This is a genomic window from Mesorhizobium sp. WSM4976 (genome assembly GCF_029625685.1).
Classification (GTDB): Bacteria; Pseudomonadota; Alphaproteobacteria; order Rhizobiales; family Rhizobiaceae; genus Mesorhizobium.
In genome coordinates this window covers 2,025-58,108 of sequence record NZ_JARTVT010000023.1, presented here as the reverse complement: position 1 = coordinate 58,108, position 56,084 = coordinate 2,025, and the positions used below count along the sequence as shown (strand labels likewise).

Genomic DNA, 56,084 nt, shown 5'->3' with positions numbered 1-56,084 from the left:
TCCGCTATGTGAAGGAAGTTGGTTGGGATAGCGACGGCTACACCATCACCTACTACACCACCGACAAGGCCAAGGTTCAAATCACCTACGATCCGGTGACCGGCGAGCCCAAATAGGCCGCGACCGTTTCTGCCATTCCGCGGAGCTAGCATTGGGCATAGGCTCGATCGTCGAAACAAGCGGCTTGAGAAGAACATGCGGCTTCATACCTGCGCGAGCGCCCTGATTGTGACTGCGTCGACTGTAGGGATGTCCGGCCTGGCGCGGGCGGACGGCCCGTCTTTCGATTGCCGAAAGGCGCGGTTGCCCGCCGAAAAGACGATCTGCGCCGACCCGCAAATGTCAGCCATCGACGCTTTGGTCGCCAAGGCCTATGGCGGTTTTGAACCTGCCTTCGGCGGCGACAAGCGCAAGATCGCCAGGGAGTTGGTCGCTGACCGGAATGCCTGCAAGACGGATGCCGCCTGCATCGTCAGCGTCCAGAACAATGCCTTGCAGACATACGGCAGCGCGCCGTCTTGGGTACAGGACTACAACATCGCGCTGATCGGCAAGAAGGCGCAAGACTTCGCGGCAAAGACGCCGAAGCCGACCGACCAGCCCCTGCCCGCCTCGATCGGAAATTGCGGCTTCACCCACATCAAGACGCTGACGACAAGGCTGGGCGACGACCCACTGGAAACCGCAAGCCCGGATGCCGGCAGCGCAGCGACGTTCACCAATGGCGGCACGGCGGTGTCCTATGACCGCGAGCAGGGACTGGCGAGTTCCAAGGTCGGCGATCCTCTCGTCATATGCCTGATCGCGATCCCACGCGACTGTCCGAAAGGCGATCTGCGCGGCAGGGTTTACTACGCCGTCGACCTCGCCGCCAAAGGCGCATGGGCTCTGCCGGACTCGCAGCATCTGTGCGGTGGCGCCTGAGGACCTCGGCGCTGCGCCATGGAGCCTGGCGCGTCGGGCCGCCATTGCATCGTCACAACTTTGGTGGCTGACTGCCCCACTGACTGCGGGCACGGGGGTGCATGGCAATGATCGGCTACGTCCTGAAGCGCATCCTGATGGTGCTCGTCGGCTATCTGGTCGCGTTGCTTGCCGGGTTGATCGCGGTGGTGGTGATCTACGCGATATTGAGCTCGCTGCCCAATGCGCCGGGCTACCTCGGACTTATGGAATTCACCTCCGTCGCCGTGCTGGTGGTGCCGCCGCTCGGCATGTTCGTCTACTTCTTGACGATCGTCCTGACGGGGATGCAGACGCTGGTCTTCGCCTTGATCGCGGAGTTCTTCTCGCTGCGCAGCTTCTGGCTGCACATGGCCTTCGGCGCCGCCGCCGCGGCTGCCGGTTTCATGTTGATATGGCCTGACGCCGATGCTCCGGAACGCTGGGCCGACATGGGCATCATCGCGGGCGCCGGCCTCGTGGCCGGCCCGATCTACTGGCTGATTGCCGGGCGCGACGCCGGCTTCCGCCGGCCGCTCATCGAAGCAATTCCATAAAAAAGTGGTGAAGCGGTCAGGCCGGGCGGTATCGCCGTAGCCTTCCGTCCGGATTGCCTAAGTGAACAGCGCTCAGCTTGAAGGCGTGCGCACCGCTTCGGTCGCGTCCAGCGCCTGCATCAGCTTGGAATCGCGGTCATAGACGTCGTCGAAATACTCGACCTTGCCGGACATATCAGGCCAGGCGGTGAAATAGGCGACATAGACCGGAATGACGCGGGTGACATTCTCTGTCGAATGGCCGTGCTTCAGCTTCTCGGCGATATCGTCGACAGAAGTTCCAAGCACTGCGGCGGCCATGCCGCGCGGATCTTGCAGCCGGATGCAGCCATGGCTGAGAGCGCGCATGTCGCGCGCGAAGAACGACTTCTGCGGCGTGTCATGCATGTAGATGGCGTGCTTGTTGGGGAAGAGTATTTTCAATTCGCCCAGCGCGTTGGCCTCGCTTGGCTGCTGACGCACGCTGAATGGGATCTTGGAGCCATAGGCGCCCCAGTCCACCTCTGACGACGGGATCTGCCTGCCGCGCGAATCCGTCACCTCGTAGCCGGCGCGGTCGAGATAGCCTGGATCGCTCCGCAGTCTCGGCAGCATCTCGTTGACGATGATCGATTGCGGCACGCCCCAATAGGGATGGAAGTCGACCTGCTTGATCTGGTCGTAGAAGAAGGCGGTCTGATTGGTGACCCGGCCGATGACCACGCGGGTCTTCAGCTTCTCCTGGCCATTGTCGATATAGCTGGCGGTGAAGGCGGGCTGGTTGATGAAGACCCGCGGACTGCCGAGATCGGACGGCATCCAGCGTAGCTCCTCGAGCGCCACCTTGACCTTCTCGATCCTGTCGGCCTTCGAAGCACCGGCCAGCGAAGCCACCGTCCGCGGCCCGATGACGCCATCGCCCTTCATGCCTTGCCGCTGCTGCACCGCCTTGATCACCGGCACCAGCTCGGGTTCGTAGACTTCGCTCTTGCCAAGCCTTGCAAGAACCTCGCCGTAATTGCCGCCCATGTCGTCATCGAGATTGCGGGCGATCAGCGTCAGCAACTTCGGCAGTTCCGCGCTGCTCTCGCCGGGCTTGAGCAACAGCTTGGGATCGACGACGATCTCGTTTTCCTGGCTGGCCTCGAGCGCTTCCAGTTCGACGCGCAGCGCCTGGTACTCGGCGTTCTGCGGATGCCGTGATTCGAGATAAGTGCGGACCTCCTGGGTATGCGCCAGCGTCTTCAGTGCGCCTTCCAGATCGAACGGCTTGGCCGGGAAATCATAGTAACCGGTCATCCGGTTGGGATCGACACGGCCGCTCTGGGCATCATGGGCGTAGCGCAGCACGCGCGCCGACAGCGCCATCTCGAAGCGGACCAGTTCCCTGGTCCGCTCTTCCGGCGTGGCGGAAGTCGCGGCGGCCGGAATGTCGACGGAATAATCGGCTGGCGTCAGACCGTAGCTTGCCGCCTCGCCCAGCACGCGCACCGCATCCTGCGCCCTGCCGTTGGGGGCGTTGTCGCTCACCCAGATGAAATCCGGATTGGCCGAGTAATAGGCGATCAGCGCCTTGGCGATGCCGGGCTCGGCGAACAGCTCGTAGTCGCTCAGGCCGGCTACAGCATCGCGAAACGCGGTGCTCGTCACCGAGGGCACGAAGCCGACATCTTGCGCCGTCGCGGCCGGCGATGCAGGCAACAGCGACTTGAAATCGACGCGAACGAGCTTGTCGGCCCTGTAGGTGTTGTAGGTCGGGCTGCTGATCCTGACGCCGCCACCCTCGCCGTCCAGCGCGCCTGGCCGTATTTTGCGCGGCTTTGGCGGCGGTGGAAATTCGCCTTGCGGGTTGTGCCGGATGCCGCCGCCGAACAACATGTCGAACAGCCCTTGCGCGCTCGCCGGCTGCTGCACGAAGGCAAGCGTCGCCGCGATCACGATCGGCATGACGACTTTTTTGGTCCCGAGGATTTTCATGCTTCACCCGCACCGGTTGTGGCCGGTTCCCGTTCCGCGCCGCTGGACGGTCCCGCCCTCCGCATGGCGGATGTATGACGTGACTATACCGATTCATACCGATTTCGTTAAGCTTCCATAAATTTCCAAAGCCGTGTTGCAGAACAGTTTCACATCATCGTGAGTCCAGGAGCATCGGTCGGTCCTGGCTCACACACAATCAGGCGTTGGCGATGGCTGGCGCTCACCTCACCCCGTGACAAACGCAAGGCTTTGTGGTCGAAATTCCGGCGGTCGCAGCAAACGTGGCCGGGAGGATTTGCCGTGAAGAAAGGGTATCGCCAGCTTCTCGATGAAGCGAATGCCGAGATCGAGGTCGTGTCGCCGGAGGAGGCAGCAGGGCTGCTGGAGGATGACGACACTATCTTCGTCGACCTGCGTGACCCGCGCGAGGTCGAGCGCGACGGCAAGATCCCCGGCGCCAAGCATGTGACGCGCGGCATGCTGGAATTCTGGATCGATCCCGAAAGCCCCTACCACAAGCCGTTCTTCGCAAGCGGCAAGACCTTCGTCTTCTTCTGCGCCGGCGGCTGGCGTTCGGCTTTAGCCACCAAGACGGCGCAGGATATGGGCCTGGCACCGGTCAAGCACATCCTCGGCGGCTACACCGCCTGGAAGGCGGCCGGCCTGCCCATAGAGCCGGGGCATAAAAAGAAGGCGGACTGATAGGCCGATCATTGCAGGGTCGCTTCGCGCTGGCCAGTCACGAATCCCACGGCGCGCGAAACGACATCCCTGTCGGCGAGGATTCGCCGGTGGCCGAGCCCATCGGCCCAGTGCAGGTGCACATGCTCTCCGGCTCCCGCGTAACGTCTGGCATGGTCGGCATGGACTTCGCGATCGTCTGGCGCGTGGACGATCAGCGTCGGTACCGGTGCCTCGGCCAGCTGACGATCGCCGGTGAATTCGCTGAGCGGCCGGCCCGAAAGGTGCTTCACCCTGTCCGCCATGGCGACGCGGGAGCGCGGCCCGACGTTCAGCCTGCGGCTGAAATCGTCGAAGATTGCCGGCAGCGAGCTCGGCGCGGCAATCAGCACCAGTTTTTGCACCTTGAGCGGCGGCATGCCCTTGACCGATGCCGCGACGGCATTGGCGGCAACCGCTCCGCCGAACGAGTGGCCGACCACGGCGGCGAAGGGGCCGAACCATTCGCCTGTAACACGCACTGCTTCAACCGCATTCACCATGTTGAGATGGCGGCCGAGCGAATGGCCATGCCCGGGCAGGTCGAGCGAGACTACCTTGTAGCCGGCGCCGCAGAACCCTTCGATCAACGCGCGCATATATTCGGTGCGCGAGCGCCAGCCATGGATGACGAGCACCGTGCCGCGCGACACCCTGCCCTGCTCCGGTCGAAACTCATGCACCGCGACGCAATCCGTCCTGGTCTTCAGCCGGTGATGGCGTGCCTCGGCCATGAAGGCTGTTGCGCGTTCGACAGCCCGGCGTTCGCCGTCGCTCAATGCCTTGACGCTGGGGGTCCGGCAAAACAATTCGAACGCGGCGCGACCGCCAAGACGCGGCGCAACATGCTCGGCTGCGCCGAAAACGCCCCGGATGACCTTCATTCCAAATGATGCCATATTGGCAGTCCATCCATTCGTTCAAGCATGAACATAATAGTTCAAACATGAACATTAAGCAAGACCTGCCCTGGGACAACCCGCGTTTTCGCAACTGGGTTGCGGTGGCGCGTGCCTGCCATGTGCTGGAGCGCACGCTTGCCGTGAAGCTGGCGCCGCTCGACCTCAAGCCGGCGCAGCTCGACGTGCTGATGAACCTCTACCGCCACCCCGGCATGTCGCAGCACGACCTTGCCCGCAAGCTGCTGGTGGGCCGCTCCAACATCACGATGCTGTTGCCGCAACTCGAGGGGCGCGGCCTGCTGCGGCGCGAAGGCGACGAAAAGGACAAGCGCGTGTTGCGGCTGAACCTCACCGAGGCGGGCGAAGCGCTGCTGATGAAGGCGCTGAAGGTTCACATGACGCTGATCGAGAAGGCGATGAGCCAGTCGACGCCGGAACAGTGCGATATGATCGGCGAGCAGATGCGCAAGATCGCCGATGTCCTCAAGGAAGCCTGAGCGGGCTTCCAATCACCACATGGTTTTCTTTGCTCTTTCCGGCCACTCCTTGTCGTAAGTGGCGCCGTCGATGTTCTTGCGGCTGGTGACCTCGAGAATCTGGCCGGGCGTCGGCAGCGACTTCGGGTCGACATGCTTGGCCGGATTCCACAGCTCCGAGCGCACGATGGCTCGGGCGCATTGGAAATAGACCGTGTCGACAGCGATGACGGCGACCGAGCGGGCCGGCTTGCCGTCGACCATGAAGGACGCGCAAAGCTCCGCATCGGTTGTGATATGAGCGCGGCCGTTGACCCGCAGCGTGGTGCCCGAGCCCGGAACAAGAAACAGCAGCCCGACGCGCGGATCGCGAATGATGTTCTTCAACGAATCGGCGCGGTTATTGCCGCGCCTGTCAGGCATCATCAGCGTCCTGTCATCGACGAGACGCACGAAGCCGGCGAGATCGCCGCGCGGCGAGCAGTCGAGCCCTTCCGGCCCGCTGGTCGCCAGCACCACGAAGGGCGAGGCCTGAAGGCGGCATATTCGGGAATCACATGGTCGAGTTCCTTGACGACCGAGGCCTCGCCCGGCAGCCCATAGAGCGCCTCAAGCTGTTCGACGGATGAGATGCGCGACATCTTCTTCGCCTCCTGACCTTTTGCCGGCGCTACTCCACATCCATGACGCCTTGACGACAGCCGGCTGCCGGTCTCGGATTTCCAGGCGCCGGGCTAACGGTCCCGGCTCAGGCCCTTTTCGGCCAGTTCGGCAAGATAGGCGTTCCAGCGCTCGTCCTTTTCATGGCCGAGCGTATGCAGATAATTCCAGGTGAAGATGCCGGTGTCGTGGAAATCGTCGAAGGTGATGCGCACCGCGTAGTTCCCGACCGGCTCAATCTTGAGGATCGCGACATTGCGCTTGCCGGGGACGGTCACACGCTGCTCTGGCGAATGGCCCTGCACTTCCGCCGACGGCGAAGCAACGCGCAGCAACTCCGCCGGCAATTCGAACGGCTGATGGCCGGGAAAGGTCACGGTAAGCAGCTTGCGGTCTTTCGAGACCCTAAGTTCCTTCGGCGCGGTCATGATTGGTCCTGTCTGGGTTGCGCCCTTCCCTACGCCGCTTCGAGCAATGCAGAAAGCCACTCGAGGCCAGCCGACACGCAATGTCGGTCGGGGAATGTTACCAAAGATCGAGACCTTCTATCTTGAATGCGGCATTGGATCGTATCACATAGCCGTATATAACGACGCCGATCAGGCCACGGGAAACGCTTGCAATGGACATGATCGACCCCTTCGGTCGCACGATCAGCTACCTGCGCGTGTCGGTCACCGACCGCTGCGATTTTCGCTGCACCTATTGCATGGCCGAGGACATGACCTTCCTGCCGAAGAAGGATCTGCTGTCGCTCGAGGAACTCGACCGGCTCTGCACCGTCTTCATCGAAAAGGGCGTGAAGAAGCTCAGGCTGACCGGCGGCGAGCCGCTGGTGCGCAAGAACATCATGCATCTGGTACGCCAGCTGTCGCGTCATCTGGACAGCGGCGCCCTGGAAGAGCTGACGCTGACCACCAACGGCTCGCAGCTGTCGCGCTTCGCCGCCGAGCTCGCCGATTGCGGCGTCAAGCGCATCAATGTCTCGCTCGATACGCTTGATGCCGAGAAATTCCACCAGATCACGCGCTGGGGCAATCTCGGCAAGGTGATGGAAGGCATCGACGCCGCGCAGAAGGCTGGCTTGAAGATCAAGCTCAATGCGGTTGCGCTGCGCGACTTCAATGACGCCGAGATCCCCGAGCTGATGCGCTGGGCGCATGGCCGCGGCATGGACCTGACCCTCATCGAGACCATGCCGATGGGCGAGATCGAGGCCGACCGCACCCACCAGTATCTGCCGTTGTCGCTGCTGCGCGCCTCGCTGGAGCGCCAGTTCACGCTGAGTGATATCCCCTACAAGACCGGCGGCCCTGCCCGCTATGTCCATGTCCCGGAGACCGGCGGCCGGCTCGGCTTCATCACGCCGATGACGCATAATTTCTGCGAGAGCTGCAATCGCGTGCGCCTGACCTGCACCGGCACGCTCTATATGTGCCTCGGCCAGGAGGACGCCGCCGACCTCAGGGCGCCGTTGCGCGCCTCCGAGGGCAACGAGCTGCTCGACGCGGCGATCGACGAGGCCATCGGCCGCAAGCCCAAGGGCCATGATTTCATCATCGACCGCCGCACCAGCCGTCCTTCGGTCTCGCGACACATGAGCGTCACCGGCGGCTGATTTTTTTCGCGGCTTGATGCATGATCGCCTTTGGTTGTTGGCCAAAGGGGGGGACATGCATAATCTTCGGCGCATCGGCTGCTCGTCACGGGCGACTGTTCTTTTCCTGTCGGCAATCATCGCGACAACGGCAACCGCGAAGCCGTTCACCTACGTGAACGCGCGGTTCGGCCAGTCATGCACATTTCCTGACGATATCTTCGACAACGCGATGCCTGAACCCGAAAATGGCGATGGGCAGCAATGGCTTAGCGCCGATGGTGCGAGCCTGACCTGCTCCGGCATCTACAATGTCGATAACGACACCCCGAAGGGTTTCGTTGCCCAAGCCAGCACCGAGCCAGGCTCCAAGGTCACCTACAGCAAGACCGACAAGAACTGGGCGGTGATCTCCGGAACCAGGGACGGCAAGATCTTCTACGAACGGCGCCTGTTCGGGAAGGACGATGTCATCCGCACCGTCTGGATCGAATATCCCGCCACGCTCAAGGCGAAATACGACCCGCTGATCGGCGCCATTGCTGCTAGCCTGCACGAGGCGTCCGGCCCCCACTCGAAATAAACCGTCCACGCCACCCTCCGCCCGATTTACCGCCGGCCTTTTCCAGCCTAGCCTTCCGGCGCGATTTTCGCTCTAGGGGGAGTGCACATGCGCACAATCATGCTTTCACTTGCAATGCTCGGGATTGCTTCCATGCCGGCTGCGGCTCAGTCGATCGGCGGCACCTACACCGTTGCCGGCACCAATTTCGATGGTTCGAAATATGGCGGCGAGGCAACCATCACGCTGACCAGCGACACCACCTGCACGATCCACTGGGAGACCGGCGGCTCGACCTCGGACGGTATCTGCATGCGTAACGACGATGCGTTTTCCGCCGGCTATGCGATGGGCAAGGAAGTCGGTCTCGTCGTCTACAAGATCGAGAAGGACGGTTCCCTGCACGGGCTGTGGACGATCGCCGGGCAGAACGGCAACGGCACCGAAGTGCTGACGCCGAAGTAAGTCTTCGGAGCCTCGGCAAATCGGTCTCATGGGCCCGCGCGGAAATTCGTGGCCCATTTCTTTTGGCGTTGCCGTTTGTGGTGACCTGCTACAGGTTCGATTCAAAATAGAATCCGGAAACGCCTTTGCCCCTCTCGCCAAATCTGCGTGGCGCGCTGTTCATGATCGTCGCCATGGTCGGCTTCACCTTGAACGATGCCATCACCAAATATTCTTCCGAATCGATGAATATGGCGCAGGTCATGCTGGTGCGCGGCGCCTTCGCATCCTTCTTCGTCTGCCTGCTTGCCTGGCGGCGCGGCGCGCTCGTCAATCCGGCCACCATGCTGCAGCCGATGGTGGCCATGCGCGTGGCAGGCGAGGCCGGCGCTACGGTATCGTTCCTGATCGCGCTTGCACATCTGCCGATCGGCAATGTCTCCGCCGTCATGCAGGCGCTGCCGCTGGCGGTCACCATGGGCGCGGCCCTGGTGTTCGGCGAAAGCGTCGGCTGGCGACGCTGGACCGCCATTGCCGCCGGCTTCGTCGGCGTGCTCATCATCGTGCGGCCGGGTTTCGAAGGGTTCAGCGTCTATTCGCTGGTGGCCTTGGCCAGCGTCGCCTGCTGCGCGGTGCGCGACCTTTCCACCAAGCGCATCCCACAAGCGATCCCCACCATGCTGGTGTCGACGGCGACAGCGCTCGCCATGACGGTGCTGGGCGCGCTGCTTTTGTCGCCGATGGGCGGTTGGACGCCGATGAGCGGCAAGGCGACCGCACTCTTAGCGCTCGCGGCGGTGCTGGTGCTCATCGGCTATCAGTTCATCATCATGGCGATGCGCTCAGGCGACATCTCCTTCATCGCACCGTTCCGCTACACCGCCCTGCTCTGGTCGATCCTGCTCGGCCTCGTCATTTTCGGCGACGTGCCCGACCTGCCCATGATCGTCGGCGCGGCCATCATCATCGGCTCGGGTCTCTATGCGCTCTACCGCGAGCGCGTCGTCGGCAGGCAGCAACCTGCCGCTGAAAGCGCTGGACCCGACATGGCGCCGGACGGCATATAGGCCGATGGACAGAAATATTGCGGGGATCATTCTAGCCGGGGGCCAGTCGCGCCGGATGGGCGGCAGCGACAAGCCGCTGCTTTCATTGGGCAAAGCCAGGCTGATCGACCATGTTGCCGCGCGATTGAAACCACAGGTCGCGATCCTGGGGCTCAACGCGAACGGCGATCCGGCGCGATTCGCCGGCATGGGTCTGCCGGTGATCGAAGACACGTTGCCGGGCCATGCTGGACCGCTGGCGGGCATCCTCGCCGGCCTCGAATGGGCGGCCGGGCAGACAGGCTGCGGGTGGCTGGCGAGCGCCGCCGGTGATACACCATTCTTCCCCGCCGATCTCGTCGAGCGCCTGGCAGCCGCAACCCGCGAGCGGCCAGGCGCGATCGCCGTCGCCAGTTCCGACGGCAGAGGGCACCCAACCTTTGCGCTTTGGCCGCTCGGCCTGCGCGACGCGTTGCGTCATTTCCTGGTCGAGCCGGATAACCGACGGGTTTCCGCCTTTACGAAGCGCCAGGGCTATGTCGAGGTCGAATTCCCGATGATTGGGGCCGGCAACCAGAAGATCGATCCGTTCTTCAACGTCAACACGCCGGATGACCTTGCCGCGGCGGAGCGCATGTTGCAAAGCCTTAGGCCATGAGACGCGTATTCGGCATCACCGGCTGGAAGAACTCCGGCAAGACGACCCTGACGGAAAAGCTGGTCACAGAGCTGGTGGCGCGTGGCTGGACGGTTTCGACGGTGAAGCACGCCCACCATGACTTCGACATCGACAAGCCGGGCGCCGACAGCTTCCGCCATCGGCAGGCAGGCGCAACCGAGGTCGCGATCGTTTCCGGCCGACGCTGGGCGCTGATGCACGAATTGCGGGGCGAGGACGAACCCACGCTGGACGACATCCTGGCGCGGCTGTCGCCCTCGGACATCGTACTGGTCGAAGGCTACAAGCGCGAAGCCCACAAGAAGATCGAGGCAAGGCGGCTCGAGGCCAAGGACCGGACGCCGCTTTCAGCCAACGATCCCAACATTGTCGCGGTCGCCGCCGACTTTACAGTCGCAAACGAAGACCTGCCGGTTTTCGACCTCAACGACACGAAATCTATTGCCGACTTCGTCGAGCGCAGCACAGGTCTCGTGGCTCAAACCAAGTAACGCAGCGGCACGTCCCGATTGTCGTTTGCCGTTGATTTGCAGTTGCTTTTTTCTTGGAAAGAGTGGGAGTATCCGCCTCAGCGGGCGGTAAAGAAGCTCCGCCCACAAGAGCCGCACCGGGACAGCGGCCATGACAATATGAGAGGATTATCATGCGTATTGCACTGCGTATCGCGCTTGCCGCTTCGGCCGCGCTGCTGACACTTGGCGTCGCCCAGGCTCAGGAAAAGACCCTGAGGATCGGCACAGAAGGCGCGTACCCGCCCTTCAACAACCTGACCTCGGACGGCCAGCTTGTCGGCTTCGACATCGATATCGCCAAGGCGCTTTGCGATGAAATGAAGGTGAAGTGCACCTTCGTCGCGCAGGATTGGGACGGCATCATCCCGGCACTGCAGGCCGGCAAGTTCGACGCCATCGTCGCGTCGATGTCGATCACGCCAGAGCGCCAACAAAAGGTCGACTTCACCCACAAATACTACAACACCCCGTCGGCCATCGCCGTGCCGAAGGACTCGCCGCTCAAGGGCGTGACCAAGGAAGACCTCGCCGGCAAGAATATCGGCGTCGCCACCACGACCACGCACTACAATTATGCCTCCAAGACCTACACGGACAGCACCATCAAGGGCTATCCGAGCAGCCCCGAGGAACAGGCGGACCTCGCCAATGGCCGCCTCGACGCGATCGAGGACGACATCGTCGTGTTGCAGCAGTGGCTGGATACGCCGGACGGCGCCTGCTGCAAGATCCTCGGCCAGCCCTCGCCGCAGCCGGTCGAGATCTTCGGGCCGGGCGCCGGCATTGCCGTGCGCAAGGGCGAGACCGATCTGGTCAACAAGCTGAACGAAGCGATCGACACCATTCGCAAGAACGGAAAGTACAAGGAAATCAACGACAAGTACTTCAAATTCGACGTCTACGGCGCCGAATCCTGATCGTTGCGCCAAGGGCGGTGAGGCACCCCTCACCGCCCTTATCTTCTCCCGGGATCGCCACGGAGACACGACCCGTCAATGCCGGCCCAAAGCATTTGGACACTTCTCAGCTGGGGACCTGATGGCTGGAGTGACGACATTGCGTCTGGCGTTCTGGTTACCATCGTGCTGGCGCTCGCCACACTGCCGATCGGCCTGACGATCGGATTTTTCGTCGCCTTCGCCAAGCAGCATGAAGAGCCGTCGCTGCGGCTCGCCGCCAACATCTACACCACGGTTTTCCGTGGCCTGCCGGAACTGGTCACGCTCTTCCTGTTCTTCTTCGGCATGCCGCTTCTGCTGCAATACGTAGTGCGGCTGTTCAATCCGAATGCCACGATCGACGTCAACAGCTTCATCGCCGGCATGATCGTGCTGTCGCTGATCTTCTCGTCCTATGCCAGCGAAGTCTTCCTTTCTGCGTTTCGGGCCATTCCGAAAGGCCAGTACGAGGGCGGCTACGCCATCGGCCTGGCGAAATGGCAGACGATGCGGCTGATCATCCTGCCACAGCTCATACGCATTGCCTTTCCCGGCCTCGAGAATTGCTGGCTGAGCCTGCTGAAGGACACCTCGCTGGTCTCGGTGGTCAATCTCGCCGAGACCTTGCGCCAGTCCGGCGTCGCAGCGCGGGTCACCAAGCATGCCTTCCTGTTCTACAGCGTGGCGGCGCTGATCTTCCTGGCGCTCGCCATCCTGTCGTCGATCGCCACCGGCCACATTCTGCGTCATCTCGGGCGGAGGGCAGTGCGATGAGCGTCAGCCAGGCCATCGTCGTCGACAAGCCGCCCCCTCTGGCCCGCGGCTGGCAGCGCGCCCGCATTGTCGGCTACGCACTGGTCGGCATATGGATCCTCTTCGGTCTCGGCATCGTCGCCTACCTCGTCTACGCCTGGAATCCAGAGTTCTTCGCCCGTTACGCGCCGGCCTATCTGCAGGGCCTGGGAACGACCCTCTCGCTGGTGTCCATTTCGATGGTGCTGGGAGCGATCTTCTCGCTGCCTGTCGCCTATGGCCGCATGTCGAAGAACTGGATCCTGTCGGGGCTTGCCTACTGCTACGTCTATTTCTTCCGTGGCACGCCGCTGCTCGTGCAGACCTATCTCGTCTATTACGGCGTCGGCTCGTTCCGGCCGGAGCTTGAAGCGGCCGGGCTATGGTGGTTCTTCCGCGAAGCCTTCTATTGCGGTGTCTTTGCCTTCTCGCTCAACACCGCCGCCTACCAGGCCGAAATCCTGCGCGGTGCCATCGAAAGCGTGCCGCGCGGCCAGTGGGAGGGAGCTGCCTCGCTCGGCCTGCACAAATTACAGACGCTGCGCAAAGTCATCCTGCCGCAGGCGATCATCGTTGCCCTCAGGCCCTACGGCAACGAGCTCATACTGATGATCAAGGCTTCCGCGATCGTCGCCATCATCACGGTCTACGACCTGATGGGCAACGCCAAGCTCGCCTACGCAAAGTCCTTCGACATCCAGGCCTATATCTGGGTGGCGATCGTCTATCTGGTGATGGTCGAGATCTTGCGCCACGGGGTCGAGTGGATCGAGCGCCGCATCACCGTCCACCTGCATCGCTAGATCAAACCGTTCGGGCCTGCACCAGTCGAAGCGGCGCTGCGTGCCTTGACGAATTTTTCGCATGGCCTAGACCTTCGGCCACTGGAAACTGTGTTTTGTTGGAAGGTAGGCGCATGGCATCGGTTGCATTTCTCGGTCTTGGCGTCATGGGCTATCCCATGGCCGGGCACCTCAAGAACAAGGGCGGCCACGACGTCACCGTTTACAACCGCACCAAGGCAAAGGCCGAGCAGTGGGTGGCCCAGCATGGCGGCAAACTGGCGCTGACGCCGGCCGAAGCGACCGAAGGCAAGGACTTCGTCTTCTCCTGCGTCGGCAATGATGACGATCTGCGCTCGGTCACCATCGGCGCGAACGGCGCCTTCGCGGCGATGAAGAAGGGCTCCATCTTCATCGACAACACCACTGCCTCGGCCGAGGTCGCGCGCGAGCTGGACGAAGCCGCGCGCAAAGCAGGCTTCTCCTTCCTCGACGCGCCCGTATCCGGCGGCCAGGCCGGCGCCGAGAACGGCATCTTGACCGTGATGGTCGGGGGCGAGCAGGCCGCCTTCGACAAGGCGAGGCGCGTCATCGACGCCTACGCCCGCATGGTCGGACTGATGGGTTCGGCCGGCGCCGGCCAGCTGACGAAAATGATCAACCAGATCTGCATAGCGGGCCTCGTCCAGGGCCTGGCCGAAGGCATCCATTTCGGCAAGAAGGCTGGCCTCGACATCGAAAAGGTGGTCGAGGTGATCTCGAAAGGCGCCGCCGGCTCCTGGCAGATGGAAAACCGCCACAAGACGATGAATGCCGGCAAATATGATTTCGGCTTCGCCGTCGACTGGATGCGCAAGGATCTCGGCATCTGCTTGGCGGAGGCCAACCGCAACGGCGCAAAGCTGCCAGTGACGGCGCTTATCGACCAATTCTACAAGGATGTGCAGGACATGGGCGGCAAGCGTTGGGATACGTCCTCGCTGCTGGCGCGCCTGGAAAAATAGGCGACATGACGCAGCCCGATCCGAGCTGGAGCGCCGATGACATCGTGGCCCACCTGCGCTCGGTCGGCACGCCGGCGAACCTGGCAGGCATGGCGCGCTTCGGCATCAACACCACGAGCGCGCTTGGAATCGGCAATTCCGACTTGCGACCGCTGGCGCGCAAGTTGAAGAAGAACCACGATCGATCGCTTCTGTTGTGGGACAGCGGCATCCGGGAGGCGCGGCTGATGGCGGCCTTCACCGGGGAGCCGAGAAAGGTCGACATCGATCAATGCCGGCGCTGGGCCGCGGATTTCGATAGCTGGGAGATCGTCGACACCGTTGCCGACCTGTTTGCCGAAACGCCATTCTGGCGCGACCTGATCGACGAATTCGCCCAGGACGAACGCGAATTCGTCCGCCGCGCCGCCTTTGCCATGCTGGCCTGGAGCGCGGTGCATCTGAAGAAAGAGCCGGACGCGACCTTCCTTGCCTATCTGCCGCTGATCGAGGAGCATGCCCACGATCCGCGCAATTTCGTCCGCAAGGCGGTGAATTGGGCGCTGCGGCAGATCGGCAAACGCTCGATGAGCTTGCATGCGCCTGCGCTTGCGCTGGCGCAAAAACTGGCGGCATCGTCGGATAAGACGGCGCGCTGGATCGGCAAGGACGCGGCGAAGGAACTGACGGATGCCAAACAGCTCGCAAGGCTCGCAGCCGCAAAAACCCGACCCTGACCAGGAATGGCAGCAATTGAAAATAAGGCAGCGATGAGCAAGCGTCTCAAATCATGCGCAGCGATGACAGCCGTGCTGCTATTTGCAGCCTCGGGAGCGGATGCGGCAGCTGATATCGCGCATATCTTCTGGAAGGATTTGCGCCCGGCGACGCAGGCTGTCGCCGGGGAAGCGAACCTGCCGATGATCGCCTCAAGACTGCCCGACCACGGCGAGACCTTGTCGCTCAATCTGCAGGACAAGACCATACAATTAGCCGGCTATGCGTTGCCGGTCGATCGCGACGGCGACCTCGTCTACCAGTTCCTGCTGGTGCCATGGACGGGCGCCTGCAGCCACATGCCGACGCCGCCGCCCAACCAGATCGTGCTGGTGACGCCAGCGCGTCCCTACAAAATGAAAGAGGCCTACGAGCCGGTCGCCGTCACCGGCGTTCTGCAGCCTGGCATGGAAAAGAGCCAGCTCTTCATCCTCGACGGCGTCTCGATCGTCCAGTCCGGCTACACGGTGCGCAAAGCCGAGGTGGCGCGAGTCGACAGCGTACCGGACACGGTCGCCCTGCCGGTCAACTCACCGTGGAATTTCCTCAACAAGAAGAAGAACTAAGCTCGCCGCTCCACGCAGTTGCAGTCGGCGGGCAGCGCCCCGAGCGTCTCACGCCGCGTTCGCGCCCGACTCCTTGTCCAGCACCATGTAATCGAGCGGGATTTCGGTCGTGTACTTGATCTGCTCCATGGCGAAGGACGAGGACACGTCGCGGATCTCGATCTTGGCAATCAGGCGCTTGTAAAAGGCGTCGTAGGCTGCGATGTCCGGAACCACCACGCGCAACAGGTAATCGACGTCGCCGCTCATGCGGTAGAACTCGACCACTTCCGGGAATTCCTGGATCACCTCAGAGAACCGCCGCAGCCATTCATGGCTGTGCGAATTGGTGCGGATCGACACGAAGACGGTGACACGCACATTCACCTTCTCATGGTCGAGAATGGCGACGCGCCGCTTGATGACGCCCTCTTCCTCGAGCTTCTGGATACGTCGCCAGCACGGCGTGGTCGACAGGCCGACTTTCTTGGCAACATCGGCCACCGCAAGCGTGGCGTCCTCCTGCAGGAGGCGGAGAATTTTTCTGTCGAGACGATCCATAGGGAGGCTCCAGGGGAATAGTTTAGCTATAATCCCTTTTATCGGAGCCTTTCACAAGAAAGAAATTCTGCCAAAGGCGGCAAATGCGAGTGATATCTTGCGGAATGCCTAACCCATGCGATAGCGGATTTCCGACCTCAGAAAGGGCAGCAAATCCATTTCAAACCAGGGATTCTTCTTCAACCAGCCGGTGTTCCGCCAGGATGGATGCGGCAGCGGCAGCACTTTTGGCATGGACGGCCCATCCCATATGGCGCGCCAGTCCCTGACCGTCTCGGTCAGCGAGGGCAGTCGCATCGTGCCCATATGCCAAGCCTGCGCATAACCGCCGATGGTCAGCACCAGGTCGATCCGAGGCATCAACGCCATCAGGTCCTGTCGCCAAGCCGGCGCGCATTCGCGGCGCGGCGGCAGGTCGCCGCCCTTTGCATCCTGTCCGGGAAAGCAGAACCCCATCGGCACGATGGCGAATTTTTCAGTGTCGTAGAACTCTTCGCTGCTGACGCCGAGCCAGCTTCTGAGACGATCCCCGGAAGCATCTGTGAAGGGCATGCCTGAGATATGAACCTTGGTGCCCGGCGCCTGGCTGGCGAGCAGGATGCGGGCACTGCCGGACGGCCTCAGTACCGGGCGAGGCTCGTGCGGCAAGGGTCGGCCAAGCGGCTGGTCGACGCAGATGCGGCAGGCCCGCACCCTCGCGGTGAGACGCTCCAATGCTTGGCTCATGTCGGACGGACTATCCAATTTTCGTCGCTCAGGCCGTCGCGCTCGGCCGGCTTGTCAGCGCCGCGTACCAGCGCAGGACGTTCGTGCATTCCTCCGGCACCTTGATGCGGGCCGGCTTCATGAAATCGATGGCGATCATTCCGGTGATGTCGGCGACCGAATAGGCATCGCCGGCGGCGAACTCCCGCTCCGCCAGTTCCTTGTCGAAGAGGCGCAGGAACTCGATCGCCTTCGGCTTGTTGGCCTCGCCCCATTGCGGGATCTGCGGCACTTCCCACTCCTTCATCGCCGGATGGATGTGCCGGAACGCGGCCGCGACACTGGCCATGAGGTTCAGTTCAAGGCGCCTTTGCCACATCTCGACTTTTGCCTTGCCGAGCGCGCCCGTGCCGAACAGTGGCGGCTCGGGGTGCAACTCCTCGAAATAGCGGCAGATAGCGATCGATTCGGTAATGACGGTGCCGCCGTCGAGCTCGAGCACCGGCAGGCGCCGCAGTGGATTGCGCTGTGCCACCTCTTCGCCGCGATGCTCCAGCGCGCCCATGTCTACGGGCACCAGCGGCACCGTCAGCCCTTTCTCGGCAAGGAAGACACGCACGCGCCGGGGATTGGGCGCCCGGCCACCATCGAACAGCTTCATATCATCCTCCAGCTTCTCCACCGGATCATAGGGCTCGGGTCCGCCCATCACCAGAAGCGAAAGAACTCGCGCAACACGTCGCCGAACGAGGCCAGCGTGCCGTGCCTTCGCTCGACCGGCGCATCGTGATGGCTCTGGCGCCAGTCCTGTGGCTCTTTGAAAGTGCCTGCCCAGATGCCGACCTTGGCCGCTCTCGCCATCGCTTCATCGGTTTCGAAGTCGCCGAAGGCAACCGCCCATCCAGCCTGCACCTGGGCCTGGTTCAGGTCGGTGTCGCCTGCCCTGCAGTCGCCGAGCAGCCGGCCGTAACGGTCGCGCTGCCAGCCGCTGCAGGAAACGGGCCTGCCGGCGATCAGCCGCACCAGCGATTGCCGCGCCAGCTTGCCGCAGGGATAGTCGGCATCGGCCTTCTGGCAGGTCTGCAGGTACTCGGGAGCGTCGATGCCGCGCATGCGGATGCGCTCGGTACCGAGCGTGATCGAATCGCCGTCATTCACGATCGCCGTGCCTTGCTCCTGGCGGGTCTCGAAGCGATCGAGCCGCGCCGCCACCAGGATCAGCAACCCGAGCAAGAGGAAGGCCAGCCCATAGTCCAGCAGCCTGCGCCAGAGGCTGCCCGGCGGGATTGCCGCATAGCGCCGGCGCGGTCCTCGCGGCCCGAAACGGCTCATATGGCAAACAGTCTCTTAATCATTCGAACGTAGCTTAACGAACTGACAGTCGCTGCGCGCAGAAATTGAAGTCTGTATGCCTTTGCAACGCTCGAACACAGCGGATAAATTCATTGTGGACCGCCGTAAACCGCACCGCAACAGCGATGTGGCGCGCGCGGTGCGCAAGACGCGCGACCGCCTTTCGCAGCAGGCCGGCAGCCTCGACTTCGACCGTGAACTGCTGAAACTGCATGCGCGCGCCATGGTGGTCAGCGCGGTCGCCATCCCGCTGCTGGTGCTTGCGGTAGCGGCTCTCGGCCGACTGGCGGGCCTGGGCAACCAGATCACCATCTGGGCCCTGGCGATGCTGCTTTGCTACACGATCGTGGCGTTCATGTCGCGGCGCGTCGAGCGAACCGAGGCCGCTGAACTTGACCCGGCGCAGACGCGCCGCGACTTTCTGATCAGCCATTTCCTGTGTGGCCTTGGCTGGGCGTGGTTCGCATGGATCGGCTGCGACACCTGTCAGGTCGACCAGTTCTATGTGGCCAAGGCCATGGTGCTGCTGATCGCGATGGCGACGACCGCCGTGATGGCTTCCTCGCTTGGCGGCGCGCTGTTGGCGACCTTTGCCATCCCCGTTGCCGTCTATGTCTATTCCATCGTGCACCTGTGGACGCCGATCGAAGCCACGATGGCGGCGTTGCTGATCGCCGCGCTTCCCTTCTTCGGCTATGTCGCGCGACATCTCAATCAGGCCTCGTTGATGGTGCTGTCCTTCCGCTCGGAGAAGGACGCGCTGATCGCCGAGGTGGAGACTGCAAAATCGATGTCGGACGAAGCAAGGCGGCGCGCCGAAGACGCCAATCTGGCGAAATCGCGCTTTCTCGCCTCGATGAGCCACGAGCTCAGGACTCCACTCAATGCCATTCTCGGCTTCTCCGAAGTGATGGCCAACGAAGTGCTGGGGCCGATGAACAATCCGACCTATCGCGACTATGCCCATGACGTGCACGAGTCCGGCCAGCACCTGCTCGACCTGATCAACGAAATCCTCGACCTGTCGCGCATCGAGGCCGGCCGCTACCAGCTCAACGAGGAACCGGTCGTGTTGGTGACCGTCGTCGAGGACTGCTGCCACATGATGGAATTGCGGGCCCGCAACAAGGATATTCGCATCATCCAGGAGTTCGAGGAGACCTTGCCGCGTCTCTTCGCCGACGAGCGCGCGGTGCGGCAGATCACACTCAACCTTCTGTCCAATTCGATCAAGTTCACCCCGTCCGGCGGCGAAGTGCGCGTGCGCGTCGGCTGGACCGCCGGCGGCGGCCAGTACATTTCGGTCAAGGACAATGGACCGGGCATTCCGGAAGAGGAAATCCCGGTGGTGCTATCCGCTTTCGGCCAGGGCTCGATCGCCATCAAGAGCGCCGAACAGGGAACCGGGCTCGGCCTGCCGATCGTGCAGGGCCTGCTCGCCATGCATGGCGGCGAGTTCGAGCTTCATTCCAAGTTGCGTGAAGGCACGGAGGCGATTGCCATTTTCCCGCTGAGCCGGGTGATGGAGGAATTGCCGGCCCTGCCCACCAAGACGGTTGCCACGCGCGGGCGCCGCTAAAGCAAACCCGTCGGCTTTAAAGCCGCACAGCCATTGCCATGCCCGAGCTGGTCAGCGCAGCGGCCTTGACGATACCGGCAGCGAGCGCAACCCCTACCCCTTCGCCATGGCTGATGCCGAAATCGAACAGAGGCCGCAGTCCGAGCCTTTCGGCGGCCTTGGAGTGGCCGGGCTCGGGCGACAGGCCGGCAAGCAGGCAATGATCGAGCGTGCCCCGGTTGGCCGCGTGCAGAACTGCGGCCGCGGCAGTCGCCACGAATCCGTCGAGCAAAACAGGAATTTTCTCCATGCGCGCCGCGAGAATGGCGCCGCAGATCGCCGCGAACTCCCGTCCGCCGACCCGTCGCAGAGCCTCCAGCGGATCGCTGAGGCCGGAACCGTGAAATGCCAGCGCCCGGTCCACGACCTCGGCTTTTCGCGCCATCATCGCCACATCGGCGCCCGAGCCCGGACCCACCCAGTCAGCCCCCTCGCCGCCGAACAGCGCGGCGCAGAGCGCGGCGGCGATCGTCGAACTGCCGACTCCGAGATCGCCCAGGCACAGAAGATCGGCGCCGCCGGCGACCGCCTCCATGCCGAAGGCCATGGTCGCGGCGCAGCCGCGTTCGTCGATCGCGGCTTCCTCGGTGATGTCGCCAGTGGGGATATCCAATGCCAGGTCGAAGACCTTCAGGCCGAGATCGTTGGCGATGCACACCTGGTTGACCGCGGCCCCGCCGGCGGCGCAGAGCTCTACCTCGTTGGCGGTCGCCGCCACACGCCGCGGCGAAATGCCATGCCTGACGGCACCGTGATTGCCGGCGAAGATCGCCACCAGCGGCCGATTGATCGCCGGCGGCGCCCGCCCGCTCCAGGCGGCGATCCAGGCCGCGATGTCCTCGATGCGCCCGAGCGATTCGTTCGGCTTGTCCGCCTTGGCAAACAGCGCGCGGACACGGGCACTCGCCGCGTCATCGGCAGGCGGCAACGCCCCCAGGAGGCTTCGGAAGTCGTCGAAAGGCTTAGCAGGCATTTGCGTCGGTCGCGGTTCGTTGCGGAAATCGCAAGCGGCATAGCCGCCTTCTCCCGCCGGCACAACCGCTTGACGATGCCGCGAACAGGTTGCCTTGCGACGCATCGCGGAGGGCTTGCATTGCCCCAGCGGTTGCACCATGTGGAATGAACGCAAGAGAACAGTATGACCGCCATCGAATCTCCCTGCATCCTGGTCTGTTCGATCGATATGAAAACCGGCTTCTGCTTCGGTTGCGGCCGCACGCGCGACGAGATTTCCGGCTGGCTCACAATGACTCCCGAAACGCGCCGGGGGGTGATGGCCGAACTGCCGGCGCGGCTCGAAACGGTCGAGCGCTGGCCGCGCCGTGAAACCCGGCGTGCCCGCATTGCGCGCGAACGCGGCGTTTTGTGAGAAGAAACCGATGAACCGGCTGTTCTGGATCGTCATGGCGGTGATCGGCGCCGGGCTGGTGCTCTTGATGCTCAACAATTCGGCCGGCCACACCTTCGGCATGAACAACAATGATTTCGGCCGGCTGATCTGGGTCGGCGTGCTGGTCATGGTGATCGGCGCAAGCCTGCTCCGCTCCGGCCGGCCGCTGGGCGACATGGCACGCAATATCGGTGTCTGGGCCGCACTGATCCTCATGCTGATCGCCGGCTACCAGTATCGCTACGAGTTGCAGGACGTCGCGAGCCGCGTGACCGCCGGCCTGGTGCCGGGCAGCCCGCTGGCGCTCGGCGTGGAGAATGGCCGCCCGACCGTCACGCTTGACAAAGCCGACAACGGCCATTTCGAGGCCCGGATCCTGGTCAACGGCACGCCGGTGCGCGCCGTCGTCGACACCGGCGCGACCAGCACGGTGCTGACATCGGAAGATGCCCAGGCCGCCGGCTTCAACCCGGCCGCGCTCAGCTACAGCGTCGACGTTTCCACCGCCAATGGCATGGCGCGCGCCGCGACGGTCAGGACCGACGAGGTGGCGATCGGCGGCATCGTGCGCAAGGACATGACGGTGATGGTCGCCGCGCCCGGTATGCTGGAACAAAGCCTGCTTGGCATGAACTTCATCGGCTCGTTGTCGGGCTTCGACGTGCGCGGCGACCGCATGATCCTGCGAGATTGACCGAAAATCAGGCCGCCTCGGCTTCAGCGGCCGTAAAATCAATCGCTGCGAATGCAGTCTTCAGCACCTCCGGCCGGGCGCCGGGCTTGTTTGCGTCGGTGGAAAGAATCTGCCGGAAGCGGCGCGCGCCGGGCAAGCCGTGGAACAGTCCGACCATGTGGCGGGTGATGTGGCCGAGCCGCCCGCCCCGCTCGATATGGCGCGCGGCATAGCCGGCCATGGCGTCGATCAGTGCCGGATAATCGAAGGCGATAGCCGCCTCGCCGTAGAATGCGGCGTCGACGCCGGTGAGGATGCCCGGCGTATGATAGGCGGCGCGGCCGAGCATCACGCCGTCAACATGGCCGAGATGCGCCGACACTTCGGCAAGCGATTGAATGCCGCCGTTGATGCCGATGAATTCGTTCGGTTTTCTGGCCTTCAGCCGGTAGACGCGCGCATAGTCAAGCGGCGGGATCTCGCGGTTCTCCTTAGGGCTCAGCCCTTCCAGCCAGGCCTTGCGGGCATGTACCCAGAGCGCGTCGGCGCCAGCGGCGAGCACGCCGTCGGCGAGCGCGTCGAGGGCGGGCTCCGGGTCCTGATCGTCGACGCCGATGCGGCATTTGACCGTGACCGGGATCTTCACCGACGCTTTCATGGCCGCGACGCACTCTGCGACCAAGGCCGGCGTCTTGATCAGGCAGGCGCCGAACGTCCCCGACTGGACCCGGTCGGAGGGGCAGCCGACATTGAGGTTGATCTCGTCATAACCGAACGTCTCGCCGATCCGCGCTGCTTCGGCAAGTTTTGCCGGGTCCGATCCGCCAAGCTGCAATGCAACCGGGTGCTCGACATCGTCGAAACCGAGCAGTCTCTCTCGCGAGCCATGGATGACCGCGTCCGCCACAACCATCTCGGTGTAAAGCAGCGCGCGCCCGGTCAACTGGCGGTGGAAGAACCGGCAGTGCCGATCCGTCCAGTCCATCATTGGTGCTACGGCTACTCTATGGTTCTGATTTTTCAGCATTTTTCATCTAACATTAATTCTTGGAACCTGCCGAGTGCACACGAATTTAAGCCAAAATACGACCCTTTTCGCCAGGTTTCGATCTCTCAGTGCACACGGAGCGCACACAAAATGGCCACCTACACGAAGCTCTCATCCAGTTCTTGGTGCGTGCAGGTTCGCCGCAAATATCGCTACGTCAGCGAGACGTTCTTGCGCCGAGACGACGCGCGGCGATGGGCGATCGAGACCGAACGCCAACTCGACGGCGGCAAGACGCCAACCAAGTCCCGTGTAGCGCGCCTTAAGACTTTCGGCGAACTCATGACCTCCATATCGACGACATGTGCAATGTACGCAAGTCCCCTCGCCGCTCCTGTCGTAAGCACATGAGTTGTCCGGGTTAGGTAGCACACGAGTTGCCCGGTTTTGTCGCCAGCGAATGGAGGCTGGGATGGGACGGACAACGTGGCTACAGGACCGGAGAATGCAGAAGTTTCGGGACGTTTAAAAAAGCCGCCCCGGTCAGACCGGGACGGCCAGCGATTTGTGAGCAAATTGGTTGCGGGGAACAGGCTTCCGGAGAACGGCTGAGATTGAATGCTCGCCGGCACTTTCGTAGACCAGGCAACACCGAACTACCCGAGAGTTTGGCTTGCTAGAGCATAAGTCTTCGGACTAGCCTCGCCGAGGGCGGCAAAATCGGCGAGGCGTTTGCCCAACGACATGGTCAGCACCGTATCGAAGACCGGCATCGCGGCATGCGAGAGAAAGGCGGCGAACTCGCCGCTATCCATGTGGGTGTCGACGCGAAGGAAAGTCCCCGAATGGTCGGCCACGTGCGGCTGGAGGACCGCCACGGCGTCGGCATCGCTTTCGGCCACGACCGGCCCCACGACATGGCCCCGTCCGAAGGGCCTGCAGAGCGCGAAAGCGGTCAGCTTGTTTCCGTCGAAAAGCCCGTAGCCGACCGAATGCGCAAAGAGCTTTTCAATGAGTGCCGGCCGCTTCACACCAAAGCCCGCCGCGTCGAGCGCGATCGCCGCCGGAATATCGCTTGCGTCCAGAGTTCGGATGTCGCCGGACACCTCCCCCATGCTCCTCGTTGTGGGCGCGCGGGCGATTCCCTGGCATTGGTAGACGGTTTTCTCCGGCTGGAAGTCGAGCGAGAGATAGAGCCGTCGTGCGGCTCGGGTCGCGTTGAGGCGCAGATCGCGCCCGGGAACCTTGTCGAAGACCCGCTTCATCAGCCACTGCGCCGCCCCCAGCGTCTGAAGGCGGGGCGAGGTGATGACCATGCCGATGGTTGCGAAATCGGGACCATGCTCGAACCACATTGCGGAACCCAGAACGCGACCGATCTCATCGAGCGCCACGAAACCGTGCCCTGATTCCCGCAGGAACTGCCAGTCTTCGGCCCGGTGTGGCCATCCGACGGACAGCGAGTGCGCATGCAGGCGGTCGAGCTCGATGCCCTCGATGTCGGCTATACGCATCGAGAAGGCATCGATTTTCAAGCTTTCGGACGGCTTCAATTCTCTGCCTCTGAAAGATTGCCTAACGGGTGACGCACAATGCCCCCAGCCCTGCCACGCTAAACAACCACGCCGATACAATTTGCTCGATTGCCGCGCGCCAGCGCAAGATTCGACTGAAACACTTCCGCTTTCGGCACGCAATCGCGAAGGAACGCGTCCATGCTCTGCGGCAATTCCGCAGTTATGGCCAGCGGCGCCGATCCCCCGCAACCTGAAGATGCCTTGAGGGCTGGAATGGACGTCTTCGACATCCTCGACCGTCTCGTCGCCTTTCCGTCGGTCGCCGGCAAGCCGAACTCTGACATCGCCGGCTGGATCGAGACCTATCTCGGCGAACATGACGCAAAGGTCACCCTGCTTCCCGGACCGGAAGGCGACCGCTCCAACCTTTTCGCGACGATCGGCCCTGCCGATGTTCCAGGTTATGTCCTGTCTGGCCACATGGACGTCGTCCCCGCCGCCGAGCCTCAATGGAGCTCGTCTCCTTTCGCGCTGCGTCGGGAAGGCGAACGGCTCTACGGACGCGGTACGACGGACATGAAGGGATTCCTGGCAGCCGCGCTCGCGGCCGTGTCCACGTCGGCGGGCCTGCGCCTAGCCAGGCCGGTCCATCTGGCCTTTTCCTATGACGAGGAGATCGGGTGCCGCGGCGTGCCGCATCTGATCGCCCGGCTTCCCGAACTTTGTGCGAAGCCGCTCGGCGTCATCGTCGGCGAGCCGAGCGGTATGCGCGCCGTGCGCGGCCACAAGGGCAAGGCGGCCGCCCGCGTGACTATCCACGGGCGCTCCGGCCATTCCTCGCGGCCAGATCTCGGGCTCAACGCCATCCATGCCATGTCCGATGCGCTGGGCGCGGTCTTCAGCGAGGCCGAACGACTGACGCGCGGTCCCTTTGACACAACTTTCGAGCCGCCCTTCTCCTCTATGCAGGCCGGTGTGATCGCGGGTGGACAGTCGGTCAACATCATCCCCGACATCTGCACGCTCGATCTGGAGGCGCGCGCCATTCCCGGCGTTGACCCGGCCGGCCTGCTCGTACCCATCAAGGCGAAGGCCGAGGCCCTTGCGGAAGACGGCTTTCGGGTCGAATGGGCGCCGATCAGCGCCTACCCGGCGCTGTCGCTGCCGCAGGACTCGGGACTGGCGGCGTTGCTTCGCGAGCTGACTGACGAAGCGCCGCTCGCCGCCGTCAGCTACGGCACGGAGGCCGGGCTTTACCAGGCTGCCGGCCTCGATGCGATCATTTGCGGCCCCGGCGATATCGGCCGCGCCCACAAGCCGGACGAGTATATTCTCGCCGGCGAACTCGCTGCTTGCCAGCGGATGATCGAGGCGCTAGGCGCGCGTTGCGCGGCCTGAAGGAGCAACTGGAATGACCTTCCTGTTCAACTCCGATGCACGGCGTGGCGCGGTGTTTGCCGAAGCCTTCGCCAAGGAGCTGCCGGACGTCCGCTTCGCGATGGGCGCCGCGGCGATCGACCCCGACGCGGTGCGTTATCTGATCACCTGGACCGTTCCGGAGAACCTCGCCCGCTACAGGAACCTGGAAATCCTTTTTTCCCTCGGCGCCGGGGTCGACCAGTTCTGCTTCGATGCCGTGCCCGCGAGGGTGAAGATCGTGCGCATGATCGAGCAAGGCATCGTGCGGATGATGCAGGAATATGTGGCGCTGGCTGTGCTTGCGCTCCACCGCTACCTGCCGACCTATCTCGCCCAGCAGCGTGCAGGCCAATGGCGAGATATCCCGCAGCCTCAGGCCGGCTCGCGCCGGATCGGCGTGCTCGGTCTCGGACAACTCGGCCAGGCCGTGCTCGACCGGCTGAAACCCTTCGGTTTCCCGCTCTCCGGCTGGAGTCGCTCGCCGCGGCGGGTCGAGGGCGTGATCTGTCACCACGGCGAGCTCGGCCTTGAGGAGATGCTCGCGGTCAGCGACATACTGGTCTGCCTGCTGCCGCTGACCGAGGAGACGCGCGGGTTTCTCAATGCCGGCCTATTCGCGAAAATGCCCGAAGGCGCGGCGCTCGTCCACACTGGGCGCGGGCCGCAGCTCGACCACGAAGCACTTGTCGCCGCACTCGACAACGGTCATCTGTCGTCAGCGATGATCGACGTGACCGATCCCGAACCGCTGCCCGCGGGCCATCCATTCTGGTCGCATCCGAAGATCATCCTGACCCCGCATGTCGCGAGCGTCACCCAGCCCGCGACCGCCGCGCGCGCCGTCATCGACAACATCAAACGCCACCGCGCCGGCCTCGACCCCATCGGGCTCGTCGACCGCTCGCGCGGCTATTAATGCAGGTCGCCCAGAAGTGTGCAGCAGTTCTGGGAGAACGACATGCATCAAAAATCAAGCTCCAATCGAAAGGCCATCCTTTGTCCCTGCTCAAATCCGTCGACACCAATCCGAGCTTTTCACCGCGCGAATCCAAGGCGCTGCCCGAGCGGCTGATTGCCGGTGATCCCGCCTTCAAGACCTGGGCGCAGGACGTCGCCAAGGACGACCTCGTCCATACCGGCGTCTGGGAGGCGACACCTGGCGAGACGCGCTCGATCAAGGGGGAGACGTTCGAGTTCTGCCACATCCTCTCCGGCGTTGTCGAAATCACGCCGGACGCCGGCGAGGCAGTGACGTACCGGGCCGGCGACAGCTTCGTGATGAAGCCGGGCTTCACCGGCGTCTGGAAGACCATCGAGACGGTGCGCAAGATCTACGTCACAGTAGGCTAGCGAGGTCCGCGCCGACGCTGAACCTGCGCGCGGAAGATTTTGCCGTAGCTGCCGTCCGACACGCAACATTCGTCGGCGATCGATCACCTAACAGCTCATGTTGCGTGCCGGTACGCGCTAGCCTCAGCCGATACTGCCGAGTGGTTTGCCCATGAGCCTGAGCTTCGATCCCAACACGATCCCCCTCCCCGTTGGCCATTTCATCGGCGGGGAGCTGATTTCCGCCGAGGGCGCGATCGAGATGCGGCGGCCCTCCGACGGCAAAGCCTATGGCGCCTGCCCAGTAGCGGGTGTTGATATGGTCGACAGCGCGGTAGAGAGCGCCAAGGCTGCGCTGAAAGCTAGCAACTGGGGCGGCGTCCGGCCGCGCGAGCGCACCAGGGCCCTGCAGGCCTGGGCCGACCTGATCGAGGCCGAAGCCGCAACGCTGGCCAAAATCGAGGCGCTGTGCTCGACCCGACCCGTCGGCCAGCTCGTTGCTGGAGACATCGCCGTCACCGCCGAGCAGATCCGGTTCTTCGCCGAGTTCGCCGACAAGGAGGGTAGCGAACTCGCGCCGACCGACGACGCCAGTCTCGGCATGATCATGAGCGAGCCCTATGGCGTCGTCGGCGCGATCACACCATGGAATTTCCCAATCTCGATGGCCGGCTGGAAACTCGGCCCGGCGCTGGCCGCGGGCAATGCGGTTGTCTTGAAACCTTCTGAGATGACGCCCTTCTCGGCTGTCTATCTGTCGCAGCTCGCAGTCAAAGCGGGTCTGCCGGCCGGACTCATCAATGTGGTCTTGGGCGACGGTCCGACGACCGGCACGGCGCTGACCGGCCATCCCGAGATCGCCAAGGTCAGCTTCACCGGCTCGACTCGCGCCGGCTCGGCGATCATGGAGAATGTCGCCCGCACCGGCGTCAAGCCAATGACGCTGGAGCTCGGCGGCAAGAGCCCGCAACTCGTCTTTGCCGACGCCGATCTCGACAAGGCAGCGGCGGCGATCGCCGGCAGTGTCATCTTCAACGCCGGGCAGGCCTGCGTGGCCGGCACGCGCCTGATTGTGGAGAAGAGCGTCGCCAACCAGCTTGCGGCCGCCATCGTTGAACGAATGAAGGCGGTGCGGCTCGGCCCGACATGGGACGAGACGACGCAGTATTCGCCGATCATTTCGGAGCGGCAGCAGGCCCGTGTCGACAGCATCGTGCAGGCTGCTCTCGCCGCCGGCGGCGAGTGCCTGACCGGCGGCAGCGCCATGGGCGATCCGGGCTATTTCTACGAACCGACACTGATCGCCAATGTCGACCAGGCCAATCCGGCGATTGTCGAGGAGATCTTCGGCCCGGTCCTGACCGTCCAGACCTTCGAGACCGAGGAAGAGGCGCTGGCGCTGGCCAGCCATCCGACCTATGGCCTGGCCTCCGGCCTGTTCACCGCCGACCTGTCGCGCACGATCCGCATCGCGCGCAAGCTCGAAGCGGGCACCGTGTGGGTCAACCGCTACAGCCGTTCGCGCGACCACATCCTGCCGACCGGCGGTTATAAGCGCTCCGGTATCGGCAAGGACCTTGGCCGCGAGGCCTACCACGCCAATCGCAGGACCAAGAGCGTCCTGATCAGCCTCTGAAGAGTTGCCGATGAAATCCTATTCGATAGCCCTGATCCCCGGTGACGGCATCGGCCGCGATGTGACCGCCGCCGCCTGGACGGTGCTGGAGACCGCGGCCAAGCACTCCGGTTTTGCCCTGATGGCAACCGGGTTCCCCTGGTCCTGCAAATTCTACAAGGAAACCGGCCGCATGATGCCCGAGGACGGCATCGGGAAGTTGCGCGGCTTCGACGCCATTCTTCTGGGCGCCGTCGGCTGGCCGGCGGAAGTGCCGGACTCCGTTTCGCTGCACGGCCTGTTGCTGCCGATCCGCAAGGCCTTCGTGCAATACGCCAATATAAGGCCGCATCGCCTGCTGCCGGGCTTGACGGGTCCGCTGCGTGCCGAGAGCTTCGATATATTGTGCATCCGCGAGAACACCGAAGGCGAATATTCGGGCGCTGGCGGACGCGTGCATCAGGGCACGCTGGACGAGGTCGCGGTGGAGACCTCGATCTTCACCCGAGCCGGCGTCGAGCGCATCCTGCGCTTCGGCTTCGAGCAGGCGCGGGCACGGCGCGGCAGGCTGGCCTCCGTTACCAAGTCCAACGCGCAGAAATACTCGATGGTCTTCTGGGACGAGATCACGCGCAAGCTGGCGGCCGACTATCCTGATGTCACGGTCACCAGCTATCATGTCGACGCGCTCGCCGCGCGCATGATCATGGCGCCGGACAGTCTCGACGTGGTCGTCGCCTCCAATCTCTTCGGCGACATCCTGACCGACATCGGCGCAGCGATGCAGGGCGGGCTCGGCTACGCCGCCTCCGCCAACATCAATCCCGACCGCTCGGCGCCGTCCATGTTCGAGCCGGTACACGGCTCCGCCCCGGACATCGCCCATCTCGGCATCGCCAATCCGATCGCCACCATCTGGTCGGGCGCGATGATGCTCGAGCACCTCGGCGAGACGGCCGCCGCCGGCCGCATCATGAAGGCGCTCGAAGCGACGACCGCGCGCGGCATTGGAACGATCGCCGGCAAGGACAAGACAGACGCCATCACAGCCGCCGTCGTCGCGGCGCTCAGCTGAATGCAAGGTCGTTTCCCGATGAAGAACCTGAAGGACAAAAGCCTCTTCCGCGAAGCCGGCCTGATCAGGGGCGAATGGGTCGCTGCCGGCTCCGGCAAGACCGTCGACGTCATCGATCCGGCGACGCAGGCGGCGATCGGCACAGTGCCCGACATGGCCGGTGCAGACACCCGAGCGGCCATCGAAGCCGCGGCCTCCGCCTATCGGGACTGGCGGAAGAAGACCAACGCGGAGCGCGCCACGCTGCTGGAAGCGTGGCATGGCCTGATGCTTGCGCATCTGGACGACCTCGCGCTGATCCTGACGACGGAACAGGGCAAGCCGCTGGACGAGGCCAAGGGCGAGATCCGCTACGGGGCGTCCTTCGTCAAATGGTTCGCGGAAGAAGCACGCCGCATCAACGGCCACACCATCCCCTCGCCCACGCAAGACCGCCGCATCATCGTGCTGAAGGAGCCGGTCGGCGTGTGCGGCATCATCACGCCGTGGAACTTTCCCAACGCCATGATCACCCGCAAGGTCGCGCCGGCGCTGGCCGCCGGGTGCACAGTGGTGATCAAACCGTCCGAGTTCACGCCCTATTCGGCGCTGGCGCTCGGCGTGCTCGCCGAACGCGCCGGCATTCCGGCCGGCGTCATCAACATCGTCACCGGCATGCCGGCCGAGATCGGCAACGAGATCATGGCGAACGAGACGGTGCGCAAAATATCCTTCACTGGCTCGACGCGGGTCGGCTCACTGCTGATGCGCGGCGCCGCCGACAGCGTGAAGCGGCTCAGCCTGGAGCTCGGCGGCAACGCCCCCTTCATCGTCTTCGACGACGCCGATCTCGATCTCGCCGTCGAAGGCGCGCTCGTATCGAAATTCCGCAATGGCGGCCAGACCTGCGTCTGCGCCAACCGCGTCCTCGTCCAGGCGAGTGTATACGATGCCTTCGCCGCCAAGCTCACCGCCCGCGTCAACGCCATGGCGGTGGGACCCGGCACGCAGCCGGGCGTCGCGATCGGGCCGATGATCAACATGGCGGCGGTCGAGAAGATCAACCGCCATGTCGAGGACGCGCTTGCCAAGGGCGCTGCGATCGTCACTGAGAAACCGGCGCTGCCGGAGGGCGCGCAATATGTCGCGCCGCTGGTGCTGACCGGCGCCACGGCAGAGATGCAGCTCGCCGGCGAGGAAACCTTCGGCCCGGTCGCGCCGCTCTTCCGCTTCGAAACCGAAGAGGAAGCGATCGCGCTCGCCAACGGCACGCCTTACGGCCTTGCCTCCTACTTCTACACCGAGAATTTGAAACGCGCCTGGCGCGTCGGCGAGGCGCTGGAGTTCGGCATGGTTGGGCTCAACACCGGCTCGGTCTCGATGGAAGTGGCGCCCTTCGGCGGCGTCAAGCAGTCCGGCCTCGGGCGCGAAGGCGCGCAGGCCGGTATCGAGGAATATCTCGAGATGAAGAGCTTCCACATGGGCGGGCTGGGCTAAACTCAGCGCGGATCACTGGACCCGGTCGAGCGCCTTGTAGTAGAGGCCGACCATCGGCAGGAACCACGGCTTGCCTGAGTAGCCTGGGATGGAAGGCCACTCGAGGCCCTTCAGCGGATTGCGGTCCTCGCGGCCGAGCATGGCATCGGCCAGGATCATGCCGAGATGGGTGGAAAGCTGGGCGCCATGGCCGGAATAGCCCATCGCGTACCAGACCCCGTCATGATAGCCGGCGCGCGGGAAGCGGTCCTTGGTCATGTCGACCAGCCCGCCCCAGCAATAGTCGATCTCGACCTTCGCGAGCTGCGGAAAAATCGCAGCGAGGCTTGTCCGCAATATCTGCCCGCTCTTGGCATCCGAGCGCTGGTCCGACGTCGCCGAGAAACGCGCGCGGCCGCCGAAGATCAGACGCTTGTCGGGCGCGAGCCGGAAGTAGTTGCCGATGTTCATCGAGGTCACGCATGTCCGGTTGCCCGGCATGGTGGCAGTGATCTCGACATCGCTCAACGGCCGTGTGGCGATGATGAAGCTGCCGACCGAGATGAGCCTGCGGCGGAAGTAATTGAAATTCGGTGTCGTGTAGGCTCCCGTCGCCACCAGCACATTGTCGGCGCTGATCTTGCCTCGCGAGGTGGTCAGCTCATGCCTGGCGTCGGCCTGCCTCAGGTTGGTCACCCTGGTGTTCTCGTGGATGACGGCGCCGTGTCGGGCGGCGGCCGTCGCGAGGCCCGACACATAGCGGCCCATATGCATCATGGCGCTCTTCTTCGACAGCATCGCACCATGGAAAGGCGAGCCGATCTCGGATTTGAGATCGGTCGCCGACAGCAGAGCCGTATCGGGATCGACCTCGGCATGGATCGCTTCGAAGTTGCGCGCGATCGCGTCGAAATGCTGCGGCTTGGAAGCGAGTTTCAGCTTTCCGGCGCGGCGGAAGTTGCAGTCGATGCCTTCCTCGGCGACCAGCGCCTCGATGGTGTCGACGGAGTCATCCAACGCCCGGTAGAGAGCGATCGCCCGTTCCTTGCCGAGTTCCGCCTTGGCAGATAGATAGCTGTGCGCGAGGCCGTTATTCAGATGCCCGCCATTGCGCCCCGATGCGCCCCAGCCGACCCGCTCCGCTTCCAGCACGACCACCTTGGCGCCGGCCTTTGCCAGTTGGCGCGCGGCGGCGAGACCCGTGAAGCCGCCGCCGATAATGGCGGCATCATAGTGCCCGTCGATCGGCCCGTGCGCCCCACCGGCAAAGATTGGGGCCGTGTCGTGCCAGTAGGAGACGAATTTCATTGACAATCCGCCCGTTTCAAAGCCCGACCACCGCCGGGAGACCAGAAATATCGGCGATCTCAGTGTAACCGTAATAGGGATTGGCCGGCTCGTGGCCGCGGTTGACCCAGACCTTGTTCTTGATGCCGAGATCATGCGCCGACATCAGGTCGTAGCGGAACGAAGACGAGCAGTGAAGGATGTCTTCCGGGCCGCAGCCCAACATGTCGAGCATATATTCGAAAGCCTTGAAGCGCGGCTTGTAGGCCTGCGCCTGCTCGGCCGTATAGACGGCATGGAACGGCGCGCCGAGCTTCTCGACATTGGACATGATCTGCGCGTTCATGGCGTTGGAGAGGATAACCAGCGGGATTTCCTTGGCGACCTTGGCCAGGCCTGCCGGAACGTCGGCATGCGGTCCCCAGGTCGGGACACGCTCATAGACCATTTTGGCGTCGTCGGGGCTGAAGACGACGCCGTTGCGCTTGCAGGCGCGCTCGAGAGCATTGTGGATGACGTCGGCATAGGGTTTCCAGTCGCCCAGGATCTCGTCAAGCCGGTAGGCCGCGAAGTTCTTGATGAACTCCTGCATGCGCGGCTCGTCGAGCCCGCTGCCATAGAGGTCGCGCGCCGCTTCCGCCATCTGGAAGAAGGTCAACGTGCCATAGCAGTCGAAGGTGATGTATTTGGGCCTGAAGGAAGCCATGTCCGTCGATCTCCGGTGGAAGCGCACCCGCTTTGGGATTTACGTCATCATATGCGGGCAGGCGACGAGCCACTTGACCGAAATCGGCTCTCCGAAAGCAGAAAGTTCCGTATCCGCCGTCCGGTTTGGCACGCTGTAGCATCTTGCCTGTCGAGAAGCGCGCCATTGCACGACGGTGAAGCGGCCACCGAGGATGCTGCCAGCAGAAGATGCGGCGCACGCCCCGCGCAAAGGCGAAAGATATCGCAGAGACCGAAACCTTCAGACGATCTGCGGCGCGCCGATGACCGAGACTTGCAGGCAGACGGAAGGATGCCTCATGCAACAGGGCGAGATCGAACTCCGGGACTTCGGGCCGGACCATATCGAGGGCGCAGTGGCGCTTTCTCGCCAGGAGAACTGGCCGCATCGCCGGCAGGACTGGCAGATGGCGCTGCAGCTTTCGAGCGGCGCAGTCGCACTCGACGACCAGGGCCGGGTCACCGGAACCATCCTGGTGACGCCCTATGGCGCGGACTGCGCCATGATCAACATGGTGATTGTCGACAGGAACGTGCGTGGCAAAGGGCTCGGGCGTCGGCTGATGGAACAGGCCTTCGCTCTTGCACAGGATCGTCCGCTGCGGCTCGTCGCGACGCGAGACGGCATGCCGCTCTATGAGAAACTGGGCTTTGCGCCCTCGGGCACCATTCTACAGCATCAGGGCAACGTCGCTGCGCTTGGCGCGCCCGATGGCGTGGAAGCGGCGAGCGTCGATGACCTGCCGGAGATCAAGGGCCTGGACCGCGATGCCTATTGCGCCGACCGCGAAGCCTTGATCGATGCGCTGGCCGAGCGCGGTGAACTCGCCGTCATCCGCCGCAACAGCGCAATTGAGGCCTATGCCGCTATCCGCGCGTTCGGACGCGGCGAGGTGATCGGCCCAGTCATCGCGAGCAGTGCGGGGGAAGCCAAAGCCCTGATCGGCTTTTTCGCCGCGTCGCGCCCCGGCGCCTTCCTGCGCGTCGACACGGACAGCAGGACAGGCATTGCCGACTGGCTCACGGAAATCGGCCTCGCCCATGTCGGCGGCGGCGTGGCCATGGACCGTCCATCCAGGACGGACGCGGCGCAGGCCAGGCCAAAAGTTTACGCCCTCGCCAACCAGGCGCTCGGCTAGTCCGGAGAATAACAATGCTCGCCAATTCCCTGATCGAACTCGACCGCGCCCATCTCATCCACCCGGTCTCCTCCTATCGTGGCCACGAGGCGCTCGGCGTGCGCGTGCTGAAATCCGCGAAGGGCGCGACTGTGACTGACGCATCCGGCAAGCAGCTCGTCGACGGCTTCGCCGGACTGTGGTGCGTCAATGCTGGCTACGGCCACGACAGCATCGTCGAAGCGGCCGCCCGGCAAATGCGCGAGCTTCCCTACGCGACCGCCTATTTTGACCTCGGCTCGGAGCCTGCCATTCGGCTCGCCTCGGAACTGGCTGACCGCGCACCGGGCGACCTCAATCACGTTTATTTCACGCTTGGCGGATCGGATGCGGTCGACAGCACGATCCGCTTCGTCCGCTACTACTGGAATGCCAAGGGCGAGCCGCAGCGCGACCAGTTCATTTCGATTGAACAGGGCTATCACGGATCGTCGGTGGTCGGCGCGGGCCTGACTGCCCTGCCCGCCTTTCACGCCGGCTTCGGCATTCCCTTCGAGTGGCAGCACAAGATCCCGTCGCCCTATCCCTACCGCAACCCGGTTGGCGAGGACGGCAACGCGATCGTCGCCGCATCGCTCGCCGCGCTGAAGGCGAAGATCGAGGCGATCGGACCAGAGCGCGTCGCCGCCTTCTACGCCGAGCCGATCCAGGGCTCGGGCGGCGTCATCGTGCCGCCGAGAGGCTGGATCAAGGCGATCCGCGAACTCTGCAAGGAATACCGCATCCTGTTCATCGCCGACGAGGTGATCACCGGCTTCGGCCGCACGGGACCGCTGTTCGCCTGCTCGGACGAGGACATCGTTCCCGATTTCATGACGACCGCCAAGGGCCTGACCTCGGGCTACGTGCCGATGGGCGCGGTGTTCATGGCCGACCATGTTTACCAGGTCATCGCCGATGGCGCGGGCGCATCAGCGGTCGGCCACGGCTACACCTACTCCGCCCATCCTGTCAGCGCCGCCGTCGCGCTCGAGGTGCTGAAGCTTTACGAAGGCGGCGGCCTGCTGGAGAACGGCATCAAAGCCGGCGCCCGCCTGATGGCGGGATTGGCCTGCCTGAGCGACCATCCGCTGGTCGGCGACGTACGCGGCCGCGGCATGCTGGCTGCGGTTGAACTGGTGACAGACAAGCAGAAGAAGACGCCGCTTCCCGCTTCTGCAATACCGGCGCGGCGGGTCTTCGACCGGGCCTGGGACAACGGCCTGATCATCCGCGCCTTCGCGCATGGCGTTCTCGGCTACGCGCCGCCGCTCTGCTGCACCGATGGCGATGTCGATGCGATCATCGAGCGTACGCGCCTCACGCTCGATCAAACGCTGGCCGATCCGGATGTCCGCAAGGCGCTGTCATGAACAGCGCCAGATTTTCCGCGTCGCGAAATATCGCCGGGGCGGACGATTTCGCAATTTTGTGCCGAAGCCCCGCGCCTTTTCGGCGAATCCAGCGCGGGGGAAGTGCCAGACTGTCCTTAAGACAAGGCCAGAAAGCCGGAATTTACTGGCTTCTTGAAAAGGCAACGTCTCCGACAGCACGGAATTTTGTTCTGTTCAGCACGGTTCGGCCATAGAGGAGAGCTAGTTCTTGGCCAAGGCCTTCAGTGAATTCAAATACATGAGTTTCGATGTCGTCGGCACGCTGATCGACTTCGAAGCCGGCATCACCGCCTGCCTGGCAGGCATTGCCGCCGAGGCCGGCGCCGCCATCGATGGCGATGAAGCTTTGGCGCTCTATCGGCAGGCCCGTTACATGCCGGGCGTAGGGTTGTTCCCCGACGATCTCGTGCGTGTCTACATGGTCATCGCGCCCCGGCTCGGCCTGCCGGCAGAAGAGAAATACGGTGTCCGCCTGCGGGATTCAGCCAGCGTTTGGAAAGGCTTTCCCGACAGCACGGCGGCGCTGGCCGAGCTTGCCAAGTCGAACAAGCTGATCGCCATGACCAACACGCGGCGCTGGGCGCTCGACCATTTCGAGAAGCAGCTCGGATCGCCTTTCTTCGCCACTTTCACCGCCGATGACACCGGCACGGAAAAGCCAGACCTGGCCTTCTTCCAGAAGGTCTTCGATTTCGTGGCTTCGTGCGGGGACAGCAAGGACGACATCCTGCATGTCGCGCAAAGCCAATACCACGACATCGGCATCTCCAGGGCGCTCGGCATGACCAATTGCTGGATCGAGCGCCGACACGCCCAGAAGGGCTATGGCGGCACGATCGAGCCCGAGCGCTTCACCGTGCCGGACTACCACTTCACCTCTATGGCCGCCCTTGCGACGGCCGTGCGAGAAAGCCTGAAGGAGCGAACCTGAACCAAAGCCCGGAAAGCCGCAGCAAGACGAGCATACCGACCATACCAACAGAAAGGGGAATGAACATGACCGACAAGATCACCAACTGGACCAGCGCCGACGACGCCAAGGTCGAAAACGCCATCCGGCGAGGCGCGAGCCGCCGCGAGTTGCTCAAGATGCTGCTGGCCGGCGGCGCCGCAATTGCCGCGGGCGGTGTTGTCCTTGGCCGCGCCACACAGGCCGTCGCCGCCACGCCGGTTTCCGGCGGGAACTTCAAGGCCGCCGGCTGGTCGTCCTCGACCGCCGACACGCTCGACCCGGCGAAGGCGTCGCTCTCCACCGACTATGTCCGCTGCTGCTCGCTCTACAATCGCCTGACCTTCCTCGACAAGGACGGCAAGACGCAGATGGAGCTGGCAGAGAGCTTCGACAGTAAGGACGCCAAGACCTGGACCGTGAAGCTGCGCAAGGGCGTCACCTTCCATGACGGCAAGGACCTCACGGCCGACGACGTGGTCTTCTCGCTGAAGCGCCATCTCGACAAGGCGGTCGGCTCCAAGGTCGCCAAGATCGCCGCGCAGATGACCGGCTTCAAGGCGGTCGACAAGTCGACCGTGGAAATCACGCTCGCCGACCCGAATGCCGACCTGCCGACCATCCTGGCGCTCCATCACTTCATGATCGTCCAGGACGGCACGACTGATTTCTCAAAGGGCAACGGCACCGGCGCCTTTGTGCTCGAGACGTTCGAGCCGGGCGTGCGTTCGGTGGTCACCAAGAACAAGAACTACTGGAAGTCGGGCAAGCCCTATCTCGACTCCTTCGAGTTCATCGCCATCAGCGACGACAGCGCCCGCGTGAACGCGCTGCTTTCGGGCGACATCGCCTTCGCTGCGTCGATCAATCCGCGCGCCATGAAGCTGCTGGAAAGCCAGCAGGGTTTCGAACTGTCGAAGACAACCTCGGGCAACTACACCGACCTCAACATCCGGCTCGACATGGATCCGGGCAAGAAGGCCGATTTCGTCGCCGGCATGAAATATCTCGTCAACCGCGAGCAGATCGTTAAATCGGCACTGCGCGGCCTCGGTGAAATGGGCAACGACCAGCCGGTCTCGCCGGCCAACATCTTCCACAATGCGGACCTCAAGCCGAAGGCCTTCGATCCGGACAAGGCGAAGTTCCACTTCCAGAAGGCTGGCCTGCTCGGCCAGTCCATCCCGGTGATCGCTTCCGACGCCGCGACCTCGTCGATCGACATGGCGGTGATCATCCAGGCCGCCGGCGCCGACATCGGCATGAAGCTCGACGTGCAGCGCGTGCCGTCCGACGGCTACTGGGACAATTACTGGCTGAAGGCGCCGATCCATTTCGGCAACATCAACCCACGCCCGACGCCGGACATCCTGTTCTCGCTCCTCTACGCTTCCAACGCCCCGTGGAACGAAAGCCAGTACAAGTCCGAGAAGTTCGACAAGATGCTGGTCGAGGCGCGCGGCTCGCTCGACCAGGCCAAGCGCAAGGAGATCTACGGCCAGATGCAGACCATGGTGTCCGAGGAAGCCGGCACCATCATCCCAGCCTACATTTCCAACGTCGACGCCCTCTCCAGCAAGGTGAAGGGTTTGGAAGCGAACCCGCTCGGTGGCATGATGGGCTACGCAATGGCGGAATATCTCTGGCTCGAAGCCTGAGAGGCGCCTGCCGGGGCCGACCGACCGGCCCCGGCACTGCATTGCGCAGGATTGTTTGACCGAACGCAACCGCAGGGAGCGCTTCCATGAAATCTGGGGTCCTCAACCTCGTGGTTAGGCGGCTGGGGATCGCGGTCGTCACCCTGCTGATCGTGCTTTTCGCCGTGTTTTTCGCCACCAGCATGCTGCCGGGCGACACCGCGTCGATCCTGCTCGGCCAGGCGGCGACCCCCGAGGCGGTCGCCGGCCTGCGCGAGGCCATGCATCTCAACGATCCGGCGATCCTGCGCTTCCTGCGCTGGCTTTTCGGACTGCTGCACGGCGATCTCGGCACTTCCTACGCCAACGACATGCCGGTAGCGGCACTGATCGGCGGGCGTCTGCTCAACACGATGAAGCTCGCCGCAATCACAACCTTGCTCTCGGTTCCGCTGGCGCTGACGCTCGGCATCACCGCCGCGATGCTGCGCGGCTCGCTTTACGACCGCGCCGTCACCGTGCTTTCGATCGGCGTCATCTCCGTGCCGGAGTTCATGGTCGCGACGCTGGCGGTGCTGCTCTTCGCCGTCTATCTCAAATGGCTGCCGGCGTTGTCTTCGGTCAACGAGGCGCATTCACTGACCGACCTCGTGCGCATCTACGCAATGCCGGTGATCACGCTTACCTTCGTCATCTCCGCCCAGATGATCCGCATGACCCGCGCAGCGGTGATCGAGACGCTGTCCACGCCTTATGTCGAGATGGCGCTTCTCAAAGGCGCGTCCCGCACTCGCATGGTGCTCAGGCATGCGCTGCCCAACGCGCTCGGGCCGATCGTGAACGCGGTGGCGCTCTCGCTGTCCTATCTTGTCGGCGGCGTCATCATCGTCGAGACGATCTTCAACTATCCCGGCATCGCCAAGCTGATGGTCGATGCGGTCGCGACCCGCGACCTGCCGCTGATCCAGAGCTGCGCGATGATCTTCTGCCTCGGCTATCTCCTGCTCATCACGGCCGCAGATATCGTCGCCATCATGTCAAACCCGAGGCTGAGATAACGATGGCGCGCGCAGTGGCCTCCCGACGGTCCTTCCTGGGCCATAGTTACAACCTTGTCGGCGTCGTGGCTTCGCTGGTCATCCTGGCGTGGACGGTGGTCGCGATCTTCGCGCCCTACATCATTCCGCATCCGATCGGCGACATCGTCGACGACGATTATTTCGGCCCGATGCGCCAGGGGTTATGGCTTGGCTCGGACTATCTTGGTCGCGATATGCTTTCACGGGTACTGATGGGCGCGCGCTACACCGTCGGCATATCGCTCGCCGCCGTTTGCATCGCCTGTTTTTCGGGTGTTGCGCTCGGCATGCTCGCTGCTGTGACTGGCGGCTGGTTCGACACCTGCCTCAGCCGCTTCCTCGACGCGATGAACTCCATCCCGAGCAAGCTGTTCGGCCTCGTGGTCGTCGCAGCGGTCGGCTCCTCGATCCCTGTGCTGATCCTGACGCTCGCGGTGATCTACATCCCCGGCGCCTACCGTTTCGCGCGGGCGCTCGCAGTCAACATCAACACCATGGATTTCATGACCGTGGCCCGTGTCCGTGGCGAAAGCACGGCCTATCTCATCGGATCCGAGATTCTGCCCAACATCGTCCGTCCGGTGTTGGCCGACTTCGGCCTGCGCTTCGTCTTCATCGTGCTCCTGCTTTCAGGTCTGTCCTTCCTCGGGCTCGGCCTGCAACCGCCTTTGGCCGACTGGGGCGCGCTTGTGCGTGAGAACATCGGCGGCCTGCCCTTCGCGGCCCCAGCAGTCGTCGTGCCCTCGCTGGCGATCGCCAGCCTCACCATCAGCGTCAACCTGCTGATCGACAACCTGCCGCAGAAGATCAGGGACCGCGACGCATGACCAATCTCGTCGAGGTCAGAAAACTAAGCATCGAGGCGACGACAGACGCCGGACGTGTCGTCGAAATCATCAAGAGCGTCAGCCTCGATATCGCCGACGGCGAGATCGTCGCGCTGATCGGCGAGAGCGGCTCCGGCAAGACGACAGTGGCGCTCTCGCTCATGGGCCACGCGCGGCCAGGATGCCGGTTCACCGGCGGCGAGATCAGCGTCAACGGTAAGAACATGGCAGCGCTCTCCGAGAAGGAACGGGCGAAGCTGCGCGGCACCGACATCGCCTATGTGCCGCAAAGCGCGGCCGCCTCGTTCAACCCAGCGTCCACCATCATGGAGCAAGTGATCGAAGTCACGCGCATCCACAGGCTGATGCCGCCTGAGCAGGCGCGCAAGCGGGCGGTCGAACTGTTCAGGGCGTTGTCGCTGCCGGACCCGGAAGGGATCGGCGCCCGCTATCCGCATCAGGTTTCGGGCGGACAATTGCAGCGGCTTGCGGCGGCCATGGCGCTCATCGGCGATCCCAAGCTGGTCATCTTCGACGAGCCGACGACGGCGCTCGACGTGACGACGCAGATCGACGTTCTGAAGGCCTTCAAGTCGGTGATGCGGGCGGACGGGATTGCGGGTGTCTATGTGTCCCATGATCTCGCCGTTGTCGCCCAGATCGCCGATCGCATCATTGTGCTGAAGGGCGGCGAAGTGCAGGAGACCGGCACGACTGCTGAAATCCTTACATCTGCCAAGCATCCCTATACGCGCGAGCTGCTGGCTGCGTTTAGACCTAGGCAGCGGCTAGCGCCCGCGGATGCGGCGGCCGCGACCAACCAGCTGCTGCGCATCGACAATATAACGGCCGGCTACGGCGCGGTGCGCGACGACGGGCTGCCGCTGATCCGCGCCGTCGACACGGTCAGCATGGTCGTGGAGAAAGGCCGCAATCTCGGCGTCATCGGCGAATCCGGCTGCGGAAAATCGACACTGGCGCGGGTGATCGCCGGTATCCACCCGGCTGCGGCTGGTGACATCGTCTTCGACGGCAAGCCGTTGCAGCGCGCTGCAAGCAAGCGCAGCCGGGATCAATTGCGCGAGATGCAGATCGTGTTCCAGTATGCCGATACCGCGCTCAATCCGGCAAAGCCGGTCGAGGACATCATCGCCCGGCCGCTGGTCTTCTATCACGGGCTGGACAGACAGGCGCGCTCGAAGCGCGTCGATGAACTACTCGACATGGTGCGCCTGCCGAAGTCGCTACGCTATCGTTATCCCTCGGAGCTGTCGGGTGGCCAGAAGCAGCGCGTGAATTTTGCGCGCGCGCTGGCGGCGGATCCCAAGCTGATCATCTGCGACGAGATTACCTCGGCGCTGGACACGGTTGTGGCGTCCGCCGTGATCGAGCTGCTCAAGGAGTTGCAGCGCGAATTGGGGCTGTCCTACATCTTCATCAGCCACGACCTCTCCGTTGTTGAGGCGATCTGCGACGAGATCATGGTGATGTATAACGGCCAGCGGGTGGAGCAGATCACGCCCGACAAGGTGAAGGCGGCCACCCATCCCTATTCCAAGCTTCTGTTCTCCTCCGTGCCGAAGCTCGATCCGACCTGGCTGGACGGCCTCGTCCGCGACCCGGAGCTCGTCGCCCAATACGGCCACCGCTGACGCGCCAACGCAGTCTCACATCGGGAACAGGCTGGGCAGCGGCATCTGCGCCTTGACGATGGGTGACTTCAGCACCACGAACGAGAAATATTTGTCGATGCCGATGTCCATGTCGGTCAGCCTTTCCATGATCGTCTGGTATTCGCCGATACCGGCGGTGACGAATTTCATCAGATAGTCGTAACCCCCCGAGACGAGGTGGCATTCGATGACCTGATCGATCTTTTCCACGACGGCGAGGAAGCGGGCGAAATCCACCTGGCGATGGTTCTTCAAGGTGATCTCGGTGAACACGGTCAGCGTCTGGCCGAGCTTGCCTATATTGACCTGCGCCGAATAGCCCTCGATATAGCCTTCCGACTGCAGCTTCTTGACCCGCATCAGGCATGGGCTCGGCGACAGATGCACCAGCTCGGCCAGTTCCACATTGGTGATGCGGCCGTTCTTCTGCAGCTCGTGCAGAATCTTGATGTCGATTCGATCCAGTTTCATGGGCTGTCTCCGAGGAAGAGTGCCACAGCACAAAATGCTGCCATGCTGGTGCCCGTCGAGACTACCATGGCCCGCCGGCCTGTCCATCCGAGCGGACACCGCTTTGAAACGCAGGGTTTCGCGATTTCAACGGGGTTGCCGGAACAAAATTCTGCTTGCGCCTGAACTGCGGCAGCGGCTGCCTGCGCAACGCGATAAACTGGGACTTCAAGGCAGAGAGAGTCATGCGCGCGCCACTGCAGCAAATCGAGACATCCAGCGAGATGCCGCAATCCGCGGATGCGGTAATCATCGGCGGCGGCATCGTCGGCGTCTTCGCGGCCTACTATTTGGCGCGGCGCGGCATGAAGGTCGCGCTTGTCGAAAAGGGGCGCATCGGCGCCGAGCAGTCCAGCAGGAACTGGGGATGGTGCCGGCAACAGAACCGCGATGCCCGCGAGCTGCCAATGGCGACTCACAGCCTCGATCTGTGGGAGCGCTTTTCGGTAGAGACTGGCGAGGACACCGGCTTTCGCCGCTGCGGCCTGCTCTATCTCAGCAATGACGAGACCGAACTGGCCGGCTGGGCGGGCTGGCGCGACTTTGCCAGAACCGCCGGCGTCATCACGCATATGCTCGACAGCACCGCGGCCAGCGAGCGAGGCCGCGCCACCGGCCGGAATTGGAAGGGCGGCGTCTTCTCGCCGACCGACGGCACCGCCGATCCATCGCGGGCCGCGCCCTCGGTCGCCCGCGCCATCCTTAAGCTCGGCAGCAGCGTGCATCAGAATTGCGCCGCGCGCGGCATCGAGACCGAGGGGGGGCGTCTGAGTGGCGTGGTCACGGAAAGCGGCACAATCCGCACGAACGCGGCGGTGATGGCGGGCGGCGCCTGGGCGTCGTCCTTTTGCCGCCAGTTCGGCTTCCGCTTCCCGCAAGCGTCGGTCCGCTCCTCCATCCTGTCGGTCTCGCCCGGCGCGGAAGGCCTGCCGGATGCGCTCCACACGGCAAAGATTTCGGCGACGCGACGCGGCGACGGTGGCTACACGCTCGCGATCAGTGGACGCGGAAGCGTCGACATGACGCCACAGCTGTTGCGCTTCTCCTCGCAGTTCGTGCCGATGTTCCTGAAGCGGTGGCGCAGCCTCGGCCCCGGCGGGTTGCAAGGCGTGCGCTCGGGCCACGAAACGCTGCGACGCTGGCAGCTCGACCGGCCGACGCCGATGGAGCGGATGCGCATCCTTGATCCAGCACCAGATCAGTCGACGATCCGCCTGACGCATGCCCGCGCGCTCGAACTTCTGCCCGACCTCAGAAAGACCAGGATAAGTGCTGCATGGGCCGGCTATATTGACAGCACGCCGGACGGCGTGCCGGCTATCGGCGCGATCCATTCCGTTCCAGGCTTTTTCCTGGCCGCCGGATTTTCGGGACACGGCTTCGGCATCGGGCCAGGCGCTGGGCACCTCGTTGCCGATCTGGTGACTGGTGCAGAGCCGATCGTCGATCCGGCGTCCTACGACCCGTGGCGCTTCGACGCCTCCTCTTGGGGCAAGGTCGCCGATTTCTAGGACTGAGCGTGGCTTTCGCGGTCGCATCAGTCTTCCCGGAGAAAAGCGCCGATCGGCGTCGGCCGCACAGGAGCCTGCCCGCGAAATCGGCCGACATCCATGGTCGCGCATCCGGCCTGCGCCGCGACGAGATCGACAGCCGCCAACTGGCAATAGTGCCCTTGGCAGCGCCCCATGCCCGCGCGTGAAACCGACTTCACCCTGTTGGCCTCGCCGCCGCCGAAATCCGCGCTCTCGCGCACCGCTCCGGCAGTGATGTTTTCGCAGCGGCAGACGATCGCGTCGTCGGGCAGTGTTCGCACCATATCGGACGGCCAGGGAAAGGCACGAGCCAGACCGAGGGCAAAGCGCTCGAGCCGCGTCAGCTTGCGCAGATCGGCTTTGACGGAAGGCGCCGCATGCCCGAGATCGGTGAGGCATGCCACGGCCGCGAGACGGCCCGCGATCTCCGCGCCATCCGCACCGAGGAGACGAGCCCCGTCTCCCGCAAGGTAGACTCCGTTGCCGGCCCGCCCCATCGTGTCGGTCTGCGGCAGCCATTGCCGCCACTGCTCGTCATAGTCAAAGGTGCATCCGGCCACATCGGCAAGATGCGTCTCCGCCCGCAGGTGCCAGCCCATGCCGACCATGTCGCATGGGGTGAGGCGCTGCCGTCCGCCGGCGTCGCGCCAGCGCATCGCAATGACGCCCGACGCGTCCGCTTCGATCCGCTCCAGCGTCACGCCCGCATGATAGCGGCCGCCGAGCCGTGCCCGCAGGACGAGACCACGCAGCGCAACGATCGGCCGGGCCGCAAGTCCGGAGAAACTCCGCATCTGCCGGTGCCAGGAGGATGTGTCCAGGACCGCCGCCACGTCCGCTCCCGCCTTGAGAAGTTGCGCGCCGACCAGCGTCAGCAAAGGTCCCGATCCGATGAGAACGATGTGCCGACCGAGCGCGACGCCCTGCGCCTTGAGCGCAATCTGCGCCGCGCCGAGGGTATAGACGCCAGCGTTCTGCCAACCGGGGACCGGGGCGACGCGGTCGGACGCGCCGGTGGCAAGGATCAGCCGGTCATAGCCGATCACTTGCACCTCGCCTTCTCTCAGCACATGCAGCCGCCCCTCATGCGCGGCGACGACGGAACTGCCCGGACAATGAGTGAGCCGCCCTGCTTCGACAAGTTGGTCGACTAGCGCATGCAGCGTGCGCGCCTTGGCCGCTTCCGATTCGTAGAGCTGTTCCGGCGGGCGGACGAACCCGTCCGGCGGGCGCCGATAGATCTGACCGCCGGCGCGATGGCCTTCGTCGATCACCACCGGATGGAGCCCGGCCTCGACCAGTGTCGCAGCGGCACGAATGCCCGCCGGACCCGCACCGACGATCACCACCCTCGGCGATGTGGCGTCGCTCACGGCCAGTTCTCCGGCGTCGTCGTGCGCAACCGCATGCCCTCAGTGACCGGCGTGGAACACGCGCGCAGGCGTGGCCCCCTCTCCTGCCACAGCCAGCAATCCTGGCAGGCGCCCATAAGGCAGAAGCCCGCTCGCGGCTCAGGTCCGAACTCGGAGTTTCGCAACGCGTGTCCGGAAGCCAGTATGGCGGTGAGCACGGTATCCCCGGCAAGCGCTGAGCACTTCTCGCCGTCAAGAAAGAACTGTACCTCCGCCCGGTCGAACTCGGTCAGCCGGACGATGCGGCCAGTCGTACTCATTCCGCTGCCTCCCGGACCGGTCCCGGATGTGGCATTTCGGGAAACCGTTCGCAGACCGCATCGAAAGCTGCTTGGACGCCATCCGCCTCGGAGCGCCCTTTCATGCGCCGGAAAATCTCCGTCTTGGCGAAGAACCGCCAATGGATCGGCAAGGCGTCCAATATGACGTGGAGCCGGTCATAGGCGGCCGGCGTCCACTGCGCCTCGTAGCCGTCGCGCTCCGGCCCGAAATGGAAATGGCCGGCGGATGGGTTCTGCCGCGCGCGTAATTGGTCTGTCGCCTGCTCGTCGACCTCACCATCGCGGAGGACGACGCCGTAGTCGCGCTCCGCGGCTATCGGAGAGAGATAGCCGCGCCGTACGTCCTCAGCGACCCGCCAGGGCTCGCGCTGAAACGGATCGCCGCGCCCGCCGCCGCCGGCGGAGCGGATCTCCAGCACGTCGCCGGGCTGCAGCACCGCGGTATCGATATTGCCCAGCCGCCGTTCGTGCCCGGTTCCCGGATTGACGACCATGTCCGAGAGGCCCGCAGCCTTGCCGCCCAGCACGCCCCAGGGGCGGAAGAAGCTGCGATCGCGATTGCGCGCGGTGACCCTTGTGTCCGGGGCAAAGACGCGGAAGGCCATCTCGGTCGCCAGACCTCCCCGCCAGCGGCCCGCGCCGCCGCTGTCCCGAGCGAGCCCGTATTTGACGAACTCGACCGGCGTCTCGGTCTCGGTGATCTCGATCGGCGTGTTCTTCAGATAGGCGGCATCGGCGCCTGACCCATTGGTGCCATCGCGATGCGGCATCGCTCCGCCGCCGCCTACCACCGGGTTCACCGCCGCGATGACGCTGCGACCGGTGCGCTCGTCGGTGGTCATGACATTGACGATGCAGTTGTTGCCGGCGGGGGCCGCCGGCAGCCATTCCGGCACGGCTTGCGAGAAGGCGCCGAAGATGACCGAGCGCAGCCGCGCGCAGGTGAGCGAGCGCATGCCGACGGCGGCGGGATGCATCGGGTTCAGCACCGACCCTTGCGGCGTGATGCAGGTAAACGGTCGGGTAAGGCCCGTGTTGAGCAGGATCTTCGGGTTCAACGTGTAGAGCACGTAGTAGACGCCGACGAGCAGCATGGTGTGGCGCGGATCGCCGCCCGAAGGGACGTTGAGCGAAGAGCCAAGCTGCGGATCGGAGCCGGTGAAGTCAAGTACCGCCTCGTCACCCTTGATCGTCAGCCTCAGTTTCAGCCGGCAGGGATTGGCTTCGACGGAATCCTCGTCCGCATAATCGGCGAATTCCCAGCTGCCGTCGGGCATGGCGCGCAGCACGTCACGCGCCTGCGCTTCGGCGTGATCCAGAAGCGCGGCAACGCCTTCGACGAAGCCGGCCTTGCCGAACTTTTTCACCATCGCCTGGATCTTGCGCTCGCCGGTGTTGAGGGCGCCGACCAGCGCCTTGATGTCGCCGATGTTGAGCCCGGGCTTGCGCACATTGATGCTCATGATCCGAAGGATCGCGTCGTCGAAGACGCCCTGGCGCACCAGCTTCATCGGTGGAAAACGGATACCCTCCTGATGGATCTCGGTAAGCGCCCGGCTGAGCGAAGCCGGCACAGCACCACCCATGTCGGTGTTGTGTATATGGCCGCCGGTCCAGGCGACGATCTCGCCGTCGACGAACACCGGCTTCCAAAGATGCGTATCGGGCGCGTGCGTGGCGACATGGCCTGAATAGGGATCGTTGGTGAAGGCGACGTCTCCGGGCCGGTAGTCATCCACCATCGCGATCGCGCGACGGTAGGAAAGGCCCGGATACCAGGTTGCGCCGAGTTCCATCGGCACGGCGAAGGTTGCCCCAGAACGGTCCATCAGCATCACGGTAAAATCCTGCGTCTCCTTGACAAAGGCCGAGTGCGCGGTCCGATGCAGCGTGTGGGCCATGTTCTCGGCCGCCGCGCGCGCATGGTTGGCGAGGACCTGAAGGTTTGTGCGGTCGAACAACGGCGTCACTCCGCGAAGGTCAGAAGGAGATTGAGGTGGCGGTCGACCCGAGCCTGCGTTCCGGCGGGAATGGCGAAGGTCGTGTCTTCCTGGACCACCACGGCAGGCCCGAGGAACGTGCTGCCGGGCACCAAGGTCTGCCGGTCGTGGAGGTCGACCGTCTCAACGCTCAGGCCCGTATAGACGGGGAGCCTGCGCGCAGGGCTGGCCGGAGTGTCGATCTCGTCGGTCTCGGGGAACGACAGCGCCGGGCCCGCGCCTATTGCCGACAGGCGGACATTCACAAGCTCGATCGCGCCTTGGGGATCGTGGAAATCGTAGAGCTGCTCGTGGGTGCGGTGAAAGGCTTGCTCGATTGCCTCCGCGCTGCCCTCCGCCAGCCATTCCGGCAAAAGCACGACATCGATCTCATAGCTCTGCCCGAGATAGCGCATGTCGCAGGAGAGATTGAGATCGGCGGCCGCATCATGCCCTTGGGCTGCAAGCCAGTCGCGGCCCTCTTGCGCGAGCGCCTCGAAAGCTTCACGGATCGCGGGAAGCGACGCGGTCGACAACGGCGCGAAGATGGTGCGGATGAAGTCGCCACGCAAATCGGCCACGAGCCCGCCCAGCGCCGAGACCACACCGGGGCGGCGGGGCGCCATGACGCGCTTCATACCGAGCTCGCGGGCCAGGAAGGCGCCGAGCATCGGGCCGCCGCCGCCAAAGGGCATCAGCGTGAAATCGCGCAGATCGACGCCGGCGCGCGAGGCGAGTTTTTCGACCTCCACGAACATTTCCGACACAGCAATGTCGAGGATCGCCTGCGCGGTCTGCTCGACCGGGCGACCGAGCCGGGCGGCAAGCTCGCCGACGGCCCGATGCGCCAGTGCAGTATCGATCCGGAGCTGGCCATAAGCCATCTCGCTGTGGCCGAGCCATCCGCAGACCACCATTGCGTCCGTCACTGTCGCCTGAGCGCCGCCGCGGCCGTAGCAGGCTGGTCCCGGCGTCGAGCCGGCCGATTCCGGGCCGACGCGCAGCACCCCTTGCGCGTCGACGCTGGCGATCGAGCCGCCGCCGACGCCGATCGAGCTGACCGATACTGACGGGATGTGGAGCGGAAACTCGCCGATCAGCTCGCCGGTGCCGAACTGCGCCTCGCCGCCGATGATCAGCGCGAAGTCTGCAGAGGTACCGCCGATGTCGAGGGTGAGGATCTTGTCCTCTCCGGCCTGGCGCGCCAGCCACGATGCGCCGATAACCCCGGAGGCCGTTCCCGACAAAAGCATGTTGACGCAGGCATGCTTGCCCTCGGCGGCGTTCATCAGCCCGCCATTCGATTTCGTCAGCATCGGCCGGGCCGGCACGCCGCGGCCCTTCAGCCGCTCTTCCAGCGCTGTCAGATAGCCCGAAACGCGGGGATGGACATAGCCGTTGAGAATGGCGGTCGAGCTGCGCTCATACTCACGGATGACGGGCCAGACTTCGGCGGACGTGAAGACGAAGAGCTCCGGCGCCAGACGCGCGATCGCCGCCTTCACCGAGGCTTCCTGCGCGGCGTTGCGCCAGGCATGCAGGAAGGAGACGATGATGCCTTGGGCCCCATTCGCTTTCGCTGCCGCGACGGCGCCTTCCACCGCCACCATGTCTGGCGCCTGGGACTCTCTGCCATCGGCGCGCATGCGGGCCGGAATGCCGAAGACCATGTCGCGCGAGATCAGCGGGTCCGGCCGCGAGCAGAACAGCGAATACATGTCCGGCATTCGAAGCCGCGCCAGTTCGATGACATCCTCGAAGCCGGCGTTGGTGAACAGCGCCAGCGGCGCACCCTTGCGTTGGATGATGGTGTTGATGCCGACGGTCGTGCCGTGCACGAAGCGGGTCATGTGGGTGGGGTCGAATCCTTCGCGTTCGGCGAGAAGCGTGAGGCCGGTCATCAGCTCGGCTCCAGGATCATCCGGCGTCGTCAGCACCTTCAGCGAGGCGACGCGCCCGGAGTTTGCCTCTAGCGCGCAGAAATCTATGAAGGTCCCGCCGATATCGACGCCGACCTTCCAGTCGGCCTTGCTCCGCGCCTCATCCGTCGCGACGGCACCATCCATGATGTGTCCCTTCCTGTCTGCCACCGAAACTGGCACGAGCGGACGGTGCGGGTCCAAGATGGATGAAGGGCAAGGATATAAGTCTTGCTTATGCCCTTGCGCGATGCTCGTGGAGAATGGCGGAGCAGGCCGTGCGGATTTCGTCGCGCATCATCTCGTCGGCGCGCGACAGGGCCCGGGCACGAGACGTGAGCAGCGCGATCGGGAATTCCGGCCCAGCCGCCAGCGGCCTGACGCTGAGCCCGGCAAACAGCTGCCAGGGCAGGAGCGCGTCGACGAGAGCTATACCCAGACCGGCCTGGACGAAGCCGACGGCGGAGATAGATGCGTCGATCTCGAGCGACGGCGAAAGCGCTACTCCTTGCGCGCGTGCGGCGTGGGCCAGCTCGTCGGCAGGACGGGTGTTCCCCCGATAGGAGATCAGCTCTTCCCCAGCGAGATCGGCAAGCCTCAGCTCGGTCCTCCTTTGCAACGCGTGCCCGGCGGGCAACAGGCATGCAAAGCCGATGCTGCCGATCACCTCGGCCTCAATGTCGGGAGGCAGGCGATCGTCCATTGCCACGCCGAGACTGGCATCACCGGCGCGCAGCATGTCGACGATCGCGGCGATCGGCGCGCTATGGGAACGCAGCAGAATATCGGGGTGCTGCGCCCGGAATGCGGTGAAGGCGCGCGGCAATATCGCCATGGCCGGGGGCGGCGAGGCCGCCACCCGCACCAGCCCGGTTCGGCCGAGACGCAGATCGGTCGTCTTGCGGCGCAGGCCGTCGAGCCCCGCCGATAGCCTCTCCGCATCGGCGAAGATCTCGAGCGCTTCCGGCGTCGGGCGAAGCCTGCCCTTCACACGCTCGAACAGCGTGAAACCGAGCTCGTCCTCGGTGTGGAGAAGGATCTGGCTGAGCGCGGGCTGGGAGATGTTCAGCATCCGCGCCGCGGCGGTCACCGTGCCGGCGCGCATGACGGCGATGAACACTTCGAGCTGCCTGGCCCGCATTGCCACTCCATAGGTAAAGCTTATGGGTCTTACCCAAAGCCATCTTTGACGCAACGAAGCGGCACCGACAAGATTGATCCATCCGAGGATCGAGGAACGACAATGGATGTGATCGTGCTGGGCGGCGGCCTGATGGGGACAGCCACGGCCTATTTCCTCGCCCGGCGCGGCGCGCGCGTGACGCTGATCGAGCGCGACCGGATCGGCACCGGGGCAACCGTCGCTTCGTTCGGCAACATCCGCCGCACCGGCCGTCACCTGTCCCAGCTTCCGCTGGCCCACCGCTCGCTGAGGCTGTGGGGCGAGTGCGAGAAAATGCTTGGCCGCGACGTCGAGTTCCGCGCCACCGGCCATATAAGGCTGATCTTCGACGAAGGCAGTCTCGCCGACATGCAGGCCTACGCCGAAGCGGCACGGCCTTGGGGGCTCGAACTGGAAGAACTTGGCCCGCGCGAAATCCGTTCCCGGTTTCCCGGCCTCGGCCCCGACGCGATCGCCGCGTCGTTCTCGCAGCATGACGGCAGCGGGAATCCGCGGCTGATCGCGCCGGCCTTTGCCGAGGCTGCACGTAAGCTCGGCGCGGAAATCATCGAGAACGCCAAGATCGAGAAAATCAACCGCATGAAATCCAGCTTTCTTGTCGCCAGCTCAAAAGGCGCGTTCGCCGCCGAATGCCTGCTCAACACCGCCGGCGCCTGGGGGGCGCGCGTCGCGGCCGAATTCGGCGAAAATGTGCCGCTGGACGCGCGCGGCCCGCAGATGGGCGTGACCGAGCCGCTGCCGCATCGCATCCTGCCGGTCGTCGGCATTTGGACGCGCCACAAGGACTATGGCGCCTATCTGCGTCAGGTCGAGCGAGGCAACATCGTCTTCGGCGGTGCCGCCGAAAGAGTCCCGGTGGACCTCGATCCGGGTCATGCGCAGGCCGATCCTGCGTGCCTGCCGGTGCAGTTGCGCGCCGTCGCTCGGCTGCTGCCGGCAATGGCGCAGGCGGCGGTGATCCGCACCTGGTCCGGTTGCGAAGGCTATGTGCGAGACATGCTGCCGGTCATGGGACGCTCGGCTACGACGCCGGGCCTCTTTCACGCCTTCGGCTTCAGCGGGCACGGCTTCCAGCTCGGTCCCGGCGTTGGCGACGCCATGGCGGAACTCATCACGACCGGCCGTTGCGCAACGCCGCTCGACGATTTCAGGATCGATCGGTTCAGCCGTCGATCCTAACGACGAATCGACAAGATTGGCCTTTCCAGGACACAGCGATGACCGGTTTCAGGGACGGAAGAGCTTAGCGCTATGGCGGACATTGGGCGCATAGCTGCTTTTTCGCCCTCGGCCTTGGTGCTCTGTCTTAAGAAGGCGCGGTACACCGCGCCTAGGCGCTGCGGCCAGTGCGGGATTATGGCTGCCATTGATGGTATGGCTTCAAAAGGGCACATCCCGATGCTGTGGCTGACGCGTCAGAACGCCGGTAATCTAACTGCGATCTGCTTCAGTGCTCGGCGCGCTGGTGAAGATCGTCGTAGCAAATTTGCTGAAGAGCGTCGGTTCACCGTACTCACCGCTAGCCAACCTCACATTGCTTTCAATCAAGTCAGGCTTCCCAAGGCACGGGGATAAAGGCGCACGAGAACTGATACGAAAAAAGAAGAAAGCGGAAATTTCGTGTGCGATTTTGCACACGACGCCTCGTAACTGGCTAATTTCGCTTAGCTGTCCGTCCAATCCATCATTGGTGCTACGGCGATCGTCTTCTTCATGGGCCTATTTCATCGCTGGCGTAGCGGTCGTAGTCAAATCCTCAAGCGCGGTCTGCGATATTTTCGTTTGATTTCAAAGAGTTCGAAAGTTAGGGACAAAAGTCCCCTGCATGAAGGGACCTTTTCCTGATTCACACTTTTTGTTAAAAGGCAACAGTCCCATTTGAAATTTCCACAAATAAGCGTAAACTTTTTCTTGCTCATGTTTTGAGCGGGAGGCGTACAGGCAGTCAATGCCTGGTGGAGAGGGGGGTTGAGTATGCCCTCATTGTCGATCCTTGGTGCCCGCCGTTGGTGGGTCACCGATGCGCTCAGGACGCATCCGCCTAGCAATGCCTAAGGGGGCATGGCGAGGAGGGGCAGCGGCGGCTCTCCCGGTACCCTCTACCCCCTGAAGTCAATCCAGAACTCCAGTTTCCTTTAACGATGGCGCGCAGCGCTGGCTCCGGCCCGCGGATGTGCGTCCGTGCGGCCGGTTGCCGGGCGTTGGGCCGATTACAGCGCCAGCCGCTTTGAAACCAGGGAGAGTCTCGATGGCGATCGACATCCTGACCCGAGACATCGTTGTCGACGAGCCCTCCGACCGCACGGACGGTCATGTTGATCCGCCCGCGAGGCCGCACTGCGCCATGCTGCAATATCTCTCAAGTCACGAGGGTTCGGGCGGACTGCCGCTCACCCGGCCGACTTCGTGCAAGCCCCATCCCACGCGGATGGGTTCAGTGAACATCGGAAATCGAGACTGCGAAACAGCAACGCAGCGGCACATCCGCCGCTGAGCAGGGAGACACACCATGTCACTTAGCATCACCGGCAACGTCATTGAGGACGAAAACCTAGGACTGACAAGTCTTGCGACAGACACCGACGCCACCGATTCCGACGACAACGTCACGCTATCCACTTTCCAGAGCACTATTTCATCCTCGCTCGGGAACAGGCTGACGGCGCTCGGCATCTATCCCGATACGACGACGAACGCCGGAACCGGCACCACTCAGGCGATCGGCATCTCCGAGGACACGATCGTCAGCACGACCGACCAGAATTTGAAGCTCACCGACAGTACCGGCGGAGCGCTGAACGGCGTCGACTCCGGCTTCAAGTCCATCGATGGCAACGAGATCTATCTTTTTTCCGATTCGAGCAATCCCGGCATCGTGCTCGGCAGAGAGACGAACAGCACCGGCACAGTCGCGTTCGCGCTCCTGCTGCAGCCGACAAACGGCGGCGCCACGATCTGGGTCGTACAGTACGAAGCCCTTACCAACACGAACCCCTCGGTGGGCGAGGACGCGAACACGCTCAATCTCGCCAACCTCGTCTACGTCAGCGGGTCGTCCAGTTCCACCTCGTCGTTCAACATCGGCACCAAGCAACCCGGCCAGAACTACTGGCTGCCGTTCACGAGCAGCAGTGGAACGTCGACCGTGATCGTCACCGGGCTCGACGCCAGCACATCCAACCCCGACACCGTCAACACCAGTTCAGGCGGCGACGGCAGCAACAGCCAGTCGATCACTCCCGGGGGGGCTTTGCGCTTCGATTTCGTATCGAGCTTCACCGGCGGCAACACCAAGGACAAGACGTTCCTCACCGACAACTCGCTCAACAGCCTCGTCTACATCGAAGGAACAGGAGCGAGCTTCGACATCAGCCAGGTGACTCCCACAAACAGCCTCGTCAACCTCAAGATCATCGCCCAGAACGAGTCCGCTGCCATCTTCGGCAGCACGCAAACGAACACCTCCACGAACACGGTCGCGCTCGGTGAAATCGATGTCTACAACAGCAGCGGTGTCTTGATCGCTTCATCGACACAGACCACTGGCAATCATGGCATCACCTTCGGCGGCACGACAAGCGCCCCCGACGGCACAGTGAGCGGACTCACCGCGGGGGAAAAGATCGCATTCACCTCCCTGAACGGCGCTCAGTTCGATCAGTTTGTGGTCGAGAACATCTTGCCTCCCGGCAACACGCCCGGCTTTGACATTCTCAATGTCACGGAAACCCAGACGAACACGACCACCGACACCAAGGAAGTCGGCTCGCACATCATCTTCGAGGACAGCGTGCCGAGCGCGAGCGCCAATACGCAGACGGCTACGGTCGACGAGGACGCGCTGGTCGGCGAGACGACCGGCGAGACGGGCTTCGGCGGTTCGGCCACCGGCAATGTGTCGAACCTGTTCAACGCGGGCGTCGACACACCGCTCACTTACCGGCTGGCGCCCCTGACGCCGACGCAATTGGCAGCGGCCCTGCCGGCGCTGACTTCGGGCGGGACCGCGGTGACGTATTCGGTGGCGAGCGCCGGCGGTATCGACACGCTGACCGCCAAGGCGGGAACGACGACCGTGTTCACGCTCGCGCTGACCGAGTCGTCGGGAGCCTACACCTTCACGCTCTCGGCGCCGATCGATCAGGAAACGCCGCAGAACGGCTCGCCGGAGGGCACGTTCTCCTTCGACGTCAGTGGGCTCGTCCAGGCGACCGACAAGGATGGCAATTTTGGGGCCGGCGACACTGCCACCGCAGCCGCCAACGCGCTGACGCTGAAGATCATCGATGACCAGCCGACAACGAGCGCCAATACGCAGACGGCGACGGTCGACGAGGACGCGCTCGCCGGCGAGGCGACCGGCGAAACGGGCTTCGGCGGCTCGGCCACCGGCAATGTGTCGAACCTGTTCAATGCGGGCGCGGACGTGCCGCTCACATACACCCTCTCCGGCTCCACATCTGGCCTGCCGGTCCTGACCTCCGGCGGCGCTGCGGTGACCTATTCGGTCACGAGCAGTGGCGGCATTGACACGCTGACCGCCAAGGCCGGAACGACGACCGTGTTCACGCTGGCGCTGACCGAGTCGTCGGGAGCCTACACCTTTACCCTTTCGGCGCCGATCGATCAGGAAACGCCGCAGAACGGCTCGCCGGAGGGCACGTTCTCGTTCGACGTCAGCGGGCTCGTCCAGGCGACGGACAAGGACGGCAGCACCGTTACCGCCGCCGCCAACGCGCTGACGCTGACCATCATCGACGACCAGCCGACCACGACCACCAATAAGCAGACGGCGACGGTCGACGAGGACGCGCTCGCCGGCGAGACGACCGGCGAAACGGGCTTTGGCGGCTCGGCCACCGGCAATGTGTCGAACCTGTTCAATGCGAGTGCGGACGTGCCGCTCACATACACCCTCTCCGGCTCCACATCTGGCCTGCCGGTCCTGACCTCCGGCGGCGCTGCGGT

Annotated in this window: 56 protein-coding genes and 1 pseudogene (1 of these 57 only partly in view); 38 read left to right on the top strand and 19 right to left on the bottom strand. The window is 63.8% G+C overall.

Going from position 1 to position 56,084, the window contains the following annotated elements; genetic code table 11:
• The 3 genes from P9272_RS25535 to P9272_RS25525 form a co-directional block, all read left to right on the top strand.
• On the top strand, positions 1-116 hold the 3' portion of the coding sequence (locus tag P9272_RS25535; RefSeq protein WP_128260156.1) for a PepSY domain-containing protein. The gene continues 142 nt to the left of window position 1, outside the view; only the last 116 of its 258 coding nucleotides appear in the window; its start codon lies beyond the left edge, outside the window; it ends in the stop codon at positions 114-116.
• A gap of 223 nt (positions 117-339) precedes the next feature.
• Positions 340-924, top strand: a complete 585-nt coding sequence (locus P9272_RS25530) for a hypothetical protein (protein ID WP_278162689.1) — start codon at positions 340-342, stop codon at positions 922-924.
• Positions 925-1,025: 101 nt separating this feature from the next.
• Positions 1,026-1,499 carry a hypothetical protein gene (locus tag P9272_RS25525; protein ID WP_128260157.1) on the top strand — a complete coding sequence of 158 codons (474 nt, stop codon included), beginning with the start codon at positions 1,026-1,028 and terminating at the stop codon, positions 1,497-1,499.
• A 72-nt stretch (positions 1,500-1,571) separates the two neighbouring features.
• Here the strand turns inward: P9272_RS25525 and P9272_RS25520 are convergent, their stop codons facing one another.
• On the bottom strand, positions 1,572-3,455 hold the full coding sequence (locus P9272_RS25520) for a murein L,D-transpeptidase (RefSeq protein WP_278162688.1): 1,884 nt from the start codon (positions 3,453-3,455) through the stop codon (positions 1,572-1,574).
• Positions 3,456-3,758: 303 nt separating this feature from the next.
• On the opposite strand from P9272_RS25520, the gene P9272_RS25515 reads away from it, so the two are divergent.
• Positions 3,759-4,160 (top strand): rhodanese-like domain-containing protein, encoded by a 402-nt coding sequence (locus tag P9272_RS25515; protein ID WP_128260159.1) that lies wholly within the window; start codon positions 3,759-3,761, stop codon positions 4,158-4,160.
• A gap of 8 nt (positions 4,161-4,168) precedes the next feature.
• Here P9272_RS25515 and P9272_RS25510 read toward each other — a convergent pair whose 3' ends face one another.
• Positions 4,169-5,077 carry an alpha/beta hydrolase gene (locus tag P9272_RS25510; RefSeq protein ID WP_278162687.1) on the bottom strand — a complete coding sequence of 303 codons (909 nt, stop codon included), beginning with the start codon at positions 5,075-5,077 and terminating at the stop codon, positions 4,169-4,171.
• A gap of 47 nt (positions 5,078-5,124) precedes the next feature.
• Here P9272_RS25510 and P9272_RS25505 point away from each other — a divergent pair, with 47 nt between their 5' ends.
• Positions 5,125-5,577 (top strand): MarR family transcriptional regulator, encoded by a 453-nt coding sequence (locus P9272_RS25505; RefSeq protein WP_128260161.1) that lies wholly within the window; start codon positions 5,125-5,127, stop codon positions 5,575-5,577.
• Positions 5,578-5,589: 12 nt separating this feature from the next.
• Here P9272_RS25505 and P9272_RS25500 read toward each other — a convergent pair.
• Both P9272_RS25500 and P9272_RS25495 read right to left on the bottom strand, forming a co-directional pair.
• Positions 5,590-6,197: pseudogene (locus P9272_RS25500) on the bottom strand (pyridoxamine 5'-phosphate oxidase family protein).
• Positions 6,198-6,290: 93 nt separating this feature from the next.
• Entirely contained in the window at positions 6,291-6,644 is a 354-nt protein-coding gene (locus tag P9272_RS25495; RefSeq protein WP_041006636.1) for a DUF971 domain-containing protein, read from the bottom strand.
• 194 nt (positions 6,645-6,838) lie between these two features.
• On the opposite strand from P9272_RS25495, the gene moaA reads away from it, so the two are divergent.
• The 12 genes from moaA to P9272_RS25435 all read left to right on the top strand — a co-directional run bounded on the left by moaA (position 6,839) and on the right by P9272_RS25435 (position 15,894).
• Complete coding sequence (gene moaA, locus P9272_RS25490; protein ID WP_278162686.1) at positions 6,839-7,834, top strand: GTP 3',8-cyclase MoaA; 996 nt, start codon at positions 6,839-6,841, stop codon at positions 7,832-7,834.
• A gap of 55 nt (positions 7,835-7,889) precedes the next feature.
• A complete protein-coding gene (locus tag P9272_RS25485; RefSeq protein WP_278162684.1) occupies positions 7,890-8,396 on the top strand; it encodes a hypothetical protein in 507 nt (168 codons plus the stop codon).
• Between the two features lie 87 nt (positions 8,397-8,483).
• A complete protein-coding gene (locus P9272_RS25480) occupies positions 8,484-8,840 on the top strand; it encodes a hypothetical protein (RefSeq protein WP_278162683.1) in 357 nt (118 codons plus the stop codon).
• A 125-nt stretch (positions 8,841-8,965) separates the two neighbouring features.
• Positions 8,966-9,886 carry a DMT family transporter gene (locus P9272_RS25475; protein WP_278162682.1) on the top strand — a complete coding sequence of 307 codons (921 nt, stop codon included), beginning with the start codon at positions 8,966-8,968 and terminating at the stop codon, positions 9,884-9,886.
• A 4-nt stretch (positions 9,887-9,890) separates the two neighbouring features.
• Entirely contained in the window at positions 9,891-10,523 is a 633-nt protein-coding gene (gene mobA, locus P9272_RS25470) for a molybdenum cofactor guanylyltransferase MobA (RefSeq protein WP_278162681.1), read from the top strand.
• The gene (gene mobB, locus P9272_RS25465) at positions 10,520-11,035 is read left to right on the top strand and encodes a molybdopterin-guanine dinucleotide biosynthesis protein B (RefSeq protein WP_128260167.1); all 516 of its coding nucleotides are present in this window, start codon (positions 10,520-10,522) and stop codon (positions 11,033-11,035) included. The genes mobA and mobB overlap by 4 nt, the downstream gene beginning before the upstream one ends.
• Before the next feature lie 152 nt (positions 11,036-11,187).
• Positions 11,188-11,973, top strand: coding sequence for an ABC transporter substrate-binding protein (locus P9272_RS25460; protein ID WP_128260168.1), 786 nt, complete (start codon positions 11,188-11,190; stop codon positions 11,971-11,973).
• Positions 11,974-12,051: 78 nt separating this feature from the next.
• Positions 12,052-12,768 (top strand): ABC transporter permease, encoded by a 717-nt coding sequence (locus tag P9272_RS25455; RefSeq protein ID WP_278162680.1) that lies wholly within the window; start codon positions 12,052-12,054, stop codon positions 12,766-12,768.
• The gene (locus tag P9272_RS25450) at positions 12,765-13,589 is read left to right on the top strand and encodes an ABC transporter permease (protein ID WP_128260170.1); all 825 of its coding nucleotides are present in this window, start codon (positions 12,765-12,767) and stop codon (positions 13,587-13,589) included. Before P9272_RS25455 ends, P9272_RS25450 begins: the two co-directional genes overlap by 4 nt.
• Before the next feature lie 113 nt (positions 13,590-13,702).
• Entirely contained in the window at positions 13,703-14,572 is an 870-nt protein-coding gene (locus P9272_RS25445) for an NAD(P)-dependent oxidoreductase (RefSeq protein ID WP_278162679.1), read from the top strand.
• 5 nt (positions 14,573-14,577) lie between these two features.
• On the top strand, positions 14,578-15,288 hold the full coding sequence (locus P9272_RS25440; RefSeq protein ID WP_278162678.1) for a DNA alkylation repair protein: 711 nt from the start codon (positions 14,578-14,580) through the stop codon (positions 15,286-15,288).
• A 33-nt stretch (positions 15,289-15,321) separates the two neighbouring features.
• Entirely contained in the window at positions 15,322-15,894 is a 573-nt protein-coding gene (locus P9272_RS25435) for a DUF3299 domain-containing protein (RefSeq protein WP_278162677.1), read from the top strand.
• A 48-nt stretch (positions 15,895-15,942) separates the two neighbouring features.
• On the opposite strand, the gene P9272_RS25430 is transcribed toward P9272_RS25435, so the two are convergent.
• From P9272_RS25430 to P9272_RS25415, 4 genes are all read right to left on the bottom strand, one after another.
• Positions 15,943-16,434 (bottom strand): Lrp/AsnC family transcriptional regulator, encoded by a 492-nt coding sequence (locus tag P9272_RS25430; protein ID WP_006205209.1) that lies wholly within the window; start codon positions 16,432-16,434, stop codon positions 15,943-15,945.
• A 108-nt stretch (positions 16,435-16,542) separates the two neighbouring features.
• Complete coding sequence (locus tag P9272_RS25425) at positions 16,543-17,160, bottom strand: uracil-DNA glycosylase family protein (RefSeq protein WP_278162676.1); 618 nt, start codon at positions 17,158-17,160, stop codon at positions 16,543-16,545.
• 28 nt (positions 17,161-17,188) lie between these two features.
• Positions 17,189-17,800 (bottom strand): glutathione S-transferase, encoded by a 612-nt coding sequence (locus P9272_RS25420; protein ID WP_278162675.1) that lies wholly within the window; start codon positions 17,798-17,800, stop codon positions 17,189-17,191.
• A gap of 47 nt (positions 17,801-17,847) precedes the next feature.
• The gene (locus tag P9272_RS25415; protein WP_278162674.1) at positions 17,848-18,471 is read right to left on the bottom strand and encodes a thermonuclease family protein; all 624 of its coding nucleotides are present in this window, start codon (positions 18,469-18,471) and stop codon (positions 17,848-17,850) included.
• A 76-nt stretch (positions 18,472-18,547) separates the two neighbouring features.
• On the opposite strand from P9272_RS25415, the gene P9272_RS25410 reads away from it, so the two are divergent.
• Positions 18,548-20,071, top strand: coding sequence for a HAMP domain-containing sensor histidine kinase (locus P9272_RS25410; RefSeq protein WP_128260177.1), 1,524 nt, complete (start codon positions 18,548-18,550; stop codon positions 20,069-20,071).
• Positions 20,072-20,087: 16 nt separating this feature from the next.
• On the opposite strand, the gene P9272_RS25405 is transcribed toward P9272_RS25410, so the two are convergent.
• Positions 20,088-21,083, bottom strand: a complete 996-nt coding sequence (locus P9272_RS25405; RefSeq protein ID WP_278162673.1) for a nicotinate-nucleotide--dimethylbenzimidazole phosphoribosyltransferase — start codon at positions 21,081-21,083, stop codon at positions 20,088-20,090.
• Between the two features lie 165 nt (positions 21,084-21,248).
• Here P9272_RS25405 and P9272_RS25400 point away from each other — a divergent pair, with 165 nt between their 5' ends.
• Both P9272_RS25400 and P9272_RS25395 read left to right on the top strand, forming a co-directional pair.
• Positions 21,249-21,479, top strand: a complete 231-nt coding sequence (locus P9272_RS25400; RefSeq protein ID WP_278162672.1) for a DUF1289 domain-containing protein — start codon at positions 21,249-21,251, stop codon at positions 21,477-21,479.
• 10 nt (positions 21,480-21,489) lie between these two features.
• Complete coding sequence (locus tag P9272_RS25395; RefSeq protein WP_128259056.1) at positions 21,490-22,194, top strand: TIGR02281 family clan AA aspartic protease; 705 nt, start codon at positions 21,490-21,492, stop codon at positions 22,192-22,194.
• Between the two features lie 7 nt (positions 22,195-22,201).
• Here P9272_RS25395 and dusA read toward each other — a convergent pair whose 3' ends face one another.
• A complete protein-coding gene (gene dusA, locus P9272_RS25390) occupies positions 22,202-23,200 on the bottom strand; it encodes a tRNA dihydrouridine(20/20a) synthase DusA (protein ID WP_278162671.1) in 999 nt (332 codons plus the stop codon).
• Positions 23,201-23,311: 111 nt separating this feature from the next.
• Here dusA and P9272_RS25385 point away from each other — a divergent pair, with 111 nt between their 5' ends.
• Positions 23,312-23,572, top strand: coding sequence for a hypothetical protein (locus tag P9272_RS25385; protein WP_278162670.1), 261 nt, complete (start codon positions 23,312-23,314; stop codon positions 23,570-23,572).
• A 245-nt stretch (positions 23,573-23,817) separates the two neighbouring features.
• On the opposite strand, the gene P9272_RS25380 is transcribed toward P9272_RS25385, so the two are convergent.
• Complete coding sequence (locus P9272_RS25380; protein WP_128259196.1) at positions 23,818-24,675, bottom strand: GNAT family N-acetyltransferase; 858 nt, start codon at positions 24,673-24,675, stop codon at positions 23,818-23,820.
• A 276-nt stretch (positions 24,676-24,951) separates the two neighbouring features.
• Between P9272_RS25380 and argE the strand changes: the two genes are divergently transcribed.
• The 6 genes from argE (at position 24,952) to P9272_RS25350 (ending at position 31,592) form a co-directional block, all read left to right on the top strand.
• The gene (argE, locus tag P9272_RS25375; RefSeq protein ID WP_278162669.1) at positions 24,952-26,076 is read left to right on the top strand and encodes an acetylornithine deacetylase; all 1,125 of its coding nucleotides are present in this window, start codon (positions 24,952-24,954) and stop codon (positions 26,074-26,076) included.
• Positions 26,077-26,089: 13 nt separating this feature from the next.
• Positions 26,090-27,013 carry a glyoxylate/hydroxypyruvate reductase A gene (locus P9272_RS25370; protein ID WP_128259059.1) on the top strand — a complete coding sequence of 308 codons (924 nt, stop codon included), beginning with the start codon at positions 26,090-26,092 and terminating at the stop codon, positions 27,011-27,013.
• Between the two features lie 80 nt (positions 27,014-27,093).
• A complete protein-coding gene (locus P9272_RS25365; protein WP_278162667.1) occupies positions 27,094-27,447 on the top strand; it encodes a cupin domain-containing protein in 354 nt (117 codons plus the stop codon).
• A gap of 151 nt (positions 27,448-27,598) precedes the next feature.
• Positions 27,599-29,062: an aldehyde dehydrogenase family protein gene (locus P9272_RS25360; protein ID WP_278162665.1), complete on the top strand. Its 1,464-nt coding sequence runs from the start codon at positions 27,599-27,601 to the stop codon at positions 29,060-29,062.
• A gap of 10 nt (positions 29,063-29,072) precedes the next feature.
• On the top strand, positions 29,073-30,116 hold the full coding sequence (locus tag P9272_RS25355) for a tartrate dehydrogenase (protein WP_278162664.1): 1,044 nt from the start codon (positions 29,073-29,075) through the stop codon (positions 30,114-30,116).
• Between the two features lie 18 nt (positions 30,117-30,134).
• On the top strand, positions 30,135-31,592 hold the full coding sequence (locus P9272_RS25350; protein ID WP_278162662.1) for an NAD-dependent succinate-semialdehyde dehydrogenase: 1,458 nt from the start codon (positions 30,135-30,137) through the stop codon (positions 31,590-31,592).
• A 12-nt stretch (positions 31,593-31,604) separates the two neighbouring features.
• On the opposite strand, the gene P9272_RS25345 is transcribed toward P9272_RS25350, so the two are convergent.
• Together P9272_RS25345 and P9272_RS25340 are read right to left on the bottom strand one after the other, a co-directional pair.
• Positions 31,605-32,879: an FAD-binding oxidoreductase gene (locus P9272_RS25345; protein WP_278162661.1), complete on the bottom strand. Its 1,275-nt coding sequence runs from the start codon at positions 32,877-32,879 to the stop codon at positions 31,605-31,607.
• A gap of 16 nt (positions 32,880-32,895) precedes the next feature.
• Positions 32,896-33,564 carry a haloacid dehalogenase type II gene (locus P9272_RS25340; protein WP_278162660.1) on the bottom strand — a complete coding sequence of 223 codons (669 nt, stop codon included), beginning with the start codon at positions 33,562-33,564 and terminating at the stop codon, positions 32,896-32,898.
• A gap of 319 nt (positions 33,565-33,883) precedes the next feature.
• Here P9272_RS25340 and P9272_RS25335 point away from each other — a divergent pair, with 319 nt between their 5' ends.
• The 7 genes from P9272_RS25335 (at position 33,884) to P9272_RS25305 (ending at position 42,279) form a co-directional block, all read left to right on the top strand.
• A complete protein-coding gene (locus P9272_RS25335; protein ID WP_278162658.1) occupies positions 33,884-34,723 on the top strand; it encodes a GNAT family N-acetyltransferase in 840 nt (279 codons plus the stop codon).
• 14 nt (positions 34,724-34,737) lie between these two features.
• Positions 34,738-36,114: an aspartate aminotransferase family protein gene (locus tag P9272_RS25330; protein ID WP_278162656.1), complete on the top strand. Its 1,377-nt coding sequence runs from the start codon at positions 34,738-34,740 to the stop codon at positions 36,112-36,114.
• Positions 36,115-36,343: 229 nt separating this feature from the next.
• Positions 36,344-37,066, top strand: a complete 723-nt coding sequence (locus tag P9272_RS25325; protein ID WP_278162655.1) for an HAD-IA family hydrolase — start codon at positions 36,344-36,346, stop codon at positions 37,064-37,066.
• Between the two features lie 65 nt (positions 37,067-37,131).
• Complete coding sequence (locus P9272_RS25320; RefSeq protein ID WP_278162654.1) at positions 37,132-38,742, top strand: ABC transporter substrate-binding protein; 1,611 nt, start codon at positions 37,132-37,134, stop codon at positions 38,740-38,742.
• An 86-nt stretch (positions 38,743-38,828) separates the two neighbouring features.
• Positions 38,829-39,779 (top strand): ABC transporter permease, encoded by a 951-nt coding sequence (locus P9272_RS25315; RefSeq protein WP_278162653.1) that lies wholly within the window; start codon positions 38,829-38,831, stop codon positions 39,777-39,779.
• A gap of 2 nt (positions 39,780-39,781) precedes the next feature.
• Positions 39,782-40,627 (top strand): ABC transporter permease, encoded by an 846-nt coding sequence (locus tag P9272_RS25310; RefSeq protein WP_128259071.1) that lies wholly within the window; start codon positions 39,782-39,784, stop codon positions 40,625-40,627.
• A complete protein-coding gene (locus P9272_RS25305; RefSeq protein WP_278162652.1) occupies positions 40,624-42,279 on the top strand; it encodes an ABC transporter ATP-binding protein in 1,656 nt (551 codons plus the stop codon). The genes P9272_RS25310 and P9272_RS25305 overlap by 4 nt, the downstream gene beginning before the upstream one ends.
• A 15-nt stretch (positions 42,280-42,294) precedes the next feature.
• Here the strand turns inward: P9272_RS25305 and P9272_RS25300 are convergent, their stop codons facing one another.
• Positions 42,295-42,771, bottom strand: coding sequence for an Lrp/AsnC family transcriptional regulator (locus P9272_RS25300; RefSeq protein ID WP_278162651.1), 477 nt, complete (start codon positions 42,769-42,771; stop codon positions 42,295-42,297).
• A 224-nt stretch (positions 42,772-42,995) separates the two neighbouring features.
• On the opposite strand from P9272_RS25300, the gene P9272_RS25295 reads away from it, so the two are divergent.
• Entirely contained in the window at positions 42,996-44,321 is a 1,326-nt protein-coding gene (locus P9272_RS25295) for an FAD-binding oxidoreductase (protein WP_128259073.1), read from the top strand.
• Between the two features lie 26 nt (positions 44,322-44,347).
• Here P9272_RS25295 and P9272_RS25290 read toward each other — a convergent pair whose 3' ends face one another.
• The 5 genes from P9272_RS25290 to P9272_RS25270 form a co-directional block, all read right to left on the bottom strand.
• Entirely contained in the window at positions 44,348-45,715 is a 1,368-nt protein-coding gene (locus P9272_RS25290) for an FAD/NAD(P)-binding oxidoreductase (RefSeq protein WP_278162650.1), read from the bottom strand.
• On the bottom strand, positions 45,712-46,014 hold the full coding sequence (locus P9272_RS25285) for a (2Fe-2S)-binding protein (RefSeq protein ID WP_278162649.1): 303 nt from the start codon (positions 46,012-46,014) through the stop codon (positions 45,712-45,714). The genes P9272_RS25290 and P9272_RS25285 overlap by 4 nt, the downstream gene beginning before the upstream one ends.
• Positions 46,011-47,996, bottom strand: a complete 1,986-nt coding sequence (locus P9272_RS25280; RefSeq protein ID WP_347404067.1) for a hydantoinase B/oxoprolinase family protein — start codon at positions 47,994-47,996, stop codon at positions 46,011-46,013. The genes P9272_RS25285 and P9272_RS25280 overlap by 4 nt, the downstream gene beginning before the upstream one ends.
• Positions 47,997-48,001: 5 nt before the next feature.
• A complete protein-coding gene (locus tag P9272_RS25275) occupies positions 48,002-50,080 on the bottom strand; it encodes a hydantoinase/oxoprolinase family protein (RefSeq protein WP_278162647.1) in 2,079 nt (692 codons plus the stop codon).
• A gap of 88 nt (positions 50,081-50,168) precedes the next feature.
• Positions 50,169-51,074, bottom strand: a complete 906-nt coding sequence (locus P9272_RS25270) for a LysR family transcriptional regulator (protein WP_278162646.1) — start codon at positions 51,072-51,074, stop codon at positions 50,169-50,171.
• A 102-nt stretch (positions 51,075-51,176) separates the two neighbouring features.
• Between P9272_RS25270 and P9272_RS25265 the strand changes: the two genes are divergently transcribed.
• The 3 genes from P9272_RS25265 to P9272_RS25255 all read left to right on the top strand — a co-directional run.
• The gene (locus tag P9272_RS25265) at positions 51,177-52,295 is read left to right on the top strand and encodes an FAD-binding oxidoreductase (RefSeq protein ID WP_278162644.1); all 1,119 of its coding nucleotides are present in this window, start codon (positions 51,177-51,179) and stop codon (positions 52,293-52,295) included.
• A gap of 1,069 nt (positions 52,296-53,364) precedes the next feature.
• Positions 53,365-53,610 (top strand): hypothetical protein, encoded by a 246-nt coding sequence (locus P9272_RS25260; RefSeq protein ID WP_278162643.1) that lies wholly within the window; start codon positions 53,365-53,367, stop codon positions 53,608-53,610.
• A gap of 15 nt (positions 53,611-53,625) precedes the next feature.
• The coding region (locus tag P9272_RS25255) for a hypothetical protein (RefSeq protein ID WP_278162642.1) at positions 53,626-56,084 on the top strand (2,459 nt) is incomplete at its 3' end.

Coding starts and splice junctions, on each gene's coding strand:
- argE (WP_278162669.1), top strand. CDS start 24,952: ATGGACGTCTTCGACATCCTCGACCGTCTCGTCGCCTTTCCGTCGGTC.
- P9272_RS25450 (WP_128260170.1), top strand. CDS start 12,765: ATGAGCGTCAGCCAGGCCATCGTCGTCGACAAGCCGCCCCCTCTGGCC.
- P9272_RS25440 (WP_278162678.1), top strand. CDS start 14,578: ATGACGCAGCCCGATCCGAGCTGGAGCGCCGATGACATCGTGGCCCAC.
- dusA (WP_278162671.1), bottom strand. CDS start 23,200: ATGCTGAAAAATCAGAACCATAGAGTAGCCGTAGCACCAATGATGGAC.
- P9272_RS25355 (WP_278162664.1), top strand. CDS start 29,073: ATGAAATCCTATTCGATAGCCCTGATCCCCGGTGACGGCATCGGCCGC.
- moaA (WP_278162686.1), top strand. CDS start 6,839: ATGGACATGATCGACCCCTTCGGTCGCACGATCAGCTACCTGCGCGTG.
- P9272_RS25370 (WP_128259059.1), top strand. CDS start 26,090: ATGACCTTCCTGTTCAACTCCGATGCACGGCGTGGCGCGGTGTTTGCC.
- P9272_RS25460 (WP_128260168.1), top strand. CDS start 11,188: ATGCGTATTGCACTGCGTATCGCGCTTGCCGCTTCGGCCGCGCTGCTG.
- P9272_RS25435 (WP_278162677.1), top strand. CDS start 15,322: ATGAGCAAGCGTCTCAAATCATGCGCAGCGATGACAGCCGTGCTGCTA.
- mobA (WP_278162681.1), top strand. CDS start 9,891: ATGGACAGAAATATTGCGGGGATCATTCTAGCCGGGGGCCAGTCGCGC.
- P9272_RS25315 (WP_278162653.1), top strand. CDS start 38,829: ATGAAATCTGGGGTCCTCAACCTCGTGGTTAGGCGGCTGGGGATCGCG.
- P9272_RS25260 (WP_278162643.1), top strand. CDS start 53,365: ATGGCGATCGACATCCTGACCCGAGACATCGTTGTCGACGAGCCCTCC.
- P9272_RS25480 (WP_278162683.1), top strand. CDS start 8,484: ATGCGCACAATCATGCTTTCACTTGCAATGCTCGGGATTGCTTCCATG.
- P9272_RS25485 (WP_278162684.1), top strand. CDS start 7,890: ATGCATAATCTTCGGCGCATCGGCTGCTCGTCACGGGCGACTGTTCTT.
- P9272_RS25420 (WP_278162675.1), bottom strand. CDS start 17,800: ATGAAGCTGTTCGATGGTGGCCGGGCGCCCAATCCCCGGCGCGTGCGT.
- P9272_RS25360 (WP_278162665.1), top strand. CDS start 27,599: ATGAGCCTGAGCTTCGATCCCAACACGATCCCCCTCCCCGTTGGCCAT.
- P9272_RS25345 (WP_278162661.1), bottom strand. CDS start 32,879: ATGAAATTCGTCTCCTACTGGCACGACACGGCCCCAATCTTTGCCGGT.
- P9272_RS25265 (WP_278162644.1), top strand. CDS start 51,177: ATGGATGTGATCGTGCTGGGCGGCGGCCTGATGGGGACAGCCACGGCC.
- P9272_RS25405 (WP_278162673.1), bottom strand. CDS start 21,083: ATGCCTGCTAAGCCTTTCGACGACTTCCGAAGCCTCCTGGGGGCGTTG.
- P9272_RS25275 (WP_278162647.1), bottom strand. CDS start 50,080: ATGGATGGTGCCGTCGCGACGGATGAGGCGCGGAGCAAGGCCGACTGG.
- P9272_RS25505 (WP_128260161.1), top strand. CDS start 5,125: ATGAACATTAAGCAAGACCTGCCCTGGGACAACCCGCGTTTTCGCAAC.
- P9272_RS25270 (WP_278162646.1), bottom strand. CDS start 51,074: ATGCGGGCCAGGCAGCTCGAAGTGTTCATCGCCGTCATGCGCGCCGGC.
- P9272_RS25350 (WP_278162662.1), top strand. CDS start 30,135: ATGAAGAACCTGAAGGACAAAAGCCTCTTCCGCGAAGCCGGCCTGATC.
- P9272_RS25330 (WP_278162656.1), top strand. CDS start 34,738: ATGCTCGCCAATTCCCTGATCGAACTCGACCGCGCCCATCTCATCCAC.
- P9272_RS25305 (WP_278162652.1), top strand. CDS start 40,624: ATGACCAATCTCGTCGAGGTCAGAAAACTAAGCATCGAGGCGACGACA.
- P9272_RS25445 (WP_278162679.1), top strand. CDS start 13,703: ATGGCATCGGTTGCATTTCTCGGTCTTGGCGTCATGGGCTATCCCATG.
- P9272_RS25530 (WP_278162689.1), top strand. CDS start 340: ATGTCAGCCATCGACGCTTTGGTCGCCAAGGCCTATGGCGGTTTTGAA.
- P9272_RS25400 (WP_278162672.1), top strand. CDS start 21,249: ATGACCGCCATCGAATCTCCCTGCATCCTGGTCTGTTCGATCGATATG.
- P9272_RS25335 (WP_278162658.1), top strand. CDS start 33,884: ATGCAACAGGGCGAGATCGAACTCCGGGACTTCGGGCCGGACCATATC.
- P9272_RS25385 (WP_278162670.1), top strand. CDS start 23,312: ATGGCCACCTACACGAAGCTCTCATCCAGTTCTTGGTGCGTGCAGGTT.
- P9272_RS25300 (WP_278162651.1), bottom strand. CDS start 42,771: ATGAAACTGGATCGAATCGACATCAAGATTCTGCACGAGCTGCAGAAG.
- P9272_RS25425 (WP_278162676.1), bottom strand. CDS start 17,160: ATGAGCCAAGCATTGGAGCGTCTCACCGCGAGGGTGCGGGCCTGCCGC.
- P9272_RS25310 (WP_128259071.1), top strand. CDS start 39,782: ATGGCGCGCGCAGTGGCCTCCCGACGGTCCTTCCTGGGCCATAGTTAC.
- mobB (WP_128260167.1), top strand. CDS start 10,520: ATGAGACGCGTATTCGGCATCACCGGCTGGAAGAACTCCGGCAAGACG.
- P9272_RS25285 (WP_278162649.1), bottom strand. CDS start 46,014: ATGAGTACGACTGGCCGCATCGTCCGGCTGACCGAGTTCGACCGGGCG.
- P9272_RS25295 (WP_128259073.1), top strand. CDS start 42,996: ATGCGCGCGCCACTGCAGCAAATCGAGACATCCAGCGAGATGCCGCAA.
- P9272_RS25510 (WP_278162687.1), bottom strand. CDS start 5,077: ATGGCATCATTTGGAATGAAGGTCATCCGGGGCGTTTTCGGCGCAGCC.
- P9272_RS25495 (WP_041006636.1), bottom strand. CDS start 6,644: ATGACCGCGCCGAAGGAACTTAGGGTCTCGAAAGACCGCAAGCTGCTT.
- P9272_RS25455 (WP_278162680.1), top strand. CDS start 12,052: ATGCCGGCCCAAAGCATTTGGACACTTCTCAGCTGGGGACCTGATGGC.
- P9272_RS25415 (WP_278162674.1), bottom strand. CDS start 18,471: ATGAGCCGTTTCGGGCCGCGAGGACCGCGCCGGCGCTATGCGGCAATC.
- P9272_RS25430 (WP_006205209.1), bottom strand. CDS start 16,434: ATGGATCGTCTCGACAGAAAAATTCTCCGCCTCCTGCAGGAGGACGCC.
- P9272_RS25320 (WP_278162654.1), top strand. CDS start 37,132: ATGACCGACAAGATCACCAACTGGACCAGCGCCGACGACGCCAAGGTC.
- P9272_RS25520 (WP_278162688.1), bottom strand. CDS start 3,455: ATGAAAATCCTCGGGACCAAAAAAGTCGTCATGCCGATCGTGATCGCG.
- P9272_RS25340 (WP_278162660.1), bottom strand. CDS start 33,564: ATGGCTTCCTTCAGGCCCAAATACATCACCTTCGACTGCTATGGCACG.
- P9272_RS25380 (WP_128259196.1), bottom strand. CDS start 24,675: ATGCGTATAGCCGACATCGAGGGCATCGAGCTCGACCGCCTGCATGCG.
- P9272_RS25395 (WP_128259056.1), top strand. CDS start 21,490: ATGAACCGGCTGTTCTGGATCGTCATGGCGGTGATCGGCGCCGGGCTG.
- P9272_RS25525 (WP_128260157.1), top strand. CDS start 1,026: ATGGCAATGATCGGCTACGTCCTGAAGCGCATCCTGATGGTGCTCGTC.
- P9272_RS25410 (WP_128260177.1), top strand. CDS start 18,548: ATGCCTTTGCAACGCTCGAACACAGCGGATAAATTCATTGTGGACCGC.